At 60.6% G+C, this 56991-nt stretch carries 56 protein-coding genes, 2 tRNA genes and 2 pseudogenes (1 of these 60 only partly in view); 35 read left to right on the top strand and 25 right to left on the bottom strand.

Annotated elements, in window-relative coordinates; translation table 11 throughout:
* Nucleotides 1-744: 744 nt before the first annotated feature.
* The 27 genes and pseudogenes from ACNAZS_RS17710 to ACNAZS_RS17840 all read left to right on the top strand — a co-directional run bounded on the left by ACNAZS_RS17710 (nt 745) and on the right by ACNAZS_RS17840 (nt 29079).
* Nucleotides 745-1053 carry a DUF736 domain-containing protein gene (locus ACNAZS_RS17710; RefSeq protein ID WP_415791689.1) on the top strand — a complete coding sequence of 103 codons (309 nt, stop codon included), beginning with the start codon at nt 745-747 and terminating at the stop codon, nt 1051-1053.
* Nucleotides 1054-1443: 390 nt separating this feature from the next.
* On the top strand, nt 1444-2412 hold the full coding sequence (locus tag ACNAZS_RS17715) for a hypothetical protein (protein ID WP_415791691.1): 969 nt from the start codon (nt 1444-1446) through the stop codon (nt 2410-2412).
* Between the two features lie 6 nt (nt 2413-2418).
* On the top strand, nt 2419-6042 hold the full coding sequence (locus ACNAZS_RS17720) for a DEAD/DEAH box helicase (RefSeq protein ID WP_415791693.1): 3624 nt from the start codon (nt 2419-2421) through the stop codon (nt 6040-6042).
* 154 nt (nt 6043-6196) lie between these two features.
* Nucleotides 6197-7573 carry an AbiJ-related protein gene (locus ACNAZS_RS17725; protein ID WP_415791695.1) on the top strand — a complete coding sequence of 459 codons (1377 nt, stop codon included), beginning with the start codon at nt 6197-6199 and terminating at the stop codon, nt 7571-7573.
* A gap of 145 nt (nt 7574-7718) precedes the next feature.
* Nucleotides 7719-8462 carry a hypothetical protein gene (locus tag ACNAZS_RS17730; RefSeq protein ID WP_415791697.1) on the top strand — a complete coding sequence of 248 codons (744 nt, stop codon included), beginning with the start codon at nt 7719-7721 and terminating at the stop codon, nt 8460-8462.
* Between the two features lie 472 nt (nt 8463-8934).
* Nucleotides 8935-9786 carry a DUF2285 domain-containing protein gene (locus ACNAZS_RS17735; RefSeq protein WP_415791699.1) on the top strand — a complete coding sequence of 284 codons (852 nt, stop codon included), beginning with the start codon at nt 8935-8937 and terminating at the stop codon, nt 9784-9786.
* A 92-nt stretch (nt 9787-9878) separates the two neighbouring features.
* The gene (locus tag ACNAZS_RS17740) at nt 9879-10160 is read left to right on the top strand and encodes a helix-turn-helix transcriptional regulator (protein WP_415791701.1); all 282 of its coding nucleotides are present in this window, start codon (nt 9879-9881) and stop codon (nt 10158-10160) included.
* Nucleotides 10161-10202: 42 nt separating this feature from the next.
* Complete coding sequence (locus tag ACNAZS_RS17745; protein WP_415791703.1) at nt 10203-11051, top strand: replication initiator protein A; 849 nt, start codon at nt 10203-10205, stop codon at nt 11049-11051.
* 281 nt (nt 11052-11332) lie between these two features.
* The gene (parA, locus tag ACNAZS_RS17750; RefSeq protein WP_415791942.1) at nt 11333-12019 is read left to right on the top strand and encodes a ParA family partition ATPase; all 687 of its coding nucleotides are present in this window, start codon (nt 11333-11335) and stop codon (nt 12017-12019) included.
* The gene (locus tag ACNAZS_RS17755) at nt 12016-12255 is read left to right on the top strand and encodes a chromosome partitioning protein ParB (RefSeq protein WP_415791706.1); all 240 of its coding nucleotides are present in this window, start codon (nt 12016-12018) and stop codon (nt 12253-12255) included. The genes parA and ACNAZS_RS17755 overlap by 4 nt, the downstream gene beginning before the upstream one ends.
* The gene (locus tag ACNAZS_RS17760) at nt 12252-12740 is read left to right on the top strand and encodes a DUF2840 domain-containing protein (protein WP_415791708.1); all 489 of its coding nucleotides are present in this window, start codon (nt 12252-12254) and stop codon (nt 12738-12740) included. The genes ACNAZS_RS17755 and ACNAZS_RS17760 overlap by 4 nt, the downstream gene beginning before the upstream one ends.
* Before the next feature lie 41 nt (nt 12741-12781).
* Nucleotides 12782-13303 carry a S26 family signal peptidase gene (locus ACNAZS_RS17765; protein WP_415791710.1) on the top strand — a complete coding sequence of 174 codons (522 nt, stop codon included), beginning with the start codon at nt 12782-12784 and terminating at the stop codon, nt 13301-13303.
* 381 nt (nt 13304-13684) lie between these two features.
* Entirely contained in the window at nt 13685-15688 is a 2004-nt protein-coding gene (locus ACNAZS_RS17770; RefSeq protein WP_460475328.1) for a DUF3363 domain-containing protein, read from the top strand.
* Between the two features lie 240 nt (nt 15689-15928).
* Nucleotides 15929-16843 carry a LysR family transcriptional regulator gene (locus ACNAZS_RS17775; RefSeq protein WP_415791712.1) on the top strand — a complete coding sequence of 305 codons (915 nt, stop codon included), beginning with the start codon at nt 15929-15931 and terminating at the stop codon, nt 16841-16843.
* Nucleotides 16844-17191: 348 nt separating this feature from the next.
* On the top strand, nt 17192-19210 hold the full coding sequence (locus tag ACNAZS_RS17780) for a conjugal transfer protein TraG (protein ID WP_415791714.1): 2019 nt from the start codon (nt 17192-17194) through the stop codon (nt 19208-19210).
* Nucleotides 19207-19671: a CopG family transcriptional regulator gene (locus tag ACNAZS_RS17785; protein WP_415791717.1), complete on the top strand. Its 465-nt coding sequence runs from the start codon at nt 19207-19209 to the stop codon at nt 19669-19671. Before ACNAZS_RS17780 ends, ACNAZS_RS17785 begins: the two co-directional genes overlap by 4 nt.
* Nucleotides 19661-20635, top strand: a complete 975-nt coding sequence (gene trbB / locus ACNAZS_RS17790) for a P-type conjugative transfer ATPase TrbB (protein WP_415791719.1) — start codon at nt 19661-19663, stop codon at nt 20633-20635. The genes ACNAZS_RS17785 and trbB overlap by 11 nt, the downstream gene beginning before the upstream one ends.
* Nucleotides 20632-20994 (top strand): TrbC/VirB2 family type IV secretion system protein, encoded by a 363-nt coding sequence (locus tag ACNAZS_RS17795; protein WP_415791721.1) that lies wholly within the window; start codon nt 20632-20634, stop codon nt 20992-20994. The genes trbB and ACNAZS_RS17795 overlap by 4 nt, the downstream gene beginning before the upstream one ends.
* Nucleotides 20991-21263 carry a conjugal transfer protein TrbD gene (locus tag ACNAZS_RS17800; protein ID WP_415791723.1) on the top strand — a complete coding sequence of 91 codons (273 nt, stop codon included), beginning with the start codon at nt 20991-20993 and terminating at the stop codon, nt 21261-21263. Before ACNAZS_RS17795 ends, ACNAZS_RS17800 begins: the two co-directional genes overlap by 4 nt.
* Nucleotides 21264-21270: 7 nt before the next feature.
* Nucleotides 21271-23723, top strand: a pseudogene (trbE, locus tag ACNAZS_RS17805) (conjugal transfer protein TrbE).
* Nucleotides 23720-24439 (top strand): P-type conjugative transfer protein TrbJ, encoded by a 720-nt coding sequence (gene trbJ / locus ACNAZS_RS17810; protein ID WP_415791726.1) that lies wholly within the window; start codon nt 23720-23722, stop codon nt 24437-24439. The pseudogene trbE and the gene trbJ overlap by 4 nt, the downstream one beginning before the upstream one ends.
* A gap of 10 nt (nt 24440-24449) precedes the next feature.
* The gene (locus ACNAZS_RS17815; protein WP_415791728.1) at nt 24450-24650 is read left to right on the top strand and encodes a hypothetical protein; all 201 of its coding nucleotides are present in this window, start codon (nt 24450-24452) and stop codon (nt 24648-24650) included.
* Nucleotides 24647-25918, top strand: a complete 1272-nt coding sequence (gene trbL, locus ACNAZS_RS17820; RefSeq protein ID WP_415791730.1) for a P-type conjugative transfer protein TrbL — start codon at nt 24647-24649, stop codon at nt 25916-25918. The genes ACNAZS_RS17815 and trbL overlap by 4 nt, the downstream gene beginning before the upstream one ends.
* A 9-nt stretch (nt 25919-25927) precedes the next feature.
* The gene (gene trbF, locus ACNAZS_RS17825; RefSeq protein ID WP_415791732.1) at nt 25928-26623 is read left to right on the top strand and encodes a conjugal transfer protein TrbF; all 696 of its coding nucleotides are present in this window, start codon (nt 25928-25930) and stop codon (nt 26621-26623) included.
* Nucleotides 26620-27615 (top strand): P-type conjugative transfer protein TrbG, encoded by a 996-nt coding sequence (gene trbG / locus ACNAZS_RS17830; protein WP_415791734.1) that lies wholly within the window; start codon nt 26620-26622, stop codon nt 27613-27615. Before trbF ends, trbG begins: the two co-directional genes overlap by 4 nt.
* Nucleotides 27612-28862 carry a TraB/TrbI/VirB10 family type IV secretion system protein gene (locus tag ACNAZS_RS17835; protein ID WP_415791736.1) on the top strand — a complete coding sequence of 417 codons (1251 nt, stop codon included), beginning with the start codon at nt 27612-27614 and terminating at the stop codon, nt 28860-28862. Before trbG ends, ACNAZS_RS17835 begins: the two co-directional genes overlap by 4 nt.
* 4 nt (nt 28863-28866) lie before the next feature.
* The gene (locus tag ACNAZS_RS17840; protein WP_415791738.1) at nt 28867-29079 is read left to right on the top strand and encodes a DUF2274 domain-containing protein; all 213 of its coding nucleotides are present in this window, start codon (nt 28867-28869) and stop codon (nt 29077-29079) included.
* Between the two features lie 141 nt (nt 29080-29220).
* Here ACNAZS_RS17840 and ACNAZS_RS17845 read toward each other — a convergent pair whose 3' ends face one another.
* Entirely contained in the window at nt 29221-29406 is a 186-nt protein-coding gene (locus ACNAZS_RS17845; protein WP_415791740.1) for a hypothetical protein, read from the bottom strand.
* Between the two features lie 31 nt (nt 29407-29437).
* The gene (locus ACNAZS_RS17850; protein WP_415791742.1) at nt 29438-29722 is read right to left on the bottom strand and encodes a DUF3892 domain-containing protein; all 285 of its coding nucleotides are present in this window, start codon (nt 29720-29722) and stop codon (nt 29438-29440) included.
* A 132-nt stretch (nt 29723-29854) separates the two neighbouring features.
* Here ACNAZS_RS17850 and ACNAZS_RS17855 point away from each other — a divergent pair, with 132 nt between their 5' ends.
* The 3 genes from ACNAZS_RS17855 to ACNAZS_RS17865 all read left to right on the top strand — a co-directional run bounded on the left by ACNAZS_RS17855 (nt 29855) and on the right by ACNAZS_RS17865 (nt 31454).
* A complete protein-coding gene (locus ACNAZS_RS17855) occupies nt 29855-30214 on the top strand; it encodes a helix-turn-helix domain-containing protein (protein ID WP_415791744.1) in 360 nt (119 codons plus the stop codon).
* Nucleotides 30211-31086, top strand: a complete 876-nt coding sequence (locus tag ACNAZS_RS17860; protein WP_415791746.1) for an ImmA/IrrE family metallo-endopeptidase — start codon at nt 30211-30213, stop codon at nt 31084-31086. The genes ACNAZS_RS17855 and ACNAZS_RS17860 overlap by 4 nt, the downstream gene beginning before the upstream one ends.
* A 98-nt stretch (nt 31087-31184) precedes the next feature.
* Nucleotides 31185-31454 (top strand): helix-turn-helix transcriptional regulator, encoded by a 270-nt coding sequence (locus ACNAZS_RS17865; protein ID WP_415791748.1) that lies wholly within the window; start codon nt 31185-31187, stop codon nt 31452-31454.
* 154 nt (nt 31455-31608) lie between these two features.
* Here the strand turns inward: ACNAZS_RS17865 and ACNAZS_RS17870 are convergent.
* From ACNAZS_RS17870 to ACNAZS_RS17905, 8 genes are all read right to left on the bottom strand, one after another.
* Nucleotides 31609-31684: transfer RNA gene (locus ACNAZS_RS17870), tRNA-Lys, on the bottom strand.
* 110 nt (nt 31685-31794) lie between these two features.
* A complete protein-coding gene (locus ACNAZS_RS17875) occupies nt 31795-34191 on the bottom strand; it encodes an AsmA family protein (RefSeq protein WP_415791750.1) in 2397 nt (798 codons plus the stop codon).
* A 154-nt stretch (nt 34192-34345) separates the two neighbouring features.
* Nucleotides 34346-35356: a Bug family tripartite tricarboxylate transporter substrate binding protein gene (locus tag ACNAZS_RS17880; protein ID WP_415791752.1), complete on the bottom strand. Its 1011-nt coding sequence runs from the start codon at nt 35354-35356 to the stop codon at nt 34346-34348.
* Between the two features lie 78 nt (nt 35357-35434).
* Nucleotides 35435-36388 (bottom strand): SMP-30/gluconolactonase/LRE family protein, encoded by a 954-nt coding sequence (locus ACNAZS_RS17885; RefSeq protein ID WP_415791754.1) that lies wholly within the window; start codon nt 36386-36388, stop codon nt 35435-35437.
* Nucleotides 36372-37172, bottom strand: coding sequence for an SDR family NAD(P)-dependent oxidoreductase (locus tag ACNAZS_RS17890; RefSeq protein WP_415791756.1), 801 nt, complete (start codon nt 37170-37172; stop codon nt 36372-36374). The genes ACNAZS_RS17885 and ACNAZS_RS17890 overlap by 17 nt, the downstream gene beginning before the upstream one ends.
* A gap of 76 nt (nt 37173-37248) precedes the next feature.
* Nucleotides 37249-37800 carry a carboxymuconolactone decarboxylase family protein gene (locus ACNAZS_RS17895; RefSeq protein ID WP_415791758.1) on the bottom strand — a complete coding sequence of 184 codons (552 nt, stop codon included), beginning with the start codon at nt 37798-37800 and terminating at the stop codon, nt 37249-37251.
* A 2-nt stretch (nt 37801-37802) separates the two neighbouring features.
* A complete protein-coding gene (locus ACNAZS_RS17900; protein WP_415791760.1) occupies nt 37803-38351 on the bottom strand; it encodes a hypothetical protein in 549 nt (182 codons plus the stop codon).
* Between the two features lie 56 nt (nt 38352-38407).
* A complete protein-coding gene (locus tag ACNAZS_RS17905; protein ID WP_415791762.1) occupies nt 38408-39277 on the bottom strand; it encodes an amidohydrolase family protein in 870 nt (289 codons plus the stop codon).
* Nucleotides 39278-39383: 106 nt separating this feature from the next.
* Between ACNAZS_RS17905 and ACNAZS_RS17910 the strand changes: the two genes are divergently transcribed.
* Nucleotides 39384-40283: a LysR family transcriptional regulator gene (locus ACNAZS_RS17910; protein WP_415791765.1), complete on the top strand. Its 900-nt coding sequence runs from the start codon at nt 39384-39386 to the stop codon at nt 40281-40283.
* A gap of 101 nt (nt 40284-40384) precedes the next feature.
* Here the strand turns inward: ACNAZS_RS17910 and modC are convergent, their stop codons facing one another.
* From modC to ACNAZS_RS17980, 14 genes and pseudogenes are all read right to left on the bottom strand, one after another.
* Nucleotides 40385-41503, bottom strand: coding sequence for a molybdenum ABC transporter ATP-binding protein (gene modC, locus ACNAZS_RS17915; RefSeq protein ID WP_415791767.1), 1119 nt, complete (start codon nt 41501-41503; stop codon nt 40385-40387).
* A gap of 18 nt (nt 41504-41521) precedes the next feature.
* Nucleotides 41522-42199, bottom strand: a complete 678-nt coding sequence (gene modB, locus ACNAZS_RS17920; RefSeq protein WP_415791769.1) for a molybdate ABC transporter permease subunit — start codon at nt 42197-42199, stop codon at nt 41522-41524.
* Between the two features lie 12 nt (nt 42200-42211).
* Nucleotides 42212-42976 carry a molybdate ABC transporter substrate-binding protein gene (gene modA, locus ACNAZS_RS17925; RefSeq protein ID WP_415791771.1) on the bottom strand — a complete coding sequence of 255 codons (765 nt, stop codon included), beginning with the start codon at nt 42974-42976 and terminating at the stop codon, nt 42212-42214.
* Nucleotides 42977-43055: 79 nt separating this feature from the next.
* Entirely contained in the window at nt 43056-43832 is a 777-nt protein-coding gene (locus ACNAZS_RS17930; protein ID WP_415791773.1) for a hypothetical protein, read from the bottom strand.
* 9 nt (nt 43833-43841) lie between these two features.
* Entirely contained in the window at nt 43842-44336 is a 495-nt protein-coding gene (locus ACNAZS_RS17935) for a type III secretion system chaperone (RefSeq protein ID WP_415791775.1), read from the bottom strand.
* 219 nt (nt 44337-44555) lie between these two features.
* Nucleotides 44556-45485: a siderophore ABC transporter substrate-binding protein gene (locus tag ACNAZS_RS17940; protein ID WP_415791777.1), complete on the bottom strand. Its 930-nt coding sequence runs from the start codon at nt 45483-45485 to the stop codon at nt 44556-44558.
* A 126-nt stretch (nt 45486-45611) separates the two neighbouring features.
* A complete protein-coding gene (locus ACNAZS_RS17945) occupies nt 45612-46373 on the bottom strand; it encodes a CPBP family glutamic-type intramembrane protease (protein WP_415791779.1) in 762 nt (253 codons plus the stop codon).
* Nucleotides 46374-46377: 4 nt separating this feature from the next.
* Nucleotides 46378-46974, bottom strand: coding sequence for an aminoacyl-tRNA hydrolase (gene pth, locus ACNAZS_RS17950; RefSeq protein WP_415791781.1), 597 nt, complete (start codon nt 46972-46974; stop codon nt 46378-46380).
* Nucleotides 46975-47115: 141 nt separating this feature from the next.
* A complete protein-coding gene (locus ACNAZS_RS17955) occupies nt 47116-47736 on the bottom strand; it encodes a 50S ribosomal protein L25/general stress protein Ctc (RefSeq protein WP_415791783.1) in 621 nt (206 codons plus the stop codon).
* Between the two features lie 137 nt (nt 47737-47873).
* Nucleotides 47874-48824 (bottom strand): ribose-phosphate pyrophosphokinase, encoded by a 951-nt coding sequence (locus ACNAZS_RS17960; RefSeq protein WP_415791785.1) that lies wholly within the window; start codon nt 48822-48824, stop codon nt 47874-47876.
* A 147-nt stretch (nt 48825-48971) separates the two neighbouring features.
* Nucleotides 48972-49048: transfer RNA gene (locus ACNAZS_RS17965), tRNA-Gln, on the bottom strand.
* Nucleotide 49049: 1 nt separating this feature from the next.
* Nucleotides 49050-49979 (bottom strand): 4-(cytidine 5'-diphospho)-2-C-methyl-D-erythritol kinase, encoded by a 930-nt coding sequence (ispE, locus tag ACNAZS_RS17970; RefSeq protein ID WP_415791787.1) that lies wholly within the window; start codon nt 49977-49979, stop codon nt 49050-49052.
* Entirely contained in the window at nt 49976-50554 is a 579-nt protein-coding gene (lolB, locus tag ACNAZS_RS17975; RefSeq protein ID WP_415791789.1) for a lipoprotein insertase outer membrane protein LolB, read from the bottom strand. The genes ispE and lolB overlap by 4 nt, the downstream gene beginning before the upstream one ends.
* A pseudogene (locus tag ACNAZS_RS17980) lies at nt 50551-52448 on the bottom strand (tetratricopeptide repeat protein). The gene lolB and the pseudogene ACNAZS_RS17980 overlap by 4 nt, the downstream one beginning before the upstream one ends.
* Here ACNAZS_RS17980 and mutM point away from each other — a divergent pair.
* From mutM to ACNAZS_RS18000, 4 genes are all read left to right on the top strand, one after another.
* Nucleotides 52447-53274: a bifunctional DNA-formamidopyrimidine glycosylase/DNA-(apurinic or apyrimidinic site) lyase gene (mutM, locus tag ACNAZS_RS17985; RefSeq protein WP_415791791.1), complete on the top strand. Its 828-nt coding sequence runs from the start codon at nt 52447-52449 to the stop codon at nt 53272-53274. The pseudogene ACNAZS_RS17980 and the gene mutM overlap by 2 nt on opposite strands.
* Before the next feature lie 133 nt (nt 53275-53407).
* Nucleotides 53408-54361, top strand: coding sequence for an MBL fold metallo-hydrolase (locus ACNAZS_RS17990; protein WP_415791793.1), 954 nt, complete (start codon nt 53408-53410; stop codon nt 54359-54361).
* 106 nt (nt 54362-54467) lie between these two features.
* Nucleotides 54468-56162, top strand: coding sequence for an FAD-dependent oxidoreductase (locus ACNAZS_RS17995; protein ID WP_415791795.1), 1695 nt, complete (start codon nt 54468-54470; stop codon nt 56160-56162).
* Between the two features lie 10 nt (nt 56163-56172).
* Nucleotides 56173-56373 (top strand): DUF2783 domain-containing protein, encoded by a 201-nt coding sequence (locus ACNAZS_RS18000; protein WP_415791797.1) that lies wholly within the window; start codon nt 56173-56175, stop codon nt 56371-56373.
* On the opposite strand, the gene ACNAZS_RS18005 is transcribed toward ACNAZS_RS18000, so the two are convergent.
* On the bottom strand, nt 56370-56991 hold the 3' portion of the coding sequence (locus ACNAZS_RS18005) for a LysR family transcriptional regulator (protein WP_415791799.1). Its footprint extends 287 nt past the window's final position; the window shows 622 of its 909 coding nt (coding positions 288-909); its start codon lies off the right edge, out of view; the stop codon is at nt 56370-56372. The two genes, ACNAZS_RS18000 and ACNAZS_RS18005, sit on opposite strands and share 4 nt — an antisense overlap.

Raw genomic sequence — 56991 nt, forward strand, 5'->3', positions numbered from 1 at the left:
GCTGCGCCCCGGCATGGCCGGCACGCAGCGCGCAACGTCCACTCCATACCCGACTAGCGCCGTCCCGACACCGCCAAGACGGCCCAGCGAGCGCCGCGATGCGGCGGGCGCAACAACCTGGCGGAAAGGCATCGATCAGCTTGGCGGCATGGCCCATGCCGCCAAGTGCAACAGGTGCGGCACCCACCCGCCAGGCGAGCGTCGAGGCACGTCTACGCCCGAGTGCGCCGATCCAGGTTGCGAAGCGCGTCTCCTACATCGACCCTAGCGGTATTGGCACGGTGCTGGTCACAGCACGGCGAGCGTCGGGTACAGGAGACCAGAAAACCCACTTCCAGGCTACGCCAATGGCACCTCCCCGCTGCACCGATGCCCATCACCAGCCTTGCACAGATCACCAAACCCTGACATGCGCCAGCAAACCGACTTCACCCGCACCGTCACGGCATCGAGCGCGCCTGCCAGGATGCCTTGGGGCAACGTCCGTCCTATCGCGGCCTTGTTTTGTGTGAATCCTGTCTGCGGCACGGCGGCCCTGGGCCGCCTCGGGCTTATGCGGCGCAACCGTCCGGCGCAACGATTTTCCCCTGCGCTGGCGCGCATTCCTCGCGGCCAAAAATCGCCGCTTCTCCCGGTCGTCCACTGCGTTTCCGTCCCGACGGGATGCACCGCGCCCGACCTCCGACTATCGGATCACAACAAGGACGCGATAGGCGCGGACTTGCAACCTCAAGGAGTTTCATCATGGCAATGATCGGCACTTTCAACGCGCAAGACAACGGTTATGCGGGCACGGTTCGTACCCTGACGCTGAACGTCAAGGTCAAGATCGTTCCGTCCGAGAAGGAAGGCGACAAGTCCCCGGACTACCGCATCGTGGCGGGCGGCTACGAGATCGGTGCGGCCTGGAAGCAAGTTTCCAAGGCAGACCGTCCCTACCTCTCGGTCACACTCGATGATCCGTCGTTTCCGGCCACGATCTACGCACGGTTGATCGGCAATGAGGACGGCACCTTCGACCTGATCTGGTCCCGGCTGAAGGCCAACAGCTAAACGTTCCGTCACCGCCCGGCTTGCCGGGCGTTTCACGCCGGCCCGGCTTTACGCTGTGGCCGGCTTTTTTTCGGCGTAGCGCCTGAAATACGTAAAACCTGTACATCGTCAATCCGTAGATACGGTTTTGCATGAGTACGGTATGCCAAAAACACGGCATCACGGGTTTGCGGTTCGGCGCATTTATACGAAGCTGCTTTGTAAGATTCACTGATTTTCGCCCTTGTGCAAGACAACGGTCAGTGAGCATCGTCGCCATCATTCATCCTTCGGACTCCTTTTTCGTCGAAATCTAGCGTTGGAGAATTGCTCAGCACAGCGCCAACCAGAACATGTAACATAAGCTCCAAATTTGTGAGTCGATTCAACTGATAAGAAAAACGAGAGACGATGCATACCTGCCCACCACCGGAAGTTGCCCTCAATGGATGGCTGGACGACTATCCCACTGTCGACGGTAACTACGGCCACATTCTCCTTGAGCAAAAAGAGAATCTCGTTCCGGATTTGGCTAACTTGCTCGTCCCGTACTTCGAATCCGCGCACCATGATGCCCGTATGTATTTTTGTGAGCAGATTGGGATCAATCTCCATCCTGATAACGATGTTGCTGGCGATGGTGAAGCGGAAGACGCTGAATCCCTGTATCCACGATGCTTGTCGATCAGCGCGCGACGCGGCCTTTTCGGCGAAGTGATGGCAGGGATGCTCACCGAGCACTACTCCTATGTTGGCGATCACGCATGGGATGTACCAATTTTTCTTTTCCGTTACCACGCCGATGTCGAGAAATATTTGTTCGATCTTTCCCGAGATGGCGAACGAACGAGACAAGTGTTTGGACGCTTTGGATCGGACTTCCTCGGACTGTGCCTGAACGAGGACGGAGATGTCGTTCGATTCATCGCTGGGGAAGCCAAATGGCGCGATCGGTTGAGCCCTGCAACTATCGATACATTGATGCTCGGGAAATGGGTCACGAACAGAGATACCGGGGAACGAACTCGATCAGGGAAGGGCGTCTGGTACGAAGTGAACCGCGACACACCGGTTCCTCATGGCCTGCGGCAACTTCAGCGGTTGCTTCAAGAACGCGATCCTGACGGACATGGTCCTGCAATTCTTTCGCTCGACAAGGCATTGGCACTGCGCAACCCAGAACCGATCCCGCGCACCAATCTCATCCTGATTGCCGGTAACGACGTCCCGAGCCGCGGCGAAAGGCAGGTACTCATCCCATGGGAAGAGGTGCCGGAAGAATATACAGCTCCGCACGATCTACAGGTTGTCGAATTGATCCTCAGCGATGGCGGGGATCTGATCGACCAAATCTACGATGCGCTTTGGCCTCAGGACTAAGTAGCTATGGCCGAGAACGATAGAGACCGTCTCGCGGTTGCGCGAGAAGTACGGCAAGCGCTTGCCGTCGAAAATACCTTGTCGACCGTACAGGCACGCGCATTCGTGCGATGTTTGCAAACGATATGGCAGGTACCCCCTATCCAGTGGAGTGAAGAGGAGTCGCGTGAGCAGTTTGCCGACGCGCGACGTCTACTCCATGCGGCGGAGATATTTCGGCAGATCGAGGGTAAGAATTCACCAGGCGCAATGGACTGCTATCGGCGTGCTGGCGAAATTCTTGAGTGGCTCTCTCGCGCTGAAGACAAACTTCGCCTGATCGCGCCGATCGGACTGTTTGCCGCTGCGGCGCTCCAGCTTGGAGGACTGCCGGCAATGGCCGCTGGCCTGCTGCGGCAAGTCGATCTAGGCAACGCGGGTTCACAGCTCTATGCTAGCTTCTTGCAAGCGGATTTTGACGGTGTGCTGAAGGTCGTGATGGCCTTTTGGCATCAACATGCTGATCTTACCGACCGCGACGCACCGCGCAGACTACTCCTTGACAGGGAACGCGAAGGGCATATCGCCTGGTACTTCACGACCGAACTTGTGCGCAGTCTGGGGTTGATTGCCGAATCCTTGAGGCGAGGAGACACCGGCCGGCTCTCCCGTGCTATCGAGAAGCTCGATGCTCTGGAAAAGATGGCGACGCGGACATTCAGCGAAGACGCTTCACTTCTCATTACGCTCATGCGAGCAGTAGCTGACAACTACCGTGAGGCGAGTATCTATCTTCCTGTGGAACAGCTTGCAGAGACGAATCTTGATCGCAGGCCGCGGTTGCTGCGCTTCGCGCGAGGACAGTTCAGCCGAGGCCGCGGAATTCTTTGGCCATCGCAACGCGACGGATTGGCTAGGCTTCTGCGTGATTCTTCGTTCGCACTTTGCACCCCGACTGGATCGGGTAAAACCTTGGTCGCCAATCTTGCGTTGGTGAAAGAGTTGCTTATTCGTCCGGAAGAGGATGCCGCCAATCCGCTGGCCCTGTATTTGGTTCCTTCCCGCGCACTTGCCGGTGAAGTGGAAGCCAAGTTGCGAAGCGAGCTTGGTGAAGATCTGATCGTCACCGGCTTGTATGGTGGGGCAGACTGGGGTATCACGGATTACTGGCTCAAGAGCGAAAAGCCAACCGTCTTGATCGCCACGGTGGAAAAGGCCGAAGCGCTGATGCGCTATGTGGGGCCACTTCTGCTGGCCCGTCTTCGCCTGCTTGTCGTTGACGAGGCCCATCAGGTCGTACCAGAAGACAACGACAGTACACGTATAGCATTCGCAGAGCACAGCAGTCGCTCTCTTCGTCTCGAAGGATTTGTCTCGCGCCTGCTGTCGCTGTCACCAGATATTGCCCGGATTGCGCTGACCGCGGTGGCAGGTGGCGCCGCAACGCCGGTTGCTCAGTGGATTGAGGGGCGCCGTGACGCCGCGGCCGTCGGAACGCGGTATCAGAGCACGCGCCAGTTAATCGGCGTTCTTGAAACCTCGCCCAATCATGCCAGCCGAATCCTGCTGGAGATCATGAATGGAAGGGCTTTATATGTGCGAGGTCGGGATGCGCCAGTCTACTTACCATTGCGCATACCTGTCATGCCTCAACTTCCTGCGGCAATGCGCAATAGCTTGTATCGCTTCAATGAACTCAGTGTGTTGTGGACGGCCCTGCATCTGATGGACGATGAGCGACGGATACTGATCTCTGTGGCTCAGGAGCCTGAGCAGACAATGCGCTGGTACAAGGAGGCGTTCGAACTGCCGGACTGGGCCGACCTCCCCCGTTTCACCGTCCCAGTCGGCAGGCGGCGCGAACGGTTCGATGAGGCGCGAGCCACAACCGTAGACTACTGTGGGGCGGACTCGTACGAGGTCGCTCTGCTGGACCGGGGTATCGCGACCAGTCACGGTCAAATGCCTCAACGGCTGCGCAGGTTAATGACCGAGTTGATCGGCCAGCGCATCTGCCCAATCACGGTCGCCACAGCGACATTGACGGAAGGTGTCAATCTGCCGTTCGATATGATATTCGTGACTTCCTTGAAACGGCGCTCCTTCGATCCTAGTACGCGGCGGCCGGTCATCACGCCGCTTTCGACGGGGGAGTTTCGGAACCTAGCGGGCCGCGCGGGGCGCCCCGGCGCGAGCAAGGGAATGGAAGGCATGACCTTGATTGCCATTCCTCGAAACGTCTCGACGACGGCAGATGCGACGCGAGCGACCCAACGCACTCAACGTAGCGAGTTGATCGCCGATTACCGTTCGTTGCATGAACGACTCGTGGATAACGCACTGGCCGTTCAGGCTGTTTCCAGTCCGCTGGCCCTACTCCTGAATGCGATTGCCACCCGAGCAGGGGCTATCTTGGGAATAGCCGGCGCTGAGTTTCTAGATTGGCTTGATGCGGTCACGCCAAGCGGGATCAGCCACGATGCCGGTCGGGCCGAGACGACGCCGGAGGCGCGTTTGGCGGATAGCCTCGATGAACTCGATGGAATTTTATTGAGCGCCATCGAGGAACTAAACCAGGCCCAAGCTGAGGAGGTGAATGGCGCACGGGCCGAAGCACATCTTGTCCAGCTATGGCGAAAGACCTTCACGAATGTCGCCGCGGTGCAGGAAGCATGGCTTGAGGCGGCGTTTGTTCGGCGCGGTCGGGCTTTGGTGGATACCGTTTATCCTGATGGCGATGAGAGAAAACGGCTCTACCTCTATGGTTTCACGCCCTATGTCGGCCGCCGCTTCGAGCAAGTGGCGCAGCAAGTGCAAGAGCTGCTCGAACAAGCGAGGAACTATGGCGAAGCTACCGACGCGGATCGATTGACGGTCTTCGAAGAGATCGGTGAATTGATTGCCAATGACCGGGGCTTTGGTTTTCGCATCCGTGCTACGGCGACGGATCAGCGTCTGCTAAACACCTGGACAGGCCTTCTGGCGTGGTGGATGCAGGGGCCGGATGCGCAGTCGCCTCCGCCCAACGAACTGCGCGCATGGCAGCGATTCGTCACGGAGAACCTGGAATTCAGACTGGGTGTGGCGATTGGCGCTGTGGTTGCGAGGGCTTGGACTGCCGGTGCGAACGATCCATTGGCCGTACCGACGCTCGATACGTGGCGTGCCACGACAGGTCTACCATGGTTTGGCTTTTGGGCTCGCGAGTTACTACGGTGGGGAACGTTGGACCCATTCATTGCGTTTGTCCTCGCCCAAGGATTGGCCAAAACACGCGGAGAAGCAGCGCAGCGTCGCATTGACTATGAGGTCTGGCTAGACGAGGGGTACATCAATCTAGAGCCGGATGACATGATCGACCCACAGCTATTCCTAGAATGGCAGATCAGCCTAGCGCAGCCCAACGCAGCGCAGCCTGTACAGAATGGCCCAGAGAATGCGGCGTTGACAGGTACCGACGGCCAATTGGAGCGCTACGGCGTCGTGCCAGTTCGGCACGGAGACATGATTCACTGGATCGATGCGGCAGGCTATGAATTGGCGACTTCAGGCAATGAGCAGGGATTGTTCTCGCCAGATGCGCACCGCAATGATTTTGATCTGGGGAGACAGCGACATGGTGCGTTGGTAAGACGTGTGTTCACGGCTTAGAACTAGATTGTTTTTTTGAAGGTGGATTGATGTCAGAGCAGCCACGAAAGACCGAGTCGGCGATTCAGGATGCGGCGAGTCGCTTCCTAGAGGCATTGCAGCTGTATTCGCCTGATCACGCATACAAGTCAATCATTTCGAGCAAGGATTGAGGGTGGACTTCGCCTGCCTTCGCGACGTGCTTGCACCGCTAATCGAAAGTCTCAAGGATGCAGGCACGCACCCTGAGCTTCCGTCCATCTGCGAGGCGTTGGGGTTACCAGCCCCCGATCCCGAAGGCTCGAAACGGGAGCGTATGATCGCGAGCTTCAATGCGCTGCCCGATGCGCAGTTGCCCGACACTGCGCAACGCTTCTTGCTACGGCATCCACCTTCGCCTGCGACGCGAAATGCGATCCAGGACATCCTGTGGGCAGACTCCCCATGTCCAGAAATACCGAAACGGTTCCGACGCGAAGTGGCGCAGACCTTGGACATTGAAGAACTCTTTGTGGATGCACAGCAATTCGACTCGCTGCTAGATCGACTCTGGATTTTGGACACCGATCCGTGGGCCGGTATGGTGGGCAACAGCAGAACGAACCTCCGGCAAGACATCGAACAACACGTGCATCGGAATCGAGGCGATTGGTCTACCGAATTCCTGTTCGACAAGCTGGGCGTCTACACGGCATCAAACGGACGCTTCGTACGCTTTCTCGAAGGCCTTGCATCGTCCGACGTTCGCCCCGATGAGGCGGCGCAGCGCCGCTTCGTGGAAACCGTCAATGTGCCGCTACGTAACTGCGGTGTCGAACTCAGCGAAAGCGATACGGATGGGGGCTATCCCGTCTTCAGCACGGTCGCTACCCACACTGCGCCAGCAGGGCGTCCCAAAAATCTGATTTTTGCCTCATCCATCAAGCCAGACCTTCGATTCCGCGATGCAGTAAACAACGACATCGAGATCGTTACCAACGCGGACAAGGTACTTGTCTATGACCGTCCCATCGGTATGGACGGTCTCTTATGGAGCGATTTGCAATCGTGGTGGGGCGAGACGTCGAAGATATCAGAGGCGGAAGCGGCCAAGAAGAGTCTTTACAGGCGATTGCGAGAGAGCTTGCCACCGAACTCCCCGCCGCAAGCTCTGCTCTTTGATGCGTTCTACGGTGGCTTCGGCAGTGCGGTCCCCGAATTACCAGCGCTTCTGCCCGAGGTGTGGCTGCACTGGGACCCGCGTACGGTCAAAGAGCGGGGTCGAGACGCACTGCTGCGGTTCAGAATGGATTTTCTGTTGCTGCTGCCGCAAGGGGTCCGCATCGTCATCGAAGTGGACGGCAAGCACCACTATGCCGATGAGGCCGGGCGGGCTGACGTTGTCCGCTATGCGCAGATGGCGGCCGCTGACCGTGAATTGAAATTGGCGGGCTATCAGATCTTCCGGTTTGGCGCATACGAGCTGCTGGGCGATTCGGCGAACGCCATAGTCAAGACGTTCTTCGAGACCCTCTTCAAACGGTATGGGGTTCCAGTGAGTTACCGTGCATGACACCAGGTCATGACGCGGCGCACTGGATGATCAATGTCGTCGCCGCGGCGNCGGAAGCCGGCGCCACACTGTTTTCTGGCGACAACACGTCAACGTGGTTTCGTCGTAGACACGATCACGCCCGCACCCTATTCAGGAGGCATCAATGAGCACCAAGGATACAACTCTGATTCTGAATGACTACCAGACCTTCCTACATCATGCGACGGCGACCTTGCGGGACAACGTCGCCCATCCCTCGATCAAACCCTATCTCGACCATTTCGCCGAGGTTGATCGACATCTCTTAGTCCTTCGTAACCCACCAACCGGTACCATACCGACGGCGATGGTCCTTGCCCTTAATGCCAAAGCACTGTTGCTGTCTGCATTGCATGCTGCGTTGTCTGGGCAGACCGCGCCGATTCCAGGCTTGCTACGGAGCGCACTGGAGAGCATGTTGTATGCGGTGGTTATCCATCGAACCCCCGCGAAGGCCCTTGTCTGGCAAGCGACTGAGACGGCCCGCAAGGAACGAACGAAGCAGTTTGGCTGGGCGGCGGTCCAAAAGGAAGCGAGGCTGTGCGATAGGTCATTCGCAGAAGTGACGGATGGCATCTACGATACGTTGATCAACATCGGGGCGCATCCGAACTCGCAGGGCGTGCTGCCTAATCTGACTCATTCCCGTAGTCAGGATGGGCGGAGCGTGACATTGGGCTGTCTATATCCCGCGGGATCGAACACCACCAAATTCAGCTTGATCTTGTGTTGCAGCGTCGGCGCGATCGTTCTCGCTTGGTTGGCCCACGCGTTGCCCTCATCGGACCAGACGGGCGCTATCTACGACTCAGGCTACCTCCTCTACGAAGCAGCGATGGCACTCCCTACCCACGGTCAAGAAACATAGGCACAGGCATGGACCTGACTTCGACGGCGGTTCTGGAGATAAAGGGAGGTCGGCCATCACTATGGCCCTTTTTTTCCTGGATTCCATGTCACCGAGATCAATTGCTCCACGAGTTCTGAACCATCAAGGTAAGACTACGGCCTAAAAGCAGCCATTCAATCGCGATCCCTAGCGTCCCGCGAGCACGCGTACGACATGATGCGTTTTTTGTCTCACCTCTTCCCAAATCAGTCTTGGACGCCAGCGGCGTATCGGCTATAGCCTCGAAAGCTTCCTATCCCCGTCGATTCGATTCGAACCGGATGACTTGAACTCCGGCATCGAATACGTCTTAGGTTTGGGCACGTCCTGCGCCTGCCTCTCGGAATCCCCACCACCGCCGGCTTTGCCGCCGGCGCGTGTCATCAAGCCCCACGCGCTGCGCGGGGCTTGGGGGGATTTTGCCGTTCATACGAGAGGAGACAACACCAATATGGATGCACCCGATGACCATGCTGCAGACCGCTGTGCGCCGTGGCAAGCCACGGCCGCGTACCTGTATGTTCTGCTGCTGGACGATCCCGCCCTGGCGTGGGAATACCTGCGCCGCGATCCTGGATACTGTGCTTGTTGGCGTGCTCTGGGGCGCCAGGCCGAGCCTGCCGCCGCGCATCAATGGGGGCTAGAGCAACTCGAAAACCCCAACCTGGATGCGCGCTGCGCGCATCCAGTCTGGAATGACAGCCTGCCCTCCCTGCTGCATATCCGGATGGCCGATAATCAAGCGGGCGGCGCCGGCCTGGACCTCTGGCACATCCCCGGCCGCAAGGACCTCGCGGTAACTCCGCACGGCCTGGCCTTGCAGGCCAGCGACGGCGTGCGCATCCTGCGCGCCCGGCTCGATCCTGGCGTGCTTGATGGCCGGCCCGCCATGTGCATCATCCCGCTCGATGCGCGCCTGCATCCACAGGCCGCCTTGTTGTCCTCCCATGCCGCACATTTCGCTCCGAGGCGGGCCTCGCCCACAGGTCGCCGGCCCAGCGCGGCCGCCAGCCACGGCGGCGTCTTTCGCTACACCCAGGCTGCACAGCAGCATCTACGTGCCTTACAGGCGCTCGATGGCCGGCTCGCGGGTGCATCGCAACGCGCGATAGGTGAAGCGCTGTACGGACGTGAGCAAGTCTGTGGCGGCTGGCACGCCGATAGCGCGTTGCGCGCCCAGGTCCGCTACAACCTCACGCGTGGCCTGGCGCTGATGCGCGGCGGCTACCGTGCTCTGGCCGGGCTGCGCCCCGCCAGCTCCACTGCCGTACCCGCGCCGGGAGAAAATCCTTCCCCCTCCTGAATTTCTCCCTGTGCAGAGCGATGAGCCTTGACGAGACTGTCTCCCGTTGGCGGTGTTTGGACTGCCAACGCTCTTGCCCGATGGAGACAGCCATGACAATCACTCATTCGCCTCGCGCATCCCAGGCGAGCCCGGCTACGCCCGCGCTCGCGGACGCGGCGCCGGCGTTTCTGACCAACGCCGAAGCCGCCGCGCATCTCAAACTCTCGCCCCGCACGCTGGAGAAGAAGCGCGTGCTGGGCGGCGGGCCCCGGTTTCGCAAGCACGGGCGTTGTGTGCGGTACACCCTGGCGGATCTGGATGCCTGGAGCGCCAGCCATACCTTCGACATGACCTCCGATCCGGAATACACGGAGCGCCACGCCGGCCGCTGATGCGGCTAGGCGTGGACGTGGAAGCGACGAGGACCGGCCGGCATGGCACCGCGTAAACGGGATGCAGCGCATGCTGCTGGCGAGCGCGAACAGCTTGCGCTGTTCCGCGCGCTGCCTGGCGACATGCGCCCGCGCGATGCGCAAGACCTGATGGCGTATCCCTTCTTCTCGCTGGGCAAGTCGCGGCGCGTGGCACCCATCGCCTTTGAGGCGGGCGAGGTGCGCATCCTGGTCGAAGGCGTGGCCGAACATGGAATCGCGACGATATGGGATGCGGACATTCTGATCTGGGCCGCGAGCCAGATTGTCGCTGCCCGCGACGTGGGCCTGCCAACCTCGCGGCTCATGTCCGCGACACCGCGCGAGATCCTGACCTACACCGGACGCGGCACATCGCGGCACGACTATCTACGCTTGCGCGCGGCCTTCGACCGGCTGCAATCGACCACCGTGGCCACCAGCTTGCGCCAAGGCGCCAATCGCCGCCTGCATCGATTTTCCTGGATCAATGAGTGGCAAGAAACTTCCCGGCCCGATGGGCGAGCATCCGGCATCGAGTTGATCTTGCCCGATTGGTTCTACCGCGGCGTGTTGGACGACGCCCTAGTGCTCGGCATCGATACCCGCTACTTCCAGCTAACTGGCGGCATCGAACGCTGGCTATACCGCCTGGTGCGTAAGCACGGCGGCAGCCAGCGCATGGGGTGGATGTTCGAGTTGCGCCATCTGCACGCCAAGTCTGGAAGCCTGGCGCGCTACTCCGATTTCGCGTTGGACATTCGGCGTCTCGCACAGCGCCAAACGCTCCCTGGTTACCGCTTGCGCATCGCGCGAGCTGGCGGCGTGGAGAAATTGTTCTTCTATCGGCAACCCGGCGCGCCAGCGCCTTGACGAGGTTCGATATGTGGATAACCTGTGGACAAACCTGTGAATTACCTGTGGATACGCACGTGCTATCGGGCGCATCGGGCACGTGCTATCAGGCGCAGAATGTACGTGCTTTCAGGCGCACGATCCCTTGGAACCCCGCGCCAACATTAACGCTCCGGGGCGCTTCTAACTATCTAACTAAAAGACTAACTAACAATAAAAGCGCGACGGGCGTTGCTCAAAACATGGGCAGTGCGCATACGGAAGGCATAACACCCGGTCGGCAATGCGAGCCCTTGCCGATGCCGGCCGGCGTACTGGCCGCCGATCTTGCCTCGCCGCGTTCTGGGTACGTCATCGCCTTGCTGAACCAGAAAGGCGGTTCAGGCAAGACCACACTCGCCACGCATCTAGCCGGCGAACTGGCGTTCGACGGCGCGCGCGTGGTGTTGATCGACGCCGACCCGCAGGCCTCGGCCTCAGATTGGGCCGAGCGTCGCATCCAGAACGGCCAGAAGCGCCTGTACGGCGTCTTCGGCCTAGCGCGTGAGTCCTTGCATGTCGAGGTGCCTCAGATCGCACGAACGGCCGATTTCGTGGTGATCGATGGGCCGCCGCGCACCGCCGCCATCACTCGCTCGGCCTTGCTGGCGGCCGACCTGGTGCTAATTCCGGTACAACCCTCGGCCTACGACATCTGGGCCAGCGGCGACATGGTGCGGGCGATCGAGGAGGCTCGCTTGTACAAGCCGGCGCTGCGCGCGGCGTTTGTCATCAACCGGCGTGTCGTTGGCACGGTGATCGGCCGCGAAGCACGTAGCGCGCTCGCCGATCAGCCATTGCCGGCGCTGGCCGCCGAGATCGCGCAGCGCATCTCCTTCGCCGACAATGTGGCCGCTGGCCGGCTCGTGCGAGAGCAGGACCCCAACAGCGCCGCTGCCTGCGAAATCGCGCGGCTCGCGGCACATGTACGCGAGGCATTGCAATGAGTCCGGCGCGCGAACGCGCGGCCATCGGTCTGCGCCCGGCATCCACGGCGGCGACCACCTGGGTACGCCGGGGCGAAGGAGATGGACTCACACCGGCATACACCGCGCGGCTGACCATCGACGTAACACCATTGCTGCGCGGGCGCATCAAGGTCATCGCATTCGAGCGTGGTATCACCGTCGCTGCGATGTTGCGCGAGCTGCTTGAGCGCGAGTTTCAGAAGGAGCTGCGATGATGCCGTCCGTCCGCGTACCTACCGTGCCCAACATGCGCGTCGCGCTTGCCACGGTGGGCCAGCGCATCAACATCTGGCTGCGCTTTGGCGCGCCACAGCGGATCTTCCGACTGGACGACTACCGACGCCAGGCCGTGTTTCTACCGGGTGCGGTCTGCTGCCGTGTGTCGTGGGCTGCTAACGACTACGGCACGGTGCACTGGCAAGTCATGGTGCTACAGGCTGGCACACAGCGCGATGGCATCCAACGCATCGCGGGTGTGGCGCCCGGCGCGCGCATCTTGCTGTGCGCCGAAGGCGAGCCTCGTGTCAAAGCCGTGCTCGCTATCGTCGACGCGATCGAGGCGCTAGGCATCTCGCCGCTACACGTCTCGACCGTCTACTGGCAGGTGGTGAACGACCGGCTCGCTGCGCGTCTCGTGCCGCCGGCCTATACGGCCGAGCGTCATGCCGCACATCTTGCGCGTAGCGCGTTAACCAATTAACCCGTCTGGAGCGCACGATGCAGCCACGGAGAAGGCGACGGATGTCGCAGATCGGATTGCTTGTTTGCATGACGGCGGGCCTGGCGGCGCTCTTCGCGCCTGCCATGCTATCCCGACATGGGCGAGCGGCACCGCGTCTGGTGTTCAATGTCAGCGATAGCGCGCCGCGCGGTTTCTACGCCGTCTCCACGCTACCGGTCGCGCGCGGCGATTACGTTGTCGCGCGCTTGCCGGCGGCGATGGCCGCACTCGCCGCCGAACGGCGCTACCTGCCTGCCAACATCCCGCTCTTGAAGCATGTCGCGGCCATGTATGGCGATCACGTTTGCGTGCGCAATGGCATGGTGCGGGTCAACGGGAAAGTCCTGGCTTTGACGTTAACGCACGACAGCCAAGGCCGGCTGCTTACGTCCTGGGTGGGCTGCCGGATACTGACCGAAAGCGAATGGTTCCTGTTGAGCACCGACAATGCGGCGTCGTTCGACAGTCGCTATTTCGGGCCAGTCCCGCGCGCGGCGGCCTACGGCCGGGCCGCGCCCGTCTGGACCTGGACGACGCCATGAGATCGGTACATCCGTCGACACACGGGCTGTCCTCATCCGTGCAGCCGGCTCGCCGAACGGGCTGCGTATCGTTCGACGCCGTGGATGCGCGCAACGTGCGTTCCGACGTGCAGCCGGCTTGCCCGTGGGCGGGTTTTCCCACGTCGCCAAGACCGCCTGGCCTATGCTCATCGCAGCGGTGTGTCGACCCACGCGCCGGCCCCGGTGTCGACCGATCGGTAAGCGAGCCGCCAGGGACTGGGAGCGAGGTTCACGGCAACGTCAAAGGCGGGGGCAAGATAAAAGGGCCAGCACGTGGTTGGCCGCAAAGCCTTGTCTGCACGGGGGGAGAGACGGCACGCAGCGTTGCAGCGTGGGTGCCGTCCTGGGGTGCAATCGCGCATGAATGCAGCGTTTGCCACGTGCCATCCACGCCTGGATACGCCGGGGTCATTTGGAGCAGGCATCATGGCGATCCGCGATGAAGACCGTTTCCAGCCACGTCCCGCTCCACCCAAGGGCGGCGGTAAGGATGGTGGGCAACGCTTTGTCTCGCAGGTGCTGCGCCAGGTGTCGCGCACCGGGCCGGCCCGCGCCGGAACCACGGCGCGGCGTGGCGGCTCGGCTTTTTGGCGCGGCAGGGTAGCGGCCCGTTTTGCCGCGGCTCAGCCTTCGCCGCGCAGCCGGCGGGTGATCATTAAGTCGCGCTTTGTATTGGTCAAGGCCGGCGGCGAAGGCATCGGCCGGCACCTGCGCTACCTCCAGCGCGACGGCGTTACGCGGGAGGGCGAACCTGGCCGCGCCTATGGCGCCGACACCGACGACGCCGATACCCGCGGATTCGAGATCAGAAGCCAGGGTGATCGACACCAGTTCCGCTTCATTGTATCGGCCGAGGACGCGGAGGAGCTGGGCGGACTGCGCGACTTCACCCGCGCGCTGATGCGAAAGATGTCGATCGATCTGGAGACTCGTCTCGATTGGGTGGCAGTCGATCATTGGGATACCGATAATCCCCATACGCACATTGTCCTGCGCGGTCGGGATGACAACGGGAAAGACCTGGTGATAGCTCCCGATTACCTCGGTCACGGCATGCGTGCGCGAGGCTCCGAAATCGTCACGGAATGGCTTGGCCCGCGGACCGAGCGCGAGATCCAGCAAAGCCTGGTCCGCGAGGTGGGGCAGGAGCGGTTCACGACACTTGACCGGACGCTACTGCGGCATGCCGTGGCCGGCATGGTGGACCTTGCCGCGATACGGGTAGATAGCGGCGACCAGTCGATACTGCGTGGCCGCTTGCGGCATCTGTCGGACCTGGGCCTGGCGAATCCGCTTGACCCGACCCGCTGGCAACTGGATGAGCGGATGGAGGAGACGCTGCGCAGCCTGGGCGAACGCGGTGACATCATCCGCACGCTGCACCGGGCAATGCGTGGCGAGGCGCGAGAATGGGTGATCCATGAACCAGGTCGGAACGAGGCGCCTATCGTTGGGCGGGTTGCCGGCAAGGGGCTAGCCGACGAATTGCATGACACAGGCTATCTGGTCATCGACGCGGTGGACGGTCGGGCGCATTACGTGCGTCTGCCATCCATGACGGAACTGGCCGACTATCCTTTGGGCGGCATCGTCGCAGCCCAGTCTGCGCCGGCCAGCGCTGCGGATCGAAACATCGCCGCCGTAGCGCGCGACGGTATCTACCGCACGTCCGACCACCTTACCCAAGTACGCACTCGCGATAGCGACCCCGACCGCGTTGTCAAATCTCATGTACGACGCCTGGAAGCGTTGCGCCGTGCCGGCATGGTGGAGCGCATCGACGATGGGGTCTGGAGAATCCCGCAGGATCTGACGCAGCAAGGTCAGGTCTTTGACATAAAGCGCACGGGCGGTTTGACCATCGAGTTGCGTTGCCACCTGCCGCTAGTGCGACAGGTACAAGCGATGGGTGCAACTTGGCTGGACACGCAACTGATCGCCGGCGGCAAAGAACTGTCCTCGTCGGCCTTTGGCGCCAAGGTGCGCGAAGCGATGTGGCATCGGGCGGATTTTTTGGTGCGGGAAGAATTGGCCGAGCGGCGCGGACAGCGCTTGACGCTGGCGCGCAATCTGCTGCAAACCCTACGTGATCGAGAATTGGCTCAGACAGCCGCAACGATCATGACCGAGACTGGACTCAGCTACAAACCTGTCGGCGAACATGGTCGCGCCCACGGGGTGTACAAGCGATCGTTGCAGCTTGTCAGTGGCCGTTATGCCTTGCTGAACGATGGCCTCGGATTCAGCTTAGTGCCCTGGCGACCGGTAGTCGAACAACGGCTAGGGCAATCAATATCAGCGACCATACAGGCGGGCCGTGTGACGTGGGAGTTTGGACGGAAGTTGGGACCGTCGATTGGTTAAATCGAAATTTCCGCCTTCATCGTGGGTTTGGAAGCACCATGACAGAGTGCTGTCGATACAAAAATTCGAACAAGACACCATTAGCCACGCAGTATTTGGATACGCCATTCCTTGCAGAAATGTAATGTGGCAGTCCGCATCTTGTTGGTTTTCGGCGGCTAGAGTCTGAGGTTTGCACCCCAGAATCTTCGATAAGAGAAGGTTCTACTCTAAGAACTCGCAACGATATTAAGAAGAACAGTGAGAATTCGCTATCTGCGCTATTTCGTGGTGGTGGCTGAGGAACGGAATTTCCATCGCGCAGCGGAGCGACTGCATATGGATCAGTCACCCTTGTCGCGTGCGATTAAGACATTGGAGGATGAGTTAGGCGCACGATTGTTTGAACGTACACAGCGGGGTAGCAGTATTACTCCTGCCGGAGAGGTGTTGCTGGAAGACGCGCGTCGCATCTTGGTGGCTTATGACCTGGCCAGGCAAAATGTGCGAGAAGCCTGCCACAAATTCCAGCATCGCCTACGTGTCGGCCTATCTGGTATGACTGTTGGCCTAGCACATCCCAATCTGACTTCGCTCCTAGCCTATCATCGTCACGCATCGTCAACGATTGATTTGGTCGTCACTGAATGCGACTACGGCGCCATGCTGCGTGAGGTACGCGATGGCCTGTTGGATGTCGGCATTACGCTTGGCGGCGTACATGCTGACGACTTGGTTGTGCATCGTTTGTGGGATGATCCGATCTTGGGGGTGATCGCGGCCAATCATCAATTGGCCGATCGCAAGAGTGTGACGCTCGCCGACATGTTGGCGCACCCATTGGTGATCTGCCAACCTCAAAATGATGCGGCAGTTAGCGAACGTCTACGCGAATTGATCCACCAGAGCGACCCCCCACCAAGGGTGGGCCATTATGCTTCGAGCATCACTGGCATGTTGACGCTTGTAGCCGCCGGGTTCGGGGTTAGTTTTATCGCGCGCGCGCACGCCAATATGTTGAAATGGGAAGATGTTCGTTTCGTACCTTTGATAGACGCCGCTGCCGTGTTTTCAACGTGTGCGATCCGCCGCCCCGGTGGGATGAGCGCGCCCCTGCGGAATCTGCTTGATAGAGCTAAGACCTCATGTGGCGACGCCACTATTGCCACAGCATAGAAGGTGCTTGAATTAGAGTTTGCTCGAATCGTCTCAAGTATTGCAATTTCAGTCTTTGACTTGTTTTACTGCATTGACGATTATCAATACTGATCGTTTCCCTTCTCGCGCCTGATTGCCCCTACGTCCGTCGCGGAAACGTTCTCTCGGCCTGGATACTACGTCCCGCCGCCACCCCAACAAGAAAGTTTGTCGCGCGCGGATTGCGTGCTGGACAAACCATTACCGATTCACTGCGCTGGACCACGCCCGAGCGGGTTTTGAATCCAGCGACAGGAGACGAGACTGACGACGTGTTGATGCGGCACGCCCATGACGGCGTGCGCGGCACGTGCGCAGGAGGTCGGAATGGCGGACAAGGTGTCGGCGGTGTCGCTGCATACGGGCGTGCTCTTCGGGCAGATCGTGGTGGTCTGCGCGATCACGTTGGCTTGTCTCTGGTTTGCCACGCAATGGACCGCGGCAGCGCTGGGCTATTCACCACGCCTGGGTACGCCATGGCTGGTCTGGGGCGCTATGCCTATCTACCCGCCTTGGCAACTCTTTCTCTGGTGGTACATCTATGAGGCGTATGCGCCGGATGTGTTCATGCACGGTGGCGCCATCGCAGCAACCGGCGGTCTCTTATCCGCAGGCGCTGCAATTGGCATGTCTGTCCATCGGGCGCGGCAAACGCGGCGTGTCACGACCTACGGTTCGGCGCGCTGGGCGACCTACGACGAAATCGTCAAGACGGGGTTGACGGGCTCGGCCGGCGTATTCCTCGGCCGATTCAAGCATAAAGGCGAACAACACTATTTGCGTCACGAAGGGCCGGAGCATGTCATGGCCTTTGCCCCGACCCGCTCCGGCAAGGGGGTCGGCCTGGTCGTCCCCAGCCTCTTGACCTGGCCCGGTTCGGTCGTGGTCCATGACATCAAGGGCGAGAACTGGACACTGACGGCCGGTTGGCGAGCGCGATTCTCGCACTGCCTGCTGTTCAACCCGACCGACACCCGCTCAGCCGCGAACAATCCCTTGCTGGAAGTGCGGCGCGGCACGCATGAAGTGCGCGACGTGCAGAACATTGCCGACATCCTGGTAGACCCGGAAGGCGCGCTAGAGCGCAAGAATCATTGGGAGAAGACCAGTCATGCACTGTTGGTGGGCACCATCTTGCATGTGCTCTATGCGGGGTCGGACAAGACGCTACGGGGCGTCGCAGCGGCACTATCCGATCCGGCCCGAACTTTCGAGGCAACCCTGCGAGCCATGATGGTCACGCGCCATCTGGACGATGGACCGCATCCAGTCGTGGCCTCCGCTGCGCGCGAGGTGTTGAATAAATCGGACAACGAGCGCTCCGGCGTCCTGTCGACCGCCATGTCGTTCCTCGGGTTGTACCGTGATCCGACCGTCGCGGCCGTCACGTCGCGCTGCGACTGGCGCATAGCCGATCTGCTCGATGCGCGGCATCCCGTTTCGCTGTACCTAGTGGTGCCGCCATCGGATATCAGCCGCACGAAACCGCTGGTACGCCTGCTCTTGAACCAGATCGGCCGGCGCTTGACCGAATCGCTCGATGGCTCCGACGGGATCGCGCGGCGCCACAAGCTCTTGCTGATGCTCGACGAGTTCCCGGCGCTGGGACGCCTGGATTTTTTCGAATCTACGCTGGCCTTTATGGCGGGCTATGGCTTGCGCGCCTTCCTGATCGCTCAATCGCTGAACCAGATCGAGAAGGCCTACGGCCCGAACAACTCGATTCTGGACAACTGCCATGTGCGCGTTGCCTTCGCTTCGAACGACGAACGCACGGCCAAACGAATCTCCGATGCGCTGGGCACGGCCACCGAGCTGCGCGCCCAGCGCAACTACGCCGGGCACCGGCTCTCGCCCTGGCTGGGCCACCTGATGGTGTCCCGACAGGAGACGGCACGGGCGCTACGTACCCCTGGCGAGATCATGCAACTGCCGGTGGATGAGGAAATCGTGATGGTGTCGGGCCAGGCGCCGATTCACGCCGCCAAGCTGCGCTACTACGAGGACGTAAATTTTACGAAGCGGGTCATGGATCCCCCGGTCCTGTCCGGCACGACGTATCGGGACCGGCCAGCTGCTCGCACAGATGACTGGACCGGGTTGGTGTTGCCTCAGCCGGTCGATGGCGTGGATGATGGCACGGCTGACTATGCGGAGGAGGAAGGCGGGTTGCGGCGTGAGCCTGACTTGGATGTCGAGGTCGACACGCTAGTACCGGATGGGGGTACTGACCTGGACTTCCTGGACGACGACGATGCGCCAGTCCTGCCCATCCGGCCAGACCGCCGCCTGCAGCGTGCCGCCCGGCTGGCCGCGCTCGATCCCGACGACGGGATACCGCTATGAGCCGTGCGCGCCTGAACTTGTTTATTCAGCCCGAGCACGCCCGCCGCCTGGACGAGTTGGCGGTGCATCGCGGCGTGTCCAAGTCATCCATCGTGGCGGCCGCTCTGGCGTCCTTCCTGTCGCCTGACGCAGGAGACCAGCGCGAGGCGGCCCTAGCGCGCCGGCTGGACCGGCTGTCGCGGCAATTTGACAAGCTTGACCGCGACCAGAACATCCTGATCGAGACGATGTCGCTCTACGTCCGGTATTTCCTGACGGTCTATCCCGCCATGCCGGAGGCGCAGCAAGATGCGGCACGGGCGCAGGGCAAGCAGCGTTTTGCGCAGTTCGTCGATCAATTGGCCCGCCACTTGCAGCGCGGCCACAGCCTCGTGCGCGAAGTACATGAGGAATGGTTCCCGGCGCCGCAGGACGACCCGGACGCGCAGGATGCCGAAGACGGAGGCCGCCATGTCTCATGACGCCGACGGGCTAGCTCGCCAGCGCAGTTTGGACATGTTGCGTACGGCCATGGGACCGGAGATCGCCGCCGCACTCAGCGACCCGGATGTCGTGGAGATCATGCTGAACCCAGATGGCCGGCTGTGGCTGGATCGGCACAGCCAGGGCCGTGCGCCGGTGGGCGTCACGCTATCCGCGGCGGACGCCGAGCGGATCATCCGACTGGCCGCCGCCTCGGTGCGGCTCGAAGTCCATCGGGACCGGCCGCTGCTGTCGGCCAAGCTTCCCCTCAATGGCGAGCGCTTCGAGGGTGTGCTGCCGCCGCTGGTCTATGCGCCCACATTCTGCATACGCAAGCAGGCCGTCAGCATCTACCGACTGGATGACTATGTGGCAAGCGGGATTCTTGACGCGGGGCACGCCGATTACCTGCGCGTCGCGGTGCGTGATCGCTCGAACATCGTGATCGCGGGCGGCACGGGCTCAGGCAAGACAACTTTTGCGAACGCGCTGCTCGATGAAATCGCCGAGGACGGCGACCGGATCGTGATTCTGGAAGATACGGGCGAACTGCAATGCCGCAATGAAGATCGCGTGCAGCTTTGCACGTTGCCCGGCATCGCGAGCATGGCCGACCTGGTGCGCTCCACGCTGCGCCAGCGGCCCGACCGGATCATCGTCGGAGAAGTCCGTGGTGCCGAAGCGCTGGATCTGTTGAAGGCGTGGGGAACCGGCCATCCAGGCGGCGTTACCACGTTGCACGCCAACTCCGCCTATGGCGCCCTGGTGCGCTTGGAGCAACTCACACAAGAGGCGGTGAGTGTACCGCCGCGCGCCCTGATCGCCAGCACCGTCAACGTCATCGTTTTTCTCTCTGGCCGCGGACAAGCCCGCCAGGTCAAGGAGATCGCGCGCGTGGTCGGCATTGATGGCGAGCGATACCACCTTGAGCCGATAGCCCTCACCGCAGGAGAAACCGCATGACTAACCCCAAGCTCACCTTGTCGCCGTTGCCCTCGTCGCTGGACCAGGCGCGAACATTCATCCGCCGTCACGGCTGGGTATTGTTGCTCGCTGCCGTCTTGACTGTGCAGGTTCACGCAGCCGGTTCCAGTATGCCGTGGGAGGCCCCGCTGGAATCCATCCTGGAATCGGTACAGGGGCCGGTTGCGCGCATCGTGGCCGTCATCATCATTGTCGTCACTGGATTGACGCTCGCATTTGGCGATACCAACGGGGGTTTTCGTCGGCTGATTCAGATCGTATTCGGCCTGTCCATTGCGTTTGCCGCCTCGTCATTCTTCATGACGTTCTTCCAGTTCTCCGGCGGGGCGCTGGTATGAACGAGCGCGCTGGACTCCCTGAAGGCTTCGAGGCGCCGCTGCATCGCGCTTTGACCGAACCAATCCTGTTGGGCGGCGCGCCGCGCACCGTGGCGATCGCCAACGGAACGCTGGCCGCCGCCATCGGCCTGGGACTGCAACTCTGGCTGCCCGGCTTTGTCTGCTGGTTCGCGGGTCACATGCTCGCGGTCTGGGGCGCGCGCCTGGATGTGCAATTCATGCCGGTATTCCTGCGCCATGTAAAGCATCCCTCGGTACTGGACGTGTGAGGCTGCCATGCTCAATCTCATCGAATATCGCAAGCGTCCGACATTGCTCGCCGACTGGCTGCCCTGGGCAGGCCTAGTGGCCGACGGTGTCGTGTTGAACAAGGACGGCGGCTTTCAGCGCACGATGAAATTTCGCGGGCCTGATCTGGACAGCGCAACCAGCACAGAGTTGGTGGCGGTCACGGCGCGGCTGAACAATGCGCTCAAGCGCTTCGGATCGGGCTGGGCCTTGTTTGTTGAAGCCGACAGGCGCGATGCGGCGGACTATCCCAGTTCCTCTTTCCCAGATGGATTGTCCTGGCTGATCGACGAGGAACGGCGCGCCGCGTTCGAGGAGTCTGGCTCACACTTCGAGAGTGCTTATTACCTGACCATCGTATGGCTGCCGCCTGAGGAAACGCGGGCGCGCGCGGCCAAGCTGCTGTACGAGAACCAGCCCCGGCGCGGCGTGGATTGGAAGGAGCGTTTGGACAGCTTCCTGGCCGAGACGCAGCGCTTCTTCGGCCTGCTCGATGGCGTCATGCCCGAGATCGCCTGGCTCGATAGCAGGGAGACCTTGACGTACCTGCACGGCGCGATTTCGACGCGCCGGCATCCGGTCGTTGTGCCCGAGGTGCCGTTTCATATCGACAGCCTTTTGGCCGATGCACCGCTGATAGGCGGTCTCGCGCCCATGCTGGGCAATCAGCACCTGCGGGTGCTGTCGGTGCGTGGGTTCCCCACCTCGACCTGGCCGGGCTTGTTGGATGAGCTAAACCGGCTTGGCTTCGCGTATCGCTGGACGACCCGCTATCTCTTTCTCGACAAAAGCGAAGCCGAGTCGGAACTGACACGGTTGCGCCGGCAATGGTTTGCCAAAAGAAAGAGCATCGTGGCGATGTTACGGGAAACACTTTCCCAGCAGGAAAGCCCGCTGGTCGACACCGATGCTGACAACAAGGCGGCGGATGCCGATGCCGCCTTGCAGGAGCTGGGAGCCGACGATGTGGCGTATGGCTATCTGACCTCCACCGTCGTCGTGATGGATCTCGACCCGACGGTAGCCGATGACAAGCTGCGTTTGGTCGAACGCGCGATTCAAGGCAGGGGCTTCGTGACCTGATGGAAACACTCAACGCCGTCGAAGCCTGGTTGTCGTCGCTGCCGGGCCACGCTTACGCCAACGTGCGTCAGCATCTGGTGTCCACCGTGAACCTGGCGCACATGATGCCGGTATCGGCCGTCTGGGCCGGCCAGGAACGCAACGTGCACCTGGATGGACCGCCGCTGATCGTTACGCGCACCGACGGTGCCACACCTTTCCGGCTCGTACCGCACATCGGCGATGTGGGCCACACGCTGATCGTCGGTCCGACCGGCGCCGGCAAGTCGGTGCTGTTGGCGATGCTCGCCTTGCAGTTCCGCCGCTATGCCGGTTCGCGCGTCTTTGTGTTCGAGATGGGCCGCTCACTGCGTGCCTCGCTACTTGGGTTGGGCGGCGAGTATTACGACCTGGGCATGGATGCCGACATGGCGTTTCAGCCGCTGGCCCACATCGACCAGTACGGCTACCGGAGCTGGGCAGCAGAGTGGGTCGAAGGCCGGATCATCCAGGAAGGCATCACGGTGGGTCCGGACGAAAAGGCCGCCATCTGGTCGGCGCTGGGCAGTCTCGCCAGCGCGCCAGTGGCACAGCGCACCTTGACGGGCCTGTCGGCGTTGCTGCAATCGAACCGGTTGCGCCAAGCCTTGGCCCCTTACGTCCTGGGTGGCGCGCATGGGCGGCTGCTCGACGCCGACCACGACCGGCTGGGCAGCGCGGACGTGCAAGGCTTCGAGATGGAAGAGCTGATGCACAGCAAGGCCGCCGCCCTCGCTGTCCTGCAATATCTCTTCGCCCGGCTCGAAGCGCGGTTCGACGGCACCCCGACCCTCTTGATTCTGGACGAGGCCTGGCTCTTTCTCGACGATCCGGTATTCGCCGCGCGCTTGCGCGAATGGCTCAAGACGCTGCGCAAGAAGAACGTCAGCGTCGTATTCGCCACGCAATCGCTGGCCGACATCCGGGACTCCAGCATCGCGCCGGCCATCATCGAAAGCTGCGCGAGCCGGATCTTCCTTGCCAACGCCCAAGCCATGGAGCCACAAATCCGCTCGATCTACGAAGGTTTCGGGCTGAATGCCCGGCAGATCGAGATCGTCGCGCACGCCGTGCCCAAACGCGACTACTACTACCAATCTCGGCTGGGCAACCGCGTCTTCGACTTGGGTCTGGGCGAGGTGGCCCTGGCCTTTGCCGGGGCATCCACGCCGGCTGACCAGCGCGCGATCGATGCCATCACCGCGCAGGCCGGGCATGAACATTTCGCGGCCGCGTGGCTGCGCCATCGTGGCCTCGGCTGGGCCGCTGAATTGGCCGATGGGTTTGTCCCGCAGGCAGTGCCTGCACCGTTGTTCCATCCTGAGGAGATCTTGCCATGAAACGCCTGCTTGTCCCCGCGGTGCTATGCGCCGCTCTGGCCGCGCATCCCGCGCACGCCCTGACCGTGTTCGATCCGACGAATTTCTCCCAAAACATTCTGACGGCCGCGCGCACTTTGGAGATGATCAACAACCAAATCCGCCAGCTCCAGAACGAAGCGCAGATGCTCACGCACGACGCGATGAACCTGACGGGCCTGGATTTCAACGCGATCAGCCGGTTGCGCACGTCGCTGTCGTCGACCACCACCCTGATGAACCAGGCGCGCGGTCTGACCTTCGACGTGTCACGGGCCGAGGCGGAGTTCGCCCGACTCTATCCCGCGCAGTACGACGCGACGATCAGTAATGATGCGATGGCGCAGGATGCCCGCGAGCGATGGAGCCAGTCGCTCGACGCCTTGCGCACCACCGCCAATGTCCAGTCCCAGGCTGTGCAGAACCTGGGGGACGACGAAGGCGTGTTGTCCGATCTGGTGCAGCAGAGCCAATCGGCCGTGGGAGCCTTGCAGGCCACCCAAGCGACGAATCAACTCCTGGCCCTGCAAGCCAAGCAATCGATCCAGCACCAGCAATTGCAGATCGCGCAGGACCGCGCGATGGTACTGGATCGAGCCCAGGAGGCGGCCGAGGAAGCCCGCGCACAAGAGGTCCGCCGGCGCTTTTCCCGCGACCGTGCCAACTACACCCCGCAACCCGTGCAGTTTTATCAATGAGGAGATCCGCATGATCTATCGCTGGATGATTGCCGCCCTGTGTGGCGTGATGCTGGCCGGCTGCGGCAAGGAAGAGCCGCAGCCGCCTGCCGCCGCACCGGCTGCCGATGACGCCACCGTCACGCAGGACGCTCAGAAGCGGCGGCAGCGTTTCCAAGGCGACGGCAAGGCGCAATACACGCCCTACGAGGCGCCACGCGCTCAGCCATGAACGACCTGGCCATCATCGACCGCTTCACGGACGTCTATTCCCGCTACATCGATAGCGGGTTCGGCCTCCTGGGCGGCGAGGTCAGCTTTCTCACAGCTACGCTGGTCGTCATCGACATGACGCTGGCGGGCCTTTTCTGGGCGATGGGCGGCCACGATGACATCCTCAGCAAGCTCATCAAAAAGACACTGTATGTCGGCGCCTTCGCCTACATCATCGGCAACTTCAATGCGCTGGCTGGCATCATCTTCCGCTCGTTCGCGGGATTGGGCCTGGTGGCCTCCGGATCGACCATTACGGTAGCGCAACTACTGCAACCGGGGCGACTGGCGCAAGTCGGGGTCGATACGGCGGCACCGCTGTTGGCGGAGGTCGGGAGGCTGTCGGGTTTCACGTCGATCTTTGCAAACTTCGAAATTGTTGTCGTGCTGCTACTGGCCTGGGTGATCGTGGTTTTGAGCTTTTTCGTCGTGGCGATTCAGCTCTTCATCACGCTGATCGAGTTCAAGCTGACTACGCTCGCCGGCTTCGTGCTGGTGCCGTTCTCCCTGTGGAACAAGACATCGTTTCTTGCCGAAAAGGTGCTGGGTAATGTCATTGCCGCCGGCATCAAGGTCTTGGTACTGGCCGTCATCGTCGGCATCAGCACGCTAGTTTTCAACGACTTCAGGACAGGCATCAGTCCCGAGCCGACGCTCGATGAAGCGGCAGCTGTCGTCCTGGCTTCGCTTGCGATGCTGGGGCTGGCGATTTTTGGGCCGGGCATAGCGACTGGGCTGGTATCCGGTGCGCCGCAGCTAGGCGCGGGCGCCGCGGCCGGCACGGCCATGGGTGTGGCCGGTGTCGCCGCAGCGGGCACAGCGCTGGCAGGTGCCGGGCTGCGTGGCGGCATGGGTGGTGCTCGCGCTGCCGCCTCGATGGCGAGCGGCGCCCGGCAGGCGTATGCCGCCGGCGCAGCAGGCAAGTCCGGTTTAAGCGCGGCGGCGGCGGGCTTGGGTGCCGTTGCCCGCGCTGGCGCTTCGGCTGCCCAGGAGCGGATGACCCCAGGTGGCAAAGCCTCGGGAGGTGGCAATGCTGCACCTCCTTCCCACCACAGCGATTCCGCGCGAGGCGCGGGTGAACCAGGCGGGCCGCCCGCCTGGGCCAAACGGGCACAAAGTCGGCAGCAGGCCACGCATGGCGTAACGCTGGCCGCCCACACGCTACGCGCGGGCGATGGCGGCGGGGGCAGCAGCCCCAGCCCGCGTTTGCATGATGATTCGAACTAGGAGAGCGCGATGCGATTTCGGCGACCGTCGGTGAAGTACTCCGCCACACCCGAACCCGTGACTCCGTACCAGAGAGCGGCACAGGTTTGGGATGACCGGCTGGGCAGCGCGCGTGTTCAGGCCAAGAATTGGCGCCTGATGGCTTTCGGGTGCTTGCTATTGGCGATGGGATCGATGAGCGCCTATGTATGGCGCTCCACCCAATCCCTGGTAACGCCCTATGTCGTCGAGGTCGAGACATCCGGCCATGTCCGCGCCGTTGGCAAAGCTACCATGCCCTACACGCCCACCGACGCGCAGATCGCCTATGACCTGGCGCGGTTCGTCGGCAATGTCCGTTCGATTTCGCTTGATCCCATCATCGTCCGGCAGAACTGGCTGCAGGCCTACGCCTATACGACCACACGGGGTGCTGCGTTCCTCAACGAATACGCGCGGGCAAATGATCCTTTCACCAAAATCGGCAAGCAGACCGTGACCGTGGAAGTGGCGAGCGTCGTTCGGGCCAGCGATCGGTCGTTCCAGGTGCAGTGGAGCGAGCGCGCTTACGTCAACGGCTCGCTCGCCACGACCGAGCAATGGACGGCGATTCTCACCATCGTGCTGCAGCCGCCCAATACCGAAGAGAAGCTGAAAAAAAACCCACCCGGTATCTATGTCGATGGCATCAGTTGGAGCCGGCAACTTGGAGGCAATACACCATGAAAGCCTTTTCCCCTTGGATGATTCTCGCGGCGTCGGCGGCGCTCGCCGGCTGCGCCGCGCGGGGCACGCCACCGCCCACGATTTCGCTGGACGAACCCGTGGCCGTATCCGCACCCGTGGCAATTCCCGAGCCGGCCAAGCCGGTCGAGATCGTGCCGGTGCCAACGCCGTTGCCTTTGCCGGGGCAGCTCAAGCCGATAGAGGACCCGCAGCCTAAGCCGCAGCCGGTCAATCCGGCCTCATCGATTGCGCAAGCCAACCAAGAAGCACGGATGGCGCCGACTCGCGACGGCTTCATCAACGCCATTCAAGTGTGGCCATATTCAGATGGCGCGCTCTATCAGGTCTACGCCAGTCCGGGCCGCGTAACGCTGATCTTGCTGCAACCAGGTGAAAAGTTGATCGATATTTCGGCGGGCGACACGGTGCGCTGGATCGTGGGCGACTCAACCAGCGGAAGCGACGCCAAGTTGCGCGCCAACCTGCAGGTCAAACCCATTCGCCCGGGCCTGAAAACCAATCTGGTCGTGACGACCGATCGACGTATCTACCTGCTGGAGTTGACGTCCACCGAATCGGCCTGGATGGCTTCCGTGTCTTGGGACTACCCGCAGGATCGCATGGAGGAATTGAAGAAGCAGGCCGAGCAGGCGCGAGCGACAACTCCCTTGGCCGCTGGGTTGTCGCTTGATCAACTACGGTTCCGATATGACATCACGGGCGATTCGCCCCCGTGGCGGCCGCTGCGAGCTTTTGATGACGGGCAGAAGGTGTATATCCAGTTTCCAGCCGCCATCGCCCAGGGCGAATTGCCGCCCTTGTTCCTGATCGGGCCGGACGGCGGCCTGCAACTGGTCAACCCGAGATATGTGGAGCCGTACTACATCGTCGATCGATTGTTTGGAGCGGTCGAACTGCGCCTGGGCGGTGACGACGCCAAGATCGTGCGCATCGAGCGCAACGACGTACAAACGAAGCGGAGCGGATCATGACGACCGACCACTCCGATGACGCCGAAGAGTCGCCGCCCAAGGTCGCTCCCGAATCGGTTGCGTTGCGCGCGACACCTCAACCAGTGACGAGGCTGAATCGCCGCACGCTGGCCATTCTGGTGGGCGGGGTATCAGCCATGGTGTTGGGCGCGACCATGTGGTCGCTACAACCGCAAAAGCGGCGCGCTGGCGCCTCCGAAGAACTTTACAACGTGGACAAGATTTCTCCGGCAGAGGGCCTGAACGCCTTGCCGCGCGATTACAGCCAGGTGCCGTCACCCGCACCGATGCCGGCGCCGCCCCTCGGGCCGCCGCTGCCGGGCGACCTGGGCCGGCCCATGCTGCGCGCCCAACAGGAAGCGGATCTGCGCCCGCATGGTGGACCGGACCCCGCCGAGGCTGAGCGGCTGGCGCGGTTGAAAGAGGCTCAGGACGCGGCCCGCGCGCCGATTTTCTACAAGGGTAGCAACCGAGGCAGCGCCCCGGCGGGCGTGCCGCCGTCGATGACTGCGCCTGGCACGACGGCACTGGCCGGCATGGGCGGCGACGCCGCCCCGGTTGATCCCCTGCAAACTCAGAACATGCAGGACAACAAAACGGCCTTCGCTGGCCAGGGCGCGCGAGCAACGCAGAGCACGCACCGCATGGAGGCGCCGCGCGGGCCGGACACATTGATGGCCGGTACCGTCATCGCGGCCGCGCTGGTCACGGGTATCAAATCGGATTTGCCAGGCGACATCATTGCCACCGTGACGGAGCCGGTCTACGACAGCGCGACGCATCAGCATGTCCTTGTCCCACAAGGCTCGCAGCTAATTGGCCGCTACAACAGCCGGGTAGCCTACGGGCAAAGTCGAGCGCAGGCGGTCTGGGAGCGGATCATTCTGCCGGACACGTCGTCGGTGACGCTCGACAACCTCGCGGCGATCGATCCAGCTGGTTATGCCGGCTTGGAGGATGACGTGGACTGGCATTGGGATCGAGTGCTGGCTGGCGCGGCGCTGACCACACTACTGGGCGTGGGGGCCGAGCTGGCCGCGCCGGAGAACCGCGTCGATGGCGATCGCATCATCATCGCGGGCCGCGATAGCGCTCAGGACAGCGTTAACCAGTTTGGCCAGGAGATGACTCGCCGGAACATGAACATTCAGCCGACACTTACAATCCGACCCGGCATGCCGGTGCGGGTGATCGTGAATCGGGACATCACGCTACGGCCGTACCGGCCAATTTTCATCAATAGGTGACGCGATGGCGAACAAGCTACGCCTTGGGCCGCTGCCCAAGCAGCAGGCCGTGAAAATGACTATCAGTCTATCGGCAACTTTGAGGGATGAATTGGAGCGATATGCGACCGAGCACACCCAGCTTTACGGTGAGAAGGTCAATGCTGAGGTGTTGATTCCGTACATGCTGGCGAGATTCATCGAGAGCGATCGGGGATTCAGACGCATGAAAAGTTAGGCGGAGATATGCCACGCTGCATTCCGAGACTACGGCGAGGTGACCCCTTTCCCCGGCAAGCTCCGGACATATCATTCAAGAGTTAAAGGTTTCGAGCAAAAAGGGCGGCCAAAGCCGCCCGGAAAAGCACTTCGCTATCCCTCATCGGTCGCTGGTGGGAGTTACCTTCACAGGTGTCCAGGCATGGCCGGGCTTGGTGGTCGGCGGCATCTGCCGGTTATCGGGAACAGTCGTGTAGTTCGGTTGCTTGCCGCCACGGGGTCCAACCTCTTGGTAGATCCCGCCTTTGTTTCCGGTGCTTTCACCGGGCTTCTTCGTCGTCGCCATGGAAACCTCCTTCTGGTCAGATTGGCGTTAGTTAGTTCAGGGGGCACTGGTTCAGCGACAACAGGTTGTTGTTCCACCGACCATCCGCGTAAGTGCGGACATAAGGGGCTTTCCCCGACTCGCGAACCACGCCGATATCAGCGCGCTTCCCGTTTTCTGGGTCCAACACGAAGAACGTGTTGGTCTTGGCCTCGATGCTTTCGATCACTTGCTCCCGCGTCCACGTCCAGCGCCCGGGGTTACCGAGATGCGTGATGTGTTCGTGAGTGCTTTGCGGATGTGGTTTCGTAATACAGGTTACTTGGGCGTCAGCCATGGCAGATTCCTTTCTGTGCTTGCCAGCGCCGGGAGCGTCATCTAGAATATGACGAATTCGTCAAGCCCCCGGCCAAAAGAGAGGCCCGAAGGGCCATGACGAACTAGTCAACACAAACTATACGGTATCGTCATGTCTCAGTCAACCCCCCTATCCCCAGCAGTTGTTTTTCAGGAGAGGTTGCGAACGGCGCGCGAGTATCGCGGCCTCAACCAAAGCCAATTGGCCGAAAAGGCCAACATGCAGTCCTCAGCGATTTCCCACTTTGAAACCGGAACGCGCAAGCCGTCCTTCGACAACCTCCGATACCTGGCCGATGCCCTCGATGTGACAACCGACTACCTTTTGGGCCGCGTTGCCGAATTCAAGGATCTAGCCGGGGCCGACAGGCTCCACCGTCACTACGAAGCCCTGGATGGGTCCGATCGTAAGATGGCAGACGATCTCATCACGATGCTCGCCAAACGCGCCGAAGATAAAGGAAAAAAATGAGCGCTGACCCCTACGCCTTTGCGTCACAAGCCGCAGAACAGATCGTCAAAGGCATGGGGGTTACGGCCCTTCCGATCAATCCGTGCACAATTGCAGAGAAGCGCGAAATCGTCGTTCAGGCTAAACCGGTCGAGGACAAAGGGTGCTCGGGAATGCTAGTCCGCCTGGGGAATGATTTCGCCATTGCCTATGCCACGCACCTGCAGAACGAAGGTTTCGAGAATTTCAGCATAGCCCATGAATTGGGGCACTACTTCATGCCTGGCCATGTCGAGGCCGTCATCCAGGGCGAGACCGGAATGCACCTCTCACGCGCGGGCTTTAACTCCGGCAACAAATATGAGGCCGAAGCCGATCGCTTCGCAGCGGGTCTACTGATGCCACGGCATTTGTTCTTTCCCGCCATTGACAGGGCTGGAGAGGGGCTCGCGGCGATCGAGGCTCTCGCGACCTTGTGTAAGACCTCCCTACATGCCACCGCTATCAGGTACACGCAATGCGCCCGCGATCCCGTCGCTATCATCGTCAGTCGCGGCGGAGTCATCGATCACTGCTTCATGTCCGAGGCGCTAAAACAACTTGATGGCATCGACTGGCTTAAGAAACGCGAAGGGGTACCACGCAATACCGCAACATTCGCGTTCAACCAAGTTCCTGCCAATGTTGAGCATGGAGTACGTCAGGAAGAGACCTCAAACCTCCAACACTGGTTTGGCGGCAAGCGCCACATTGAAATTAGCGAAGACGTAGTAGGGCTAGGCCGTTACGGAAAAACCCTGACAGTGCTCTACGGCATCGACCTTCCGGACCCCGAAGAAGAAGAGGATGAGAACAATCTTATCAAGTCCTGGACACCGCGCTTCAAGCGTTAAGGCGGTCGAGGTCGCGCTTTGCTTGACTACGCCCCTGCGGGTTTGGCATCGAGACCGCTTGAGGCAATCTGATCGGCCTGTACACACAGGAGTCAGCCATGCCTCATTTCGATCAGGACGATAGCCCATCGCACCGCCGACCGGCGTTCTACCGCATTGTCGACGTGCTACGCATTACTGCATTGAGCCGGGCGACGTTGTACCGGCGCATCGCGGACGGCAAATTTCCGCATCCGGTGCATTTGGGTGGGCGAGCATGCGGCTGGACACCCTCATCATTGCAAGCCTGGATTGACGACCCTCAGGGATATACCACTGAGCCACCTTGTCAGCCGAGGTCCCATTCTTTGGCGCGAAGGCCAGCATGATGAAGCGGAGCGCCACACGGTCAGTGGCTCGGCATCATAGCGTCTCGCCACGTCTCATTCATCCGACATGGAGAAATTTCGGACACATGTCGGACACGAAGAGGCTGGAAATAGAAAAGGACTTAGCGATTTCTCGCTAAGTCCTTGATATTTCTGGTGGGCTGTGAGTGGCTCGAACACTCGACCTACGGATTAAGAGTCCGCTGCTCTACCAACTGAGCTAACAGCCCGCTTGAACTTGGAACCCCTAAAAACTGACAGGCCCCAAGCAAGTGAGACGAAGATTATACATGCTTTTTTCAAGGCAGGTATCTTGCTTGGCGCGCGGAGCCCCATGGACTTACTTTTTCCCCTTCGCGGGCTCGCGTATTTGCTTCAGCATCGCACCGCACTGCTCGTCGGTCTCGCCGGAGCTTGGCGCGACCAATGCCAACAAACTGGCCACCGGTGTGAGCAGCACGCCTAGCGCCACTGCCCCTGCGCCACGGGCGACCAGGGGCAAGACCTGAACGCCAGCCTTCGGATCGGCAAACGTCCCCTCCACATACAAGGGAGAGCGCAACGAGAACAGCCGCACCCCTTTACTCTCGGGTGAAATATCCAGATCCAGGGTTTCGTTTTTGAAATTGACATTGCCCGCGATACTGACAATGGCGTTCTCCGTATCAAAGACGAAGACTTTCGGCGTCATGACGCCCTGCTTCATTTGCAGGTCGGCGGCACCGCAGTTGATCTTGACTTCTTCGTCGCCGAACAACTTGGTGATCACGTAGTTGCCGACATTCAGCCCGGCGATTTCCATCAGCCCTCTACTGATCACGCCATCATTGACCAGCACCGTGGCATTGCCATTGCCGGTGCCCAGCAACGCGGCCACCGAGTTGCCCGTGCCGCTTAAGGCAACGTCTCCGTTCAATTGGCCCAGCGCCTTTTTCATGGATTCGACATTGGGAAACAGCTGCTTTAAGCGCAGCCCGCGTACGCCGATCTTTGCGCGACCATCCATGGGGGTCTTGGCGCCATCCAGTTTCAGATTGGTGTTGATCGTGCCCCCAGCGAACCCAAAGCGCAGCGGATCCAGGGTCAACAATCCGTTGTCGAGCACCAGGTGTACGTCGAGTTTGCTGATAGGTTTTTTTTCGTCATAAATAATCCGATCAGCCGACAGCGCCACATCGGCATCCATGTCACGCCAACGATTTGTCCGAAACTCCTGCGTGGGCAGGACCTTGCCTGACGACCTTGCCTTATCGCTCTTCTCCTCTTTAGCGGCGGTCTTCTTCTGGTTGCCTGGCTGGACACCGATCAAAGGCCCTAGGTCCTGGAGTCGAAGCAAACGCGAACTCAGCTTGCCTGTGAGCTTGGGACGCGGCGCGCCGGCGCGAAATGTCATATCGCCGTGTAGATCGCTGGCGCCGACCTTGCCGTTGAAGTCTTGATAGTGAAAGACCGACCCCCCTTCGTTTTTCAGACGTGCCACCAGACGCCCGTCGGTGGAATAGCGGGGGGTATCGGGCAAAGTCACACCGGTCAAGGGATACAGGTCAGACATGCTGGCGCCCGAGAGTGCCAGACGCAGATCCAGGGCCCCGAGGTTCGCGGGATCGGTCAAGGTGCCTATCACGGCGATACGCGTTCTGCCGATGGATACGTCGGCCTGCAAGGGAAAAGGGCGATTGGGATCTTGCATGGCCAACATGCCGCCGATCTTGCCTTCCCCTTTTAGGGGTAGGTCCTTGTAGCGTCCATTTACGCTCCAGCCAAAGACGTAATCGTCCCGCACCGCGGCCTTCTTCGATACCGGCACCGGGGTTGCCGCCCCCTGAACACCATCCTCGCCACTGGCGGGCGGCTTAGCGGCCAGTGCTGCCCTGGTCGCGGCGTCAGGGGTCTTGTCCGCGTCAACGGGGGGCTTGGCGTCACTGGTTTTGTTAACGTCAGGCGTCTTCTGGGTATCAGCGACCTGCTTGGCGTCCGACGCTTTCTGAGTGTCAGGAGTCTGCTTGCTTTCGCCTGTCGTCTTGGCGTCGGCGGTTTTCTTGGCGTCGGCGGTCTTTTCTTTTTCAGACACCTGGCCCCCTGTGGCCTTTTCTTTCTTCTGCTCTTTCGACTCCTGCTGCTTTTCCTCATCCTTGCCGCCGCCGGCGATCGCTTCATATGGAATCGGCTTACCAAGTGGGTCAATTTTCGCCTGAACGTCGGCTTGTAGCGTTTCATCACGAAACGCAACTTTCCCTTGGTCAAAACCGATTTGATCGATATCGATCACCCAGGCAGAGGGCTCTGTCTCACCGCTGCCTTCTGGAAAGGTGAACAGCCAGTTCGTGCGCCCGTCTCTCAAACGCTCCAGATTCGCGCTCGGCCTGGTCAATTGAATATTGCGAATGACCACGCGTTGCGCCAATAGCGGCACCGGCGACAGGCTGAGTTCGGCACGCTTGAGCGTGACCATGTCGGGAAACTGTGCCCAGGGAGGATTGCCCACCGCGATGTCGTTGGCCGCCACATGTGGCCAAGGCACCCAGCCACGCCATCCTGGTTCGTCAGCCGAGCGCCGCCATTGAACGGTCAAGTCGCCATTGATGGCGAACGGTCGTCCGATGGCCTCGGAGACCTTCATGTTGATGGTGGGCTTGAGATAATTCCAATTGAAGAGCGCGATGCCGATAATCAGGGCCGCCACCAATAAAACGATGACGGCGCCCAATCCGATCACGACTTTTTTCGTTCGCGTCATGGCGCTCACTCCTTTGCCCGACCCGTCTCATGCAGCCCAGCTGTCCCTTTCCTTTTCAGGATATAGGCCGCGGAGGGAATCAATGCCTAAGAATGTATACGAATTTTTCTAAATCTACCTGACGCGACAACGGTGCTCCCTCTTCTTCAGTGCATTAGTTGTTGACGGTGATGTTTTCTTCACGGATCAAGTCGCCCCATTTTTTGGCATCGCCACGGACGATATCCGAAAAAGCCTGGGGTGTCGTGGGAGACAACTCAACGCCCGTTGACTCGGCGTAGGTTTTCATTTCAGGCGAGGCCAGCACCTTGGCGAACACGGCGTTCAACGAGTCGACCGTCGACGCAGGCGTGTCCTTTGGGGCAAAGACGCCATACCAGTTGTTAGCATAGACATTCGGAATACCCAACTCGTCAAAGGTGGGGACGTCGGGCAATACCGGCGAGCGCTTGGCCGCGGCAATGGCTAACGCCTTGACCTTGCCCGATTTGATATGCGGCATCAACCCGGACACGTCGCCGATAAAGCCCGCTACCTGACCACCGATGGTATCGGTGATGGCAGGCGCAGCCCCCTTGTAGGGCACATGCAGGATGTTGCCTTTTGTGGCCAGCTTGAGCTGAGCAATCGCCATGTGCGGCATGCTGCCGACCCCCGACGAGGCCATGGACAAGCCTTCGCCTTTGACTTGCTTGACGAAAGCCTGAGCGTCCACATAGGGGCTGTTGGGCCCCACTACCAGCACCTCGGGAACGGAGACCAACTGCGAGACGGGGAGGAAATCGTTGATGGGGTCGTAAATCAGCTTGGGATACAAGCCGGGATTGATCGAGATGGCCCCTACCGAACTCACAAACAACTTGTGGCCGTCAGGACGCGCGCGGGCCACATCGGTCGCGGCAATCGCGCCATTGCCACCGGGTTTGTTCTCGACGACCACGGGATGCTTTAGTTCTTTCTCTAGCTGCGCGGCGACAATGCGGGCCAGCGAGTCCGCAGGCCCGCCCGCAGGGAATGCGACAACCAGACTGGTGCTGTCTTGGGCATGTGCCCCGATAGCGGCGATGCCCAACGTCGTGGCGGCGATGCATTTGATCAAACGGCGAACGGGCGCGCGCAAGGTGGTCAGGCGCTTGGCGATGTGTGAATGGGATAGATGAAACACGGTGGTCTCCTGTCTGATTATGGTTTGCCGTCTGAGGTGCGGCGAGTTCGACAAAATGAAATGAACGTCAGACACGCCCTACAGGGTGGTCGCCCCTTGCGTGTTGACGTATAAGGAATAGATCGACGTGCATGACGCCATGAAAAGGCGGTTGCGGTGTTTGCCGCCAAAGCACAAGTTGGCGCAACGCTCAGGCAAGGCGATACGCCCAAGCAATTCACCCTGAGGGGAATACACACGAACACCGTCGAGTTCGGCGGATCCCATGCCCCAACCGCACCAAAGATTGCCTTCAATATCGACGCGAAAGCCATCGGGCGTACCGTCGGCCGCATCAAAGAGCACTCGAGATGCCTCCAGACGCCCGCCATCCTCGGTCACGTCGAACACCAGGATATTGCGCGGACGCGACCGGGACTCAATCACGTACAAGTGCCGCTCATCCGGCGAAAACGCCAGCCCGTTAGGGCCCTGGACGGTATCGCACACCAACGTTATATCGCTGCCGTCAGGGCTGATCCGATAAATCGCGGCGGGTAATTCCTGCTCCGCTTTCTCGCCCTGGTAATAACCGATGATGCCAAAGGGAGGATCGGTGAACCAGATCGACCCATCCGACTTTACGACGACATCGTTCGGCGAGTTCAACCGCTTGCCCTGGTATCGATCGGCCAATACCGTCACGCGGCCATCATGCTCGGTACGCGTCACGCGACGGCCCAGGTGCTCGCAGGTGATCAAGCGGCCCTGCCGGTCCCGGGTGTTGCCATTGGCATTGCCCGAACCATGACGCCAGACATGCGTTTGCTGACTGACCTCATCCCAGCGCATGATGCGATCATTGGAAACATCGCTCCAGAGTAAATAACGGCCGTCGCCAAACCATACCGGCCCCTCGGCCCAGCGACACCCCGTCGCCAAACGTTCGACGGCCGCGAGCGGCAACACAAGTTTCTCGAAACGCGGATCCAGCGTAATAACGGCGGGGTCGGGATAGCGGGTGGGCTGTGCCCCATCAATCGCAGCGTGCACTCATGCCTCCATCAACGACAATTTCCGTAGCGGTAATAAACCGCGCCTCGTCCGAGGCCAGAAACAAGGCGGCGTTGGCCGTGTCCATCCCGTCACCCATGAACGGCAACGGAATGCGCGACTGTCGCTGCGCCAACAACTGCTCTACATCGCCGCCCGCGCGTTGACCGGCCAGGCGTACTTCGACCATGGGGGTATGCATTTGCCCGGGGATCACCGTATTGCAACGAATATTCTGCTTGGCGTGCTCCACGGCCACGACGCGTGACAGCTGAATGACACCCGCTTTGGCGCTGGCGTAGCCGACCTGCGCCGAGCCGGTCCAGCGGATACCGGAAGTGGACGCAATGTTGACGATGACGCCACCCCCTTGGGCCTGCATCACGGGCAAGACATGTCGGCAACCGAGATACACGCTCTTCAAGTTAAAGTCGATCTGGCCATCCCACGCCGCCTCGTCTAAACCGACCGGACCGCCTTTGCGTGAACCGCCCACGTTATTGACCAGAATATCGACGCGGCCCAGCGATTCGACGCAGGCTTGCACCATCTCTTTCACCGCGTCGGTATCCGTCACATCGGCGCACCACGTGGAGATATCTCCCCCCGCTTCGCGCACCCGCTCAACCGTTTCCTTCATGGCGGACTCATCGCGGTCCACGGCAAAAACGCGTGCGCCCTCTTGCGCGAATCGATAGGCGATTGCGCGCCCATTTCCCCAACCCGGACCAACGCTCCCCGCGCCGGTGACGATAGCCACCTTGCCCTGTAAACGACCTGTCATGTTGTGTCTCTCGTAGTGTTGTTATGGCGTCAATGACCCGTAAAAATCCGACGCATGAAAAATTGTCTGCCGATGATCAACGCGCAAAGCTGACCGTACTGCCATCCGGAGGACCGATGTCGAACACGTTGATCGTCATGGAAATCAAGGTGTAATAACCCGCGACCCCGACCAGGTCCACCACGCTATCAGTCCCGAGCACTTCTATCGCCTCTTGATATAACGCGTCCTCGACACGACGCTTCTGCAGCAAGGCACGCACGAATCGATACACCACCGACTCATCGGGTTGGGAAAACACCGGCTCATCGCCTACGCGGATCTGTTCGGCGACGGTCGCATCCAGTCCCGCCTTCACGGCGATGGGATGATGCGCCCACCATTCGAATGAGGCCTCCCACCATGCCGCCATCGTCAGGATGGCCAATTCGGATAGACGAGGGCTCAGGCTAGAGTCGTAACGGCAGTATTGCCCCAGCGCCTGAGCGTGCTCTGCCAGGCCCGCACGATGCAGCCAGATCGCCAATGGCCCACGCACTTTGCCGCGTGGCCCCGAGGCAATCGCGTCATAGATGCGACGCTGATGGTCGGACATATTGTCCAGTTCGGGTGGATTCAATCGGGGCATATTCAGGCCTTTGTCGGTTCTTGCACCAAGCGAAACATGGTGCGTTTGGTATTCACGAAATTGGGGCGAACGCGGTCGCTCCAGGGCGTGGCGCGCACCGCTAGCCATGACGGCGATCCAAACGTTTCGCGCTCCACCAAGTCATAGCAAGCATAAAAGCGCGGCGAGCCTACCTGCGCGACGTAGCGCCGCGCACGCACAGTACCTGGCACGGCGGCCAATCCCGGCAAATGCTCGGTTTCATACCACTGATCGAAATCGGCTTCGGCACCCGGCTTGATATCGGTTTCAACCACATAAAACCAGGCAGCGGCCTGTCCCGTGGAGTGGCCCGCGACGTCCGTCGTCAAAGTCAGGTTGACCACTTGGGCCTGCGGATGCCGCGCACGCAGCACAGCCTGCAACGCCGGCACATCAATCGCAGCCGCTAACCAGGCATAGGTTTCACGGTGGTCCGCTGCGTGATAGATGTGCACATGCGCTTGCGTCACGCCAGGTAAGGCCAGCAACGCAGTGGTGTCCAAGGTCTCTTCCGGAAATTTGATCAGCATTGCTTCCATACTTGTGGTGTGTGAGGTTAGGGATTTCGTGATGAACGGCAGCGCGCTCAGGGAGCGAATCGGTACAACGCTTGCGGGTTGTCCACCAGTATCTGGCGCTGCATGGCAGGATCCGGGCACAAGCGCAGAAAGGTATTGAGCAACTCACCATCGTCCGGCATGTCGCCCGCCACATTGGGATGGGGCCAGTCCGTGCCCCATAGCAGGCGCTGCGGCATGACGTCCAGCAAGGCCGCCATCAAGGGCTCGGCATCCTGGAAAGGCCGTTTACCCTGGCTCGACACGCGATCCAATCCTGAGATTTTGATCCAGGCATTCGGCTGGTCCCGCAGCGCCAGCAGCGCCTGAAATGCTTCATTAGCGACGCCTTGGGCAGCCGCCACACGGCCCATGTGATCAATGACAAACGGGATAGGCAACGTTTTCAGGCGCGGCAACAAACCCATCAGCGATGCCTGGTCCGAATGAATGCACACATGCCATCCGAATGGCGCGATACGCGGCACGACACGTGCCAACTCATCCCAACCGCCATTGGCCAAATGCGCGACAAAGTTGTAGCGCACGCCACGTACGCCGCGCCGATCCAGTTCGGCGATGTCCTGCTCACTCACATCAGGCGCCACGAGGGCCACGGCGCGGTATTGCCCTGCCCCCTTGTCCAGCGCGTCCAGCGTGGCCGACATGTCGTAGCCATGGCAACCGGGCTGCACGATGACACCTCGGCTGAATCCGAGTTGCTGATGCAACTGACGCAACTGTTCGAATGGGGCATCTGGCGGCGTATAGGGACGCCCTTCGGCGTATGGGAAGACATTGGCCGGGCCAAATACATGGAAATGACTATCGCAAGCCTGTGCAGGCAAGACTTGGCTTGCAGGGGTGATCTGGGCGAGCGGGGCAGCGCAATCGGGCATAGGGATCGCTTCGTTATCGTGACCCCTCATGATGCGCAGCCGGCGCGACCCCGGCAATGGGGTCTAGTGGACTTCTGATATAGAAAAAACGTATACCATTGCCTCTATGGATCTCAAACAAATCCGCTATTTCATTGTGGCCTGCGAGATGCGCAGCCTTTCCCGTGCCGCCGAGGTGCTGGGATTGTCGCAGCCCTCGCTGAGCCGGCAGATTCAATTGTTAGAGGCCGAATTGCGCCATCACTTGTTGATCCGCACGGGTCGGGGGGTCGAACCCACCCCCGCCGGCTTGCGCTTTCTGGCGCACGCCCAGGCGCTGGATGATCTGGCACAACACGCCAGACAAGATATGCGCGCCTATGCATCGACCTCGCAGGCCAAGGTACGCCTGGGGATGCCGCATCGCGTCGCGCGCCGACTGGCCCCGCACATCGTGCAGTCCTTTCGCCGGCAACATCCCCATGCCGCGTTGACCCTGGCTGAAGGGCTCAGCCTGGAAATGAACGAATGGCTGGTCAAGGATCGGGTCGATCTGGCCTTGCTGTACGATCCGCCGCCCTCGACACTCGTGCGATATGAGTCGGTGTACCGCGAGGACCTCGTGCTGGCGTACGGCAAATCCTGTCGGCCGGCTCCGCCACCACGCGTGCGTGCGCGGGATCTGGGCCGCTACCCGCTGGTCTTGCCCAGCGCGCCCAATACGATTCGCGCACTCGTCGATAAGACATGCCGCGATCTCAGTGTCGCGCTGGATATCGCCGCCGAAGTCGACGTCGTGCACACCATCCTGGAAACCATGACCCAGGAAAGCCTGTACACCATTCTGCCGCGTTCCGCGTTAAATGATATGCAAGGGCAAGACTACTTGATTTGCTCGGAGATCATCGACCCCGTGATCATGAACAACCTGACGTTGGCTACCCCCATACGCCAGACGCTGCCGCCTTTCGTCGAGTCGACCGCCAGCATCATTCGCGCGCTGGACATGAAACAACTGTTTGCCTGACGATGTTTTCGGGTGATGGCGTGACGGCGTGCTCACGTGTTTGCATGCTTGCGTGCTCATGAGTTTGCATGCTGCCGCTCTATCCGAGCACGATGCCACCCTCAGACCAACACGGACACCGCTTTGATCTGCGCCCAGGCATGTGTGCCGGACGCCAGCCCTAGTTGATCGCGTGAATAACGGGTGATCCGCGCCAATAAAGGCGTACCATCGGCATCCAATCGCACCAGAATATGATCAGGATGATCCGCCGGCGCCATGTCCTGCACGCGCACCGGGATCACATTCACAATGCTGCTTTGTTCGGGATGCACCAGCGTGATACTGACGTCGCGGGCCTTGACGGCCAGCCGGACAGTAGAGCCCAACGGCAACGATGGATGCACGACACGCAGGCAAGCACTGCTGCCCGGCAACTGTACGGCCATCAACTGATAGTCGGCATCAAACATCGTGACAGCACCTTCGACGACGACCGAAGCGTCATCCGCTCGGGCCAAGGGCAGATCCAGCCTCGTCAGCATCTGGGCAATGTCGCCGCTGGCCAACGCACGGCCCTCGCTCAGCAACACCAGATAATCGGCCAGGCGCACGACCTCCTGGGGAGCATGGCTGACGTAGATCACCGGGATGTCCAGCTCGTCGTACAGCCGCTCGAGATAGGGCAAAATTTCTTGCTTGCGCGCCATGTCCAGCGACGCCATGGGTTCGTCCATCAGCAACAAGCTCGGACTGGTCAGGAGCGCGCGTGCGATGCCGACCCGCTGACGCTCGCCACCCGATAAACCCGCGGGCATGCGAGACAACAAATGCGTAATGCCCAACAGCTCCGTCGCCTGACGCAGATCCACGCGGCGCTGCACCGCGGGAATGCGCTTCAGGCCGAACGTCAGATTGCGCTGCACCGTCAGGTGCGAAAACAAGCTGGCCTCTTGAAAGACATATCCCAGCGAACGCCGATGCGTGGGCACGGCGACGCCGGCCTCGGTATCGAGCCACACTTCTCCGTTGACCCGTAAATAGCCCTGCGTGACAGGCGCTAAACCAGCAATGCAGCGCAGGCAGGTTGTTTTGCCTGAACCAGAATGTCCATAAAGCACGGAAACGCCGCGCCCGGGCAAGTGTAGATCGACATCCAGCGAAAAATCAGGGTAATCCACCCGAAAGCGCGCTTCGATGCCCGTGTTCGACGAGAGAGCAGCCTGATCAGAGAGTGACATGTCCGACCTGACGCTCCATCACCACAGTGGCGAGGTACGCCGTCGCGTATACAACAACAGCAGCACCACAAACGCGAAGACCACCATGCCGCCCGACAACCAATGCGCCTGTTCGTACTCCAGGGCCTCCACATGATCGAAAATCTGGACGGACACGACACGGGTCTTGCCCTCGATATTGCCCCCCATCATCAACACCACTCCGAACTCGCCCACCGTATGGGCAAAACCCAGGATGGCGGCGGTGATAAATCCCGGGCGTGCCAGCGGCAACACCACGGAAAAGAAGCAATCCAGCGGGCTGGCGCGCAACGAAGCCGCCTCCTCGAGAGGGCGAACACCGATAGCCTCGAACGCGTTCTGCAAGGGCTGCACGACAAAAGGCAGGGAGTAAATCACCGAGGCCACGACCAGACCACTAAACGTGAAGGGCAATATTCCCAGGCCTAGCGCTTGCGTCGCCTGCCCCACCCAGCCGTGCGGGCCCGTCGCGACCAACAAGTAAAACCCCAACACCGTGGGCGGCAAAACGAGCGGCAACGCGACGACGGCACCCACCGGCCCTTTGAAGCGCGAGCGGGTGCGCGCCAGCCACCAGGCGATTGGCGTGCCAACCAGCAACAGCAACAACGTCGTCAACGATGCAAGTTGAATCGTCAGCCAAATGGCGGCAACGTCGGCAGAGTCCAGGGGCATGCAATATTGCCTTTATTGGCCGCTTGATTGATAACCGTACGATTTGATGATCTCGGCGGCCTTGGGGCCTTTGAGATACTCGACAAACGCGGAGGCGACGGGATTGCCTTTACCCTTGTCCAGGACGACCGCATCTTGTTTGATAGGGTCATGCAGCGAACTGGGCACCATCCAGGCCGACCCACCGTTCAGTTTACCGTCCTTGAAGATTTGCGATAGTGCGACAAAACCCAGTTCGGCATTGCCGGACGACACGAACTGCAGGGTTTGGCCGATGCTCTGCCCTTCAACGATTTTCGGCTTCAGCGTGTCGGTGAGCCCCAGTTTTGCCATGACTTGGGTGGCGGCCAAGCCATACGGCGCGGCCTTCGGATTGGCAATGGCCAGATGCCGGAACGTATCCTGCTTTAACACCGCGCCCTGATCATCGACATAATCGGCTTTGGCAGACCACAACGCCAGCGCCCCCACGGCGTACGTGAAACGCGACCCCGGCACGGTCAGGCCCTCGGCCTCGAGCTTGGCCGGGCGCTCGTCGTCCGCCGCCAGAAACACCTCGAACGGCGCGCCATTTTTGATTTGTGCGTAAAACTGCCCCGTCGCCCCAAAGGACGCGAGGACCTTGTGGCTGGTATCCTGCTCAAACTGCTGTGCGATCGCCTGCATGGGGGCAGTAAAGTTCGCCGCGACGGCGACTTGCACTTCGCCCGCCAGGGTCGATGTGGCGATGGAAAACAAGCCAGTCGCTACCAGAACAGCAGGGCACAAAGTACGCATGGCAGGGGGGTTCCAAGGATTGAGAATTTCGCTATATACAATACTATATAACGAAAATATTCCCCCACGCCGATGGCGCCTAACTGCTCGCCAATCTCGGCGGCCCTTCCGCGACATTCGACAAGGGAGACGTCGGCTGCCCCTCCTCAGCGTCGGGTAATGGCGGCATCGACAGTCCTTCCTCTGCATTCGACAATCGCGACGTCGACGGCTCCTCTACGCCGTCCGATAATGGAGACGTCGACGGCTCCTGAATACCGCCGGGTAATGGAGGCATCTGCTGTGTACGGTTCCACGGCATCGGCGCCGGCAACACTAAATGGGAGTATGAATAGGCCAAATCGACGGCAATCACGATTCCCAACACGACCGGATGTCCTGTCAGAGCCAGCGTGGCCACCAATTTCGCGCCCGTGACAGTGGCACCCAGCATGTCGCCTTGACTCAATTTCGACACGAGCTTGACCGAGCTGACCAAGCCACTCGTCACGAGACCGTGACTTCCGATGCCAATGCCCACTTGAACCGCAGCGTCAACTATACGATCAAGACACGCAACCGCGTTAATGCTGCAAGTAATAAACAGCACGCCATCGAGACTGATGAAACTGCCATTCAGGCAATTTCTGAATGCGACAACGCTTCCCACCACGTTCAAGGCGGCAAAAGTGGAATCCAGCGTGATACTGCCGATGGTGCACAACGTGTCGTAACTCGTATGCGCGACGGGCTCCAGCGCCAATGCCGCAGCCGCGGTCTTCATGGCGTCTCCCGTCCCTCCTTTCACAGCGTCAATCATGGACGTATCAGGAGAAAACGGCGCCAACACCGGCGTTATCGTGGGGGCGGTTTGCATTTTTTCTCGTCACACAAGCGCAATGGGACCCGTGTCCGGGGATGCGGGGGAGACATCGATCGATGTCGTTGCTGTCAGGATTTGCTCGATGTCACCGCTGACGATGGCAGTCGCCAACGCGTCGATATGCTCGACAAACGCGGTCAACGTAGCGGCGAACGCCTGCTCGGTCCAATTTTCCGGTGCAGGCACCCAACTCAATCGCAACGCGATCTCCCGGGTATCGGGCGCCAGTCCCACACACCCCATGCCGGAACAGCTCGGCGCCATATTGAGGGCTAGCAACGCCAGTAAGGTATCCACCCGGACCGACGCGTCGGCGATACCGAGTATTCCTGTAAATACCAACACGCCATGCCCAGGCACGGGGGTAATACCCAGCGCCTGGCCCTGTTTGGTCTTGAGAACCATGGCCCCGCTATCATCGAGGCAGATCGGAATACCCAGGGCCTGCTCCAGGCGGCTCCCCCAGCTACGTAGTATCGCCACGGAATCGATTGCCATGTCTACAGCCAAATAGAGTTGGACTGCAGACTAAGTAACTGCGGAGAGCTTCAAGTTCCAATCATCAATTGCAGGCAGCCCATGACCTGGATCAGGAAACCAAAATACGCAGCGGGTCACTCAGCAACATGTTTGCCCAATCTGCGCGTACGTCGTCACACGCCGGCCCAAGCGCCAGCGTGCCTTGTGCGTTTTAGGTGTTAACGAGATGGCCCGCTATTACTTCATGGCCTTCAGCATGTCTGCGCTGATTGTCTGCAAATTCGACAGCCCGGTCGTCACGATATACCAGCCGTTCGGATCGGCGTAGTAGACATGCCCGGTCTTGTACGCGCGCGTCTGGCTCAACTCGGGATGTTTGGCCAGGGTTTGTGCCGCCGTCCTTTCACCACCATTGATGGCGCCGCGATCCAGAACAATCAACCAATCGGGGTCTGCGTTTACCGCGGCGGTGAGGGTCTCGGCGCGCTTGGCCGTGGCGGCTTTGGCTTCGGGCGAACCCGGTTCGGGGCGCGGCTGTGACGGCGTGTTGGGATCGTTGGCCGGCAAGACGGATTTCAAACCCGACAGTTCGTACGCGTAGCCGAACCGGTCACCAGGCGCGTGAGCCATCACATTGCCTTTGACGGCAAAGAGAAAGACACCGGTTTTACCTTGATTGGCCGCATGCAATTGCTCAACCGCGCCATTGAGCTTGGCCAATGCTGCGCTTGCCTGGGCTTGCTTGCCAAAAGCTTTGCCGATGGCATTGGTGCTGGTCTCGACGGAAGACAAAAATGCCGTCGGGTCGGCCGTAAAGCTGACAGTGGGTGCGATTTTCTCTAGCTCCGGGATCGCCTTTTGACTACGGCCACCCGCGAAAATAAGATCCGGTTTGATCTCTTTCAAGACGGCATAGTCGGGCTCGAACAGCGATCCAACGACGGTGGTCGTGCTAAACGGCGCTAGCCCCCCTTCGTAGGTCGATTTCGGTACCCCGGCGACAGGGATATCCAGGGCATGCAAGGTATCCAGAATCCCCAAATCGAAGGTCACGATTTTTTCGGGCGTCGTAGGCAGTGTTAATGCGACCTCGTCATGCGGTAACTCGAACGCAAACGACGAGAAAGAGGCGAAAACCGATCCTGCCAACAAAATCCAGGGTTTCACAGCGGTAGTACTCCTTGTTGCGACGGGGGCCGTCACTGCTTAATAATGATATTGATTGTCAATATCAAGTATATCGGCAAACCCAAGGCAGCTTACAAAGAGCTAAACAACACATGTTGCACCGCGTTACGTGGTCCAGCGCATGATCAAGAAAATCAACAGGACCGGGCCGGCATTGAACATGCCATGCAACAACATGGCCGCGCCTATGCCGCGCCGCACGCGCATCCATCCCACCACCAGACCGGCAGACCACTGCGGCAACACCAGCAGCGGCAGCATCCAGTAGGCCGAGTCAGTCAACCGGAAATTGCTCAGGTGTACCCCGGCAAACACCAGGGCGGACAGGTGATAAACCCACGGGAAGCGCCAGCGATAGTACCGGCGCCATTCCATTTTCCAACCCGTGCGCTTGATCCGGCCACGGCGTAGCGGCAAGCAGGCCAGCACGATCACCATACCCACCCACGCCAAGGTCCACCCCTGCGCGCCCCACAGCAGTGGCGGCAACATGGCGGGACACACCCATAACACCTGTCCAGGTCGACGCAGGCCATAGCGAAACAGCATTTCTTCGATGAGAGGTGCCCACAGGATCGCTGTCAACCAAGGAATCGCGGCGGGGTCGATACGATGGGCCGCGCCGCCCGAATTGGCCGCGATCACAGCAATCGGCCCCAACGCGACAAAATTCAGGGCCCACAAGACGCAAGCCCACGCGAACAAGCGCCCGAAAGGCAGGCCCGGCCACCAATCGGAGGACAAGCCGCTGCCGGTACGACGCCCAGGCAATCGTCTCAAATCCGGCTGCTGTAAAAACTGCCAGAAATCGGCGACCTCTTGGCGAAAGCGGAGATTTCCTTGCGATGGCGCCAAAGGAGTACTCATCAATTCAGGCCGTGTTGCCACTGTGCAATTGGCGTGTGGCCAGATCAAAGTCGCCATCCAGCATGGCCGGTACGACGATACGGCAACGACGGATGACTTCGTCGATCCCTGTTTGTTCGTCGCGGCGCGGTGGATGCAACACAAAATCCACGACCTGTTGAGCCAGCCCCAGGGTCCGGGGATGGCCGATACCGATACGCAAGCGCCAAAAATTGGGACTGCCCAATGCAGCCTGAATATCTTTCAGGCCATTATGGCCGGCGTGCCCGCCCCCTTGTTTGAGCTTGACCTGCCCGGGCAGCAAGTCCAGTTCGTCGTGCAACACCAGCACCTGTTCGGGTGCGAGTTTGTAAAACCGCGCTAGGGCGCCGACGGATTGACCAGACCGGTTCATATAGGTGATCGGCTTGACCAGCAATACGTTCTCGCCCGCATGACGCGCCTTGGCAACCAGGCCGAAAAAACTTTTTTCCAGATTGAATTGGGCACGCAAATCATCTGCGAGATGATCGGCAAGCCAAAAACCGGCGTTATGGCGAGTGGTTTCGTAGTCGGGGCCTGGGTTACCCAAGCCCGCGATAAGGCGGATGGCAGTAGACATGGTGAGAATAGTAAAGGGGAAAGGCTACCGAGCCGTCGCGCATACAAAAACCCAGGCGGCCCGGCAATAAAAAACCCTGCACATGCTAACGCACACGCAGGGTTTTAGCCCGACACCCGACGCAGGTCGGGTTAATGGAACTTAGGCTTCAGCAGCAGGCGCAGCGTCAGCGGCGTCTTCGTCAGCGGCACCAGCACCACCGCCCTTGACCACAGCCGTCGCCAGCAGCGGGTTGGCTTCGCCACCGTGCGGCACGTACGTGACGCCCTTGGGCAGCTTGATGTCGGCCAAGTGCACCGAAGCGCCGGCCAACAGATTCTTCAGGTCGACTTCGATGAACTGGGGCAGAGCCGCCGGCAAGCAGGTGATTTCCAGCTCGGTGTTGATATGGCTGATCACGGCGCTGCTGAGTTTGACCGCGGGCGACTCGTCGCCGTTGATGAAGTGCAGCGGCACTTTGGTGTGCAGGGCCTGACCGGCATCGACGCGTTGGAAGTCAACGTGCAGAACTTGCGGCTTGTAGGAGTGCCATTGAACCGAACGCAACAGAACGGGTTCTTCCTTGCCTTCGAATTGCATTTGCAGGATCGAAGCGTGGAATTGTTCTTTACGCAGGGCGTGGAAAATTTCGTTGTGGTCGAGTTCAACGTTTACGGGGGCAGCCTTACCGCCATAAACAATGGCAGGAACGCGACCCGCGCGGCGCAGGCGGCGGCTCGCACTCGAACCCTGGACGCTACGCGCAGTGGCAGTGAATTTCATGGATAACTCCAAACAGACTGGCAGTCGCAAAACTGCCTGTTAAGTGACACGGAACGCGACGCGCGGACCGTGTTGTTTACGCGCCTGCCGCGACCAGCAGGCGAGCAAATACGAAATAGGGGTCGATAAGCGTTAACTCAGTCGACGAACAGCGAGCTGACCGATTCGGCGTTGGAAATACGCAGAATGGTTTCGCCCAACAACGCCGCACACGACAACTGGCGGATCTTGGTGCTGCCCTGGCCTTGTTCGGACAGCGGAATCGTGTCGGTCACGACCAGTTCGTCAAGCTCTGAAGCCTCGATACGGTCGATCGCGCCACCCGAGAGCACAGGGTGCGTGCAATAGGCGTAGACGGCGCCAGCGCCACGGTCCTTGAGGGCCTGGGCGGCCTTGCACAGGGTGCCGGCGGTATCGACCATGTCATCCATGATGATGCAGGTGCGACCGTCGACTTCGCCGATGATATTCATGACCTCGGAGACATTGGCTCGCGGACGACGCTTGTCGATGATGGCCAGATCGGCTTCGAGCTGCTTGGCCAGGGCACGGGCACGCACCACGCCGCCAATATCAGGCGACACCACCACCAGATTGGACAAATCGCGGCGCCAGATATCGCCCAGCAAGATCGGGCCGGCGTAAATGTTGTCAACCGGAATGTCGAAAAAGCCCTGGATCTGATCGGCGTGCAAATCCATGGTCAGCACGCGGTCAACGCCCGCGACTTGCAACATGTTGGCCACGACCTTGGCCGAGATGGCCACGCGCGCGGAGCGCGGGCGACGGTCTTGGCGGGCGTAACCGAAATACGGGATGGCGGCGGTAATCCGGCCTGCCGAAGCCCGGCGCAACGCATCGACCATGACCATGATTTCCATCAGGTTGTCGTTGGTCGGGGCACAGGTGGGCTGCAAAACAAAAACGTCTTTGCCACGCACATTTTCGTTGATCTCCACCATGACCTCGCCGTCGGAAAAACGGCCAACGGTCATTTTCCCGAGAGACATATCAAGATGGTTGACAACGTCTACGGCCAGCCGGGTATTGGCTGTGCCGGTGAAGATCATGAAGCTATCGTTTGCCATGATAGAAGCTGCTGCGATGGTCAGTGAAGACGCGAGAACGTGTATTGCCGTGTGCAATCAATCTTGCCGAAATCGGCAAATAAAAAAGCTGCTGAACTGAGGCCAGTGTCTGACGGGCGTGTTCAACAGCTTTTTTATGTATTTTTTTGGCTGGGGAGGAAGGATTCGAACCTTCGCATGCTGGAATCAAAATCCAGTGCCTTAACCAGCTTGGCGACTCCCCAACTATCTTGCAACCCAATTCCGCAACGGATGCTCAGTTAACCCGGAACACACCCGTATCAACCTGAATCCTGCCTGCGAGTTGCCAGTTAATTCACCAGCGACGCGCATTGTAGCGGTAATTTCCCGCTCTGCCAAAACGGCCTGTTTCGCAGTGGCGTACTGGGCGAACAAACACGCACCAGACCCAGACATGCGGACATGTATGCCATGTCCCGATAGCCACTGCGCTGCTTGTGAGACCTCCACATAGCGGCGGTAAACCACCGGTTCCAAGTCGTTTCTGCCAAAAAATCCCGGCGCTGCCTGCTGTGCAGAACCTGTGCCAAAATTTTGTGAAGCAAGAAAGTCCGTTATTTTGACGGAAGAAGAATTCCTTGTCAAATCCGGATCGGAAAAAATATTAGCCGTAGGCACACTCACGTCGGGTTGGGCCACCAAATAGAAGGCGGGCGGCAACGTCAGTGGCGTGAGGTCTTCCCCGACGCCCTCGGCGAATGCCGACTGTCCAAATACGAAGACAGGTACATCCGCGCCCAACGGCAGGGCCAATGCCATCAACTCGCGGCGCGACAGGCTGGTGCCCCACAGGCGATTCAGCGCGATAAGTGTCGAGGCGGCATCGCTCGACCCGCCTCCCAGCCCGCCCCCTTGGGGGATCTGTTTTTCGAGCGTGATGCTCACGCCTTGGCGTGTTCCCGTTGCCTGCTGCAATGCACGGGCGGCACGCACGGTGAGATCCTGCTCGGAAGGCACACCCGGCAGGTCGGAAACGCGCTCAATACGGCCATCGCCACGCGCCTCGAAATGCAAGGTGTCGCACAGATCGATAAACCGGAACACGGTTTGCAGCAGGTGATAACCATCATCGCGACGGCCCACCACATGTAAAAACAAATTCAGCTTGGCCGGCGCGGGGACGTCATACATCATGGTTCATTGACGGCCAGCCGCACGGAAATGCGACGCCCCGGCTCTACACGTTGCAGTACCAGCAATCCCGGGCCTTGCGTGTCGTAACGAGACAGACGCGCCTGCCAGTCAGCCTGACGGAACGACACGGGACGACCCAGCTCGTCACGCTGCAAGTCCGTCGCCGCCCCCTCTACAACGCGACCACGCATCCAGTCGCGCAAATGAGATACGGGTATTGGACCGCCCAGGGCTTCTTCAGCCAGAGCGTCAGGGCTCGAGGCCTCGAATACCGCACCATCCGCTTTGGTCAGCGTGGCATGTCCGGGACGGCCTTCGACTCGCGCCTGAATAGACCCCAACGGACTCGTCAGATCCAGTCGATAGCGATCACCATCGTCTTGCCAATTAAAGCCCCCTTGCACGGCCTGCTGCTGCCCGTCCGCCTCGGTCACGGTGATGGCAAAACGCCCACTGCGAGAAAACGCACCATCGGCGGTGCCCGGTGGCGCGGTAGGCACACTCGTGCAGGCGGCTACGCCTGCGCATACCGCCACGGCCAGCCACGTACGCAGCGTTGCGAAGCCCCAGGTCATTGAGCCCCTCCAAGCGGTACGCCCAGCCGCTTGGCCGTATCAATCAGCGTGCGATTTTGGGGATCTTTTTTGAATCCGGCCTGCAGCAGTTCCTGGGCTTGGGCGCGCTGGCCGCCGGACCACAGCACTTCGGCCCAATGCGCAGCAATATCAGGCTCGGGCCGCTGGGCATAGGCGCGAGACAGGTAATCCGCGGCGGCCTGTTTATCGCCCATGCGGAATTTGACCCAGCCCATGCTGTCCAGGACGAACGGATTATCGGGCAACAACTCCATAGCCTGCGTAATCAGATCAAGCGCCTCGGGCAACCGCTCATTGCGATCGGCCAGCGTGTATCCCAGCGCGTTGTAGGCGTGTGCGTGTTCGGGGTCCAGCGCAATAACTTGACGCAGTTGCGCCTCCAGGTCCTTGTAGCGCTCCTGGCGTTCGTACAGCATGGCCAGTTCGTACTTGATTTCGACCGTATCGGGCTGGGCCTGATTAGCGATTTCGAGGACCTTTACCGCATCGTCAATGCGATCGGCATCGCGCAGGATCTGCGCTTTGGTCAGCACCCCTTGTATCTGGTCTTCTTCGTCGTTCGGTTGCGCCGCATCCACCATGGACAAGGCTTCGTCGATGCGTCCTTGCTTGGCCCGCAGTGCGGCCTGGCGCATTTGGGCGGAATAACGCAGCGCCGGATCATCAATCTGATTCAGTTGCGCAATGGCTTCGTCGTATTGCCCCTGGTCCTCGGCGATGCGGGACAACAGCACGCGGGCGTCGGCCTCGGCCGCACCGGCATCGCTCGCGCCTTCAGCGATAGACTCCTGACGCTGGTTTTGCACCGAGAGATACTCTTGCAGCAACAAGCGCGCCTGATCTTTGTGATCGGCCTTGTAGGCCAGTTGTGCTTGCATGTAAAGCAGGTCGAAGTCCTCGGGCGAACGGCGCGCCATCGCCTGCAACTCGGCGAGCGCCGCGTCGTAATCGCCACGGTCGGCCAACATGCCCGCCAGAGACAAATGCACTTTGCGCGCGTCAGGATGCTTGACCAGGAAGGCGCGGGCTTCGCTTTCCGCGCGCCCGGGATCGACCAGAGCGCCATACTCCAATACCCGTTGCGCGGCGGCTTCCGAGTCGGGGTCCGCTTGTAATGCCGCGCGAGCCTCTGCCACCGCCCGATCGCTTTCCCCGGCGGCCTGGGCGATATCGGCAAGTGCCAGATGCGCCTCGGACAGCTTGCGCACCTCGGGGCTGAACGACTCATCCAGAATCTTCAGCGCCAGGCGGCGGTCATTCAAACGACCAATTACCGCCAGCGCCTGTCCGATCGCAAAGGGCTTGTCCGGCGAAGCGTCAATACGCTTGCGTAACGCCGCCGCCAATCCGGCGGTCTGGCCATTGGCAGCCGCCAGGGCCAATTCGGTCGAGCTGGCTTCGATGTCGGTGGGAGCCTGTCGCGACCAAGTGCGAGCGGCCTCGAGTGCCCCGCCCAAATTGCCGCCGGCCAACTGGAACTCCAGGGCACGACGCGCCAACCGGGGATCTCCGGTTTCCTGAGACAGGGTCAATAGCGTTGCGGCCGCCGTATCGTACATGCCGCGCTGCGCGGCGACCTCGGAGGCCATCACGCGAAAAAAAATGTCCGCCGTCAGCGAAACATAAGGCAACTGCCCGGGACGCAAGCGGATAATTTGCGTTTCCGGCACCCGTGGCTTCGTTGACATCCGTGGCCCCGTCGCATCGCCCGGAACGGCATCGGCGGCCAGCGCCGGCAGGGGCAACAAGCCCGCCAGCGCAAACGTCAGTATCGTAGGTAGGAAATGAGCTGATTTGAATGACGACTTCACACGACCCGCCTGGTTGATGGCACAATCATCTGTACACGTTTGATCATCTTACACTGGCTCATGCCGGAACTCCCCGAAGTCGAAACCACCCGCCGCGGGATTGACCCCGTGATTACGGGCAAAACACTGCGTCGCCTGGTCGTGCGCGAATCGCGTATGCGCTGGCCCATCCCCGACGATCTACCTGCGTTGCTGTCCGAGCGGACCGTACTGGAATGCGCGCGCCGCGGCAAATATCTGTTACTACGTTTTGAGCATGGTACCCAGATTGTGCATCTGGGCATGTCCGGATCGCTGCGCAACGTGCTGGCCGGCGACATCCCGCTCAAACACGACCACGTCGACTGGGTCTTTGATCACGCCATCCTGAGGCTGCACGATCCGCGCCGTTTTGGCGCCGTCTTATGGCATCCCGAGAACGATGGGCCCATCATGTCCCATCCCTTGCTGGCCAAGCTGGGCATTGAACCCTTTGACCCCCGGTTTGACGGCGCCTGGCTGCATCAGCAGTTTCGAGGTCGCAGCATCGCCATCAAACAAGCCCTGCTCGCCGGCAGCGCCGTGGTGGGCGTGGGCAATATCTACGCCTCGGAAAGCCTGTTTCGCGCCGGCATCGATCCACGCACCCCCGCCAGCCGTGTCTCGCGGGCGCGCTGCACGCGATTGGCGGATTGCGTACGCGCGACGCTGGGCGACGCACTGGCCTCGGGCGGCAGTACGTTGCGCGACTATGTCAGCGCCACTGGCCAGCCCGGCAGCTATTTCGAGATTCATGCGGCAGTGTACGAGCGCGATGGCCGACCCTGCCGGGTCTGCGGTACGCCTATCCGCCGACTGGTCCAGGGCCAGCGGGCGACCTATTACTGCCCGAGCTGCCAACGACGCTGAGAGGCCTGGCGGATTGCCTGTATGGCCATAAATTCGTCTATAGCAAACGTATTGCACAAAAACGAATCACGAACTATATTGGCCGTATCCCAATCAGAACGGCCCGATGGCCGCCCCTAAAACAGGAGACATCGTGAGCAAACAATTCGCCTCGCACGCCGACCTCACTGACAAAGTCGTGTCGTTCGACAAACTTTCCGACAACGCTTATGCCTATACCGCCGAAGGCGACCCCAACACGGGGGTGATCATCGGCGACGAGGCAGTCATGGTGATAGACACGCAGGCAACGCCCGTGATGGCTCAGGACGTCATCCGCCGTATCCGCGAAGTCACCGACAAACCAATCAAGTACATCCTGCTGTCGCACTACCATGCCGTCCGGGTGTTTGGCGCATCGGCCTACAACGCCCAGGAAATCCTGGCCAGCCGCGATACGTACGACCTGATCGCCGAGCGCGGCGAGCAGGACAAGGCAAGCGAGATCGGACGTTTTCCCCGCCTGTTTCGCAATGCGGAGTCGATCCCGCCCGGCCTGGTATGGCCCACAATGACCTTTCAGGGTGCCATGACGGTCAACCTTGGCAATCTGGAAGTCCACCTGCTGCAAGTCGGCCGCGGTCACACCAAAGGCGACACCATCGCCTGGTTACCCGAACAAAAAATCCTGTTCGCAGGCGATCTGGTCGAATACCAGTCCACGCCCTATTGCGGCGATGCGTATTTTCGTGACTGGCCCACCACGCTGGACGCCCTCGCCGAGTTCGGTGCGGAAAAAATGGTCCCGGGTCGTGGTCCCTCCCTGAAGAACGCCACCGAAGTCCGCCAGGGCCTGGCCGGCACGCGGGCCTTTTTGACGGATCTGTATGGCGCGGTCAACCGCGGCGCGGCCCAGGGCAAAGACTTGAAGACGATCTACCGCGAGGTGTACGACTTCATGCAGCCACGCTATAGCGACTGGGTCATCTTCGATCACTGCATGCCTTTCGACGTGTCCCGTGCCTACGACGAAGCAACCGGCTACGACGACCCGCGCATCTGGACCGACAAGCGCGACATCGAGATGTGGAAACAACTGGAAGGCTGATTCATCTGCCCCAGTACCCGCACCGCACCAGGCCCGCGCACCGATCCCCTAGAGGAGACGGCGACGGGTCGTGACGAGCTTGCAGCTCGTCGCCAGGAGACACGGCGTGACCGACATGGATTACCAGGCGCTGGAGTTCGCCTATCAACCACACCCGGATCAAGTATCCCCCCGCCCGGCTTCGCACCGCGTCATCATCGTGGGTGCCGGACCGGTGGGACTCACCACGGCGCTCGATCTCGCGCACCGCGGCGTGCCCGTCGTTGTACTGGACGACGACTGCAAATTGTCCACGGGGTCCCGGGCCATCTGCTTTGCCAAACGCACGCTGGAAATCTGGGATCGCCTGGGCATAGGCGAACGCATGACAAGCAAGGGCGTGTCGTGGAATGTGGGCCGGGTTTTTTTCCGCGACGAAGAAGTCTGGCGCTTTGACCTGCTGCCCGAGCCCGGCCATCGACGCCCGGCTTTCGTCAATCTGCAGCAATACTACGTCGAAGGCTTTCTCTACGAAGCCGCCGACGCACACCCGCTAATTGATCTGCGCTGGAAAAGCAAAGTCATCGAGGTCACGCAACATGCCGGCCATGTCGAGGTGATCGTCGACACCCCTGACGGGCCGTACCCATTGCGGGGCGAATGGCTGATCGCCTGCGACGGCGCACGCTCGCCTACTCGCAAACTGGTCGGTCAGGAAAGCCATGGCCGCGTCTTCAAAGACCGGTTCCTGATCGCGGACGTCAAGATGGCGGCGGACTTTCCCGCGGAGCGATGGTTCTGGTTTGATCCGCCCTTTCATCCCAATCAATCGGTGCTGCTGCACATGCAGCCCGACAACGTCTGGCGAATCGATTTTCAACTGGGCTGGAACGCCGATCCCGCCGAAGCGATCAAGCCTGCCAACGTGCTGCCACGTATCCGCGCGCTGCTAGGGCCCAACGCGTCATTCGAATTGCAATGGGCCAGCGTGTACACCTTTGCCTGTGAACGCATGGAGTCGTTTCGCCATCAACGGATTCTGTTCGCGGGTGACGCCGCACACCGCGTCTCGCCCTTTGGCGCGCGCGGTGCCAACAGCGGCGTACAGGATGCGGAAAATCTGGCGTGGAAATTGCAGGCCGTCCTGGCAGGCACGGCACCCGAAACGTTGCTCGATACCTATCCCGCCGAACGCGAACAGGCGGCCGACGAAAATCTGTTGAATTCCACGCGATCCACGGATTTCATTACCCCGAAAAGCGAGGCCAGCCGTCACTTTCGCAATGCCGTACTTAACCTGGCACGTACGCATTCCTTTGCGCGCGGACTTGTCAACAGCGGACGCTTGTCGCTGCCCAGTACGTACCTCGATTCCCCCCTCAATACGCCAGACGACACCACGACGCAAGATGATGCATTTACGGGCCGCATGGTGCCCGGCGCGGTCGCCCTGGACGCACCGGTGCGCGATGCGGCGGGTCACGACGCGTGGTGGCTTTCTTACCTGGACGGCGACTTTGTGCTGGCAGTGTTTTGCGATGCACGTTCGCTCGACAGTGCGTCCCTGGCGGCATGGGAGGCACAGACGCCGCACACCACGCCTGTACGCATTGTGCTCGTCAATCTGGGCGCCGAGCCCTTGCATGCTCCCCCTTCCTTTGCGGTCGTGCAAGACACCAACACCTGCCTGGCACAACGCTACGACGCTCGCCCCGGCACCTGCTATCTCCTGCGCCCCGACCAGCACGTCGCCGCGCGTCGCCGTCATTTCGACGCCAGCGTCATGACCCACGCGTTACAACGCGCGCTCGGCGCCATTTGAGGTCCTTGCCATGCCTTTGATCACCGAACCCAACCTGCCTGCTCCCGACGCCTTTTACGAAACGTTGATCGACATCCACAGCGGCTTGACCGACGAACAAAGCGCCGAACTGAACGCGGCCTTGATCTTGCTCCTGGCCAATCATCTCGGCGATATGGACATTATTCGGGAAGCATTACTCTTGGCGCGGCGTTCTGTGGTGCCGGATTAAGGCGCATCGGCGAAGATATCGACCGTGATCGCCCGCAGCCATTGATTGCCGCTGTCGCGATGAAAACGCCGGTGCCAGTAAAGATTCGTCTGCAATGCCGGCACGCGCAATGGCGGCGCCAAAAGCCCCAGTTCAAAGTGCGCGGCGACACTATCGGCGAGTTTTTGTGGCACGGTAGCCAACAGGTCGGTCGCACTCACGATATGAGGCACAGCGGAAAAATGCGGCACACTGAAATGCGCATCGAGGGCGACGCCGGCTTTTTCCAGTGACTGATTGACCTGCCCGTGGGGGGCAGCGTGAGACACGACTAAATGCCGTTCGGCGCGAAACGCCTTCAGGCTCATGCCTTCGTGCGCCGTGGGATGCCCCCGGCGAAAAAGCGTGGCATAACCCTGACGAAACAACATGCGCTGCATGACGCCGCTACCCAGTCCCTCGAATGCGCCGATGGCCAGATCAATTCTGCCCGCGTCCATCTCGCGGCGCAGATCCGCGCCGGACAAATGCAATGAATCCATCCGTACGCCCGGTGCGTGACGAGCGCAGTGCTCGATCAGTCGGGGCATAAAGTAAATTTCGCCCACATCCGACATGGCAATACGAAACCGTCGCGGG

This window comes from Bordetella tumulicola (assembly GCF_965138755.1).
GTDB lineage: Bacteria > Pseudomonadota > Gammaproteobacteria > Burkholderiales > Burkholderiaceae_B > Bordetella_A > Bordetella_A tumulicola.

Coding starts and splice junctions, on each gene's coding strand:
- ACNAZS_RS17710 (WP_415791689.1), top strand. CDS start 745: ATGGCAATGATCGGCACTTTCAACGCGCAAGACAACGGTTATGCGGGC.
- ACNAZS_RS17715 (WP_415791691.1), top strand. CDS start 1,444: ATGCATACCTGCCCACCACCGGAAGTTGCCCTCAATGGATGGCTGGAC.
- ACNAZS_RS17720 (WP_415791693.1), top strand. CDS start 2,419: ATGGCCGAGAACGATAGAGACCGTCTCGCGGTTGCGCGAGAAGTACGG.
- ACNAZS_RS17730 (WP_415791697.1), top strand. CDS start 7,719: ATGAGCACCAAGGATACAACTCTGATTCTGAATGACTACCAGACCTTC.
- ACNAZS_RS17735 (WP_415791699.1), top strand. CDS start 8,935: ATGGATGCACCCGATGACCATGCTGCAGACCGCTGTGCGCCGTGGCAA.
- ACNAZS_RS17740 (WP_415791701.1), top strand. CDS start 9,879: ATGACAATCACTCATTCGCCTCGCGCATCCCAGGCGAGCCCGGCTACG.
- ACNAZS_RS17745 (WP_415791703.1), top strand. CDS start 10,203: ATGGCACCGCGTAAACGGGATGCAGCGCATGCTGCTGGCGAGCGCGAA.
- parA (WP_415791942.1), top strand. CDS start 11,333: ATGCCGGCCGGCGTACTGGCCGCCGATCTTGCCTCGCCGCGTTCTGGG.
- ACNAZS_RS17755 (WP_415791706.1), top strand. CDS start 12,016: ATGAGTCCGGCGCGCGAACGCGCGGCCATCGGTCTGCGCCCGGCATCC.
- ACNAZS_RS17760 (WP_415791708.1), top strand. CDS start 12,252: ATGATGCCGTCCGTCCGCGTACCTACCGTGCCCAACATGCGCGTCGCG.
- ACNAZS_RS17765 (WP_415791710.1), top strand. CDS start 12,782: ATGTCGCAGATCGGATTGCTTGTTTGCATGACGGCGGGCCTGGCGGCG.
- ACNAZS_RS17770 (WP_460475328.1), top strand. CDS start 13,685: ATGAATGCAGCGTTTGCCACGTGCCATCCACGCCTGGATACGCCGGGG.
- ACNAZS_RS17780 (WP_415791714.1), top strand. CDS start 17,192: ATGGCGGACAAGGTGTCGGCGGTGTCGCTGCATACGGGCGTGCTCTTC.
- ACNAZS_RS17785 (WP_415791717.1), top strand. CDS start 19,207: ATGAGCCGTGCGCGCCTGAACTTGTTTATTCAGCCCGAGCACGCCCGC.
- trbB (WP_415791719.1), top strand. CDS start 19,661: ATGTCTCATGACGCCGACGGGCTAGCTCGCCAGCGCAGTTTGGACATG.
- ACNAZS_RS17795 (WP_415791721.1), top strand. CDS start 20,632: ATGACTAACCCCAAGCTCACCTTGTCGCCGTTGCCCTCGTCGCTGGAC.
- ACNAZS_RS17800 (WP_415791723.1), top strand. CDS start 20,991: ATGAACGAGCGCGCTGGACTCCCTGAAGGCTTCGAGGCGCCGCTGCAT.
- trbJ (WP_415791726.1), top strand. CDS start 23,720: ATGAAACGCCTGCTTGTCCCCGCGGTGCTATGCGCCGCTCTGGCCGCG.
- ACNAZS_RS17815 (WP_415791728.1), top strand. CDS start 24,450: ATGATCTATCGCTGGATGATTGCCGCCCTGTGTGGCGTGATGCTGGCC.
- trbL (WP_415791730.1), top strand. CDS start 24,647: ATGAACGACCTGGCCATCATCGACCGCTTCACGGACGTCTATTCCCGC.
- trbF (WP_415791732.1), top strand. CDS start 25,928: ATGCGATTTCGGCGACCGTCGGTGAAGTACTCCGCCACACCCGAACCC.
- trbG (WP_415791734.1), top strand. CDS start 26,620: ATGAAAGCCTTTTCCCCTTGGATGATTCTCGCGGCGTCGGCGGCGCTC.
- ACNAZS_RS17835 (WP_415791736.1), top strand. CDS start 27,612: ATGACGACCGACCACTCCGATGACGCCGAAGAGTCGCCGCCCAAGGTC.
- ACNAZS_RS17840 (WP_415791738.1), top strand. CDS start 28,867: ATGGCGAACAAGCTACGCCTTGGGCCGCTGCCCAAGCAGCAGGCCGTG.
- ACNAZS_RS17845 (WP_415791740.1), bottom strand. CDS start 29,406: ATGGCGACGACGAAGAAGCCCGGTGAAAGCACCGGAAACAAAGGCGGG.
- ACNAZS_RS17850 (WP_415791742.1), bottom strand. CDS start 29,722: ATGGCTGACGCCCAAGTAACCTGTATTACGAAACCACATCCGCAAAGC.
- ACNAZS_RS17855 (WP_415791744.1), top strand. CDS start 29,855: ATGTCTCAGTCAACCCCCCTATCCCCAGCAGTTGTTTTTCAGGAGAGG.
- ACNAZS_RS17860 (WP_415791746.1), top strand. CDS start 30,211: ATGAGCGCTGACCCCTACGCCTTTGCGTCACAAGCCGCAGAACAGATC.
- ACNAZS_RS17865 (WP_415791748.1), top strand. CDS start 31,185: ATGCCTCATTTCGATCAGGACGATAGCCCATCGCACCGCCGACCGGCG.
- ACNAZS_RS17875 (WP_415791750.1), bottom strand. CDS start 34,191: ATGACGCGAACGAAAAAAGTCGTGATCGGATTGGGCGCCGTCATCGTT.
- ACNAZS_RS17890 (WP_415791756.1), bottom strand. CDS start 37,172: ATGACAGGTCGTTTACAGGGCAAGGTGGCTATCGTCACCGGCGCGGGG.
- ACNAZS_RS17895 (WP_415791758.1), bottom strand. CDS start 37,800: ATGCCCCGATTGAATCCACCCGAACTGGACAATATGTCCGACCATCAG.
- ACNAZS_RS17900 (WP_415791760.1), bottom strand. CDS start 38,351: ATGCTGATCAAATTTCCGGAAGAGACCTTGGACACCACTGCGTTGCTG.
- ACNAZS_RS17905 (WP_415791762.1), bottom strand. CDS start 39,277: ATGCCCGATTGCGCTGCCCCGCTCGCCCAGATCACCCCTGCAAGCCAA.
- ACNAZS_RS17910 (WP_415791765.1), top strand. CDS start 39,384: ATGGATCTCAAACAAATCCGCTATTTCATTGTGGCCTGCGAGATGCGC.
- modC (WP_415791767.1), bottom strand. CDS start 41,503: ATGTCACTCTCTGATCAGGCTGCTCTCTCGTCGAACACGGGCATCGAA.
- modB (WP_415791769.1), bottom strand. CDS start 42,199: ATGCCCCTGGACTCTGCCGACGTTGCCGCCATTTGGCTGACGATTCAA.
- modA (WP_415791771.1), bottom strand. CDS start 42,976: ATGCGTACTTTGTGCCCTGCTGTTCTGGTAGCGACTGGCTTGTTTTCC.
- ACNAZS_RS17930 (WP_415791773.1), bottom strand. CDS start 43,832: ATGCAAACCGCCCCCACGATAACGCCGGTGTTGGCGCCGTTTTCTCCT.
- ACNAZS_RS17935 (WP_415791775.1), bottom strand. CDS start 44,336: ATGGCAATCGATTCCGTGGCGATACTACGTAGCTGGGGGAGCCGCCTG.
- ACNAZS_RS17945 (WP_415791779.1), bottom strand. CDS start 46,373: ATGAGTACTCCTTTGGCGCCATCGCAAGGAAATCTCCGCTTTCGCCAA.
- pth (WP_415791781.1), bottom strand. CDS start 46,974: ATGTCTACTGCCATCCGCCTTATCGCGGGCTTGGGTAACCCAGGCCCC.
- ACNAZS_RS17955 (WP_415791783.1), bottom strand. CDS start 47,736: ATGAAATTCACTGCCACTGCGCGTAGCGTCCAGGGTTCGAGTGCGAGC.
- ACNAZS_RS17960 (WP_415791785.1), bottom strand. CDS start 48,824: ATGGCAAACGATAGCTTCATGATCTTCACCGGCACAGCCAATACCCGG.
- ispE (WP_415791787.1), bottom strand. CDS start 49,979: ATGATGTATGACGTCCCCGCGCCGGCCAAGCTGAATTTGTTTTTACAT.
- lolB (WP_415791789.1), bottom strand. CDS start 50,554: ATGACCTGGGGCTTCGCAACGCTGCGTACGTGGCTGGCCGTGGCGGTA.
- mutM (WP_415791791.1), top strand. CDS start 52,447: ATGCCGGAACTCCCCGAAGTCGAAACCACCCGCCGCGGGATTGACCCC.
- ACNAZS_RS18000 (WP_415791797.1), top strand. CDS start 56,173: ATGCCTTTGATCACCGAACCCAACCTGCCTGCTCCCGACGCCTTTTAC.